Annotated in this window: 47 protein-coding genes and 1 tRNA gene (2 of these 48 running past the window's edge); 21 read left to right on the top strand and 27 right to left on the bottom strand. The window is 59.8% G+C overall.

Annotated features, from left to right (window positions below):
* Window positions 1-3 carry the beginning of a 6-bladed beta-propeller gene (locus BUA15_RS08395; RefSeq protein ID WP_084660555.1) on the bottom strand. The gene continues 1050 nt to the left of window position 1, outside the view, so 3 of the gene's 1053 nt are visible here — the first part of the coding sequence; its start codon is at window positions 1-3; the stop codon falls past the left edge of the window.
* 562 nt (window positions 4-565) lie between these two features.
* On the opposite strand from BUA15_RS08395, the gene smc reads away from it, so the two are divergent.
* Window positions 566-4123 carry a chromosome segregation protein SMC gene (gene smc, locus BUA15_RS08400; protein WP_072715713.1) on the top strand — a complete coding sequence of 1186 codons (3558 nt, stop codon included), beginning with the start codon at window positions 566-568 and terminating at the stop codon, window positions 4121-4123.
* Here smc and BUA15_RS08405 read toward each other — a convergent pair whose 3' ends face one another.
* Both BUA15_RS08405 and BUA15_RS08410 read right to left on the bottom strand, forming a co-directional pair.
* Window positions 4124-4417, bottom strand: coding sequence for a hypothetical protein (locus BUA15_RS08405; RefSeq protein ID WP_072715539.1), 294 nt, complete (start codon window positions 4415-4417; stop codon window positions 4124-4126).
* Window positions 4418-4591: 174 nt separating this feature from the next.
* Window positions 4592-5020, bottom strand: a complete 429-nt coding sequence (locus tag BUA15_RS08410; protein ID WP_072715540.1) for an FKBP-type peptidyl-prolyl cis-trans isomerase — start codon at window positions 5018-5020, stop codon at window positions 4592-4594.
* A 103-nt stretch (window positions 5021-5123) separates the two neighbouring features.
* Here BUA15_RS08410 and trhA point away from each other — a divergent pair, with 103 nt between their 5' ends.
* A complete protein-coding gene (gene trhA, locus BUA15_RS08415) occupies window positions 5124-5741 on the top strand; it encodes a PAQR family membrane homeostasis protein TrhA (RefSeq protein ID WP_072715541.1) in 618 nt (205 codons plus the stop codon).
* Here trhA and BUA15_RS08420 read toward each other — a convergent pair.
* From BUA15_RS08420 to mrdA, 6 genes are all read right to left on the bottom strand, one after another.
* Window positions 5720-6622, bottom strand: a complete 903-nt coding sequence (locus BUA15_RS08420; RefSeq protein ID WP_143149591.1) for a DUF4097 family beta strand repeat-containing protein — start codon at window positions 6620-6622, stop codon at window positions 5720-5722. The two genes, trhA and BUA15_RS08420, sit on opposite strands and share 22 nt — an antisense overlap.
* Before the next feature lie 80 nt (window positions 6623-6702).
* Window positions 6703-7584, bottom strand: coding sequence for a cell division protein FtsX (locus BUA15_RS08425; RefSeq protein WP_072715543.1), 882 nt, complete (start codon window positions 7582-7584; stop codon window positions 6703-6705).
* A 9-nt stretch (window positions 7585-7593) separates the two neighbouring features.
* On the bottom strand, window positions 7594-8451 hold the full coding sequence (gene pheA, locus BUA15_RS08430) for a prephenate dehydratase (protein WP_072715544.1): 858 nt from the start codon (window positions 8449-8451) through the stop codon (window positions 7594-7596).
* A gap of 1 nt (window position 8452) precedes the next feature.
* Window positions 8453-10147: an arginine--tRNA ligase gene (gene argS / locus BUA15_RS08435; RefSeq protein WP_072715545.1), complete on the bottom strand. Its 1695-nt coding sequence runs from the start codon at window positions 10145-10147 to the stop codon at window positions 8453-8455.
* Between the two features lie 64 nt (window positions 10148-10211).
* Window positions 10212-11468 carry a rod shape-determining protein RodA gene (gene rodA / locus BUA15_RS08440; protein ID WP_072715546.1) on the bottom strand — a complete coding sequence of 419 codons (1257 nt, stop codon included), beginning with the start codon at window positions 11466-11468 and terminating at the stop codon, window positions 10212-10214.
* A gap of 4 nt (window positions 11469-11472) precedes the next feature.
* The gene (gene mrdA, locus BUA15_RS08445) at window positions 11473-13323 is read right to left on the bottom strand and encodes a penicillin-binding protein 2 (protein WP_245771986.1); all 1851 of its coding nucleotides are present in this window, start codon (window positions 13321-13323) and stop codon (window positions 11473-11475) included.
* A gap of 257 nt (window positions 13324-13580) precedes the next feature.
* On the opposite strand from mrdA, the gene BUA15_RS08450 reads away from it, so the two are divergent.
* Window positions 13581-16670 carry a BamA/TamA family outer membrane protein gene (locus BUA15_RS08450; RefSeq protein WP_072715547.1) on the top strand — a complete coding sequence of 1030 codons (3090 nt, stop codon included), beginning with the start codon at window positions 13581-13583 and terminating at the stop codon, window positions 16668-16670.
* Here BUA15_RS08450 and BUA15_RS08455 read toward each other — a convergent pair.
* Window positions 16649-17464 carry a PhzF family phenazine biosynthesis protein gene (locus tag BUA15_RS08455; protein ID WP_072715548.1) on the bottom strand — a complete coding sequence of 272 codons (816 nt, stop codon included), beginning with the start codon at window positions 17462-17464 and terminating at the stop codon, window positions 16649-16651. The genes BUA15_RS08450 and BUA15_RS08455 overlap by 22 nt on opposite strands.
* A 127-nt stretch (window positions 17465-17591) precedes the next feature.
* On the opposite strand from BUA15_RS08455, the gene BUA15_RS08460 reads away from it, so the two are divergent.
* From BUA15_RS08460 to BUA15_RS08470, 3 genes are all read left to right on the top strand, one after another.
* Window positions 17592-18686, top strand: a complete 1095-nt coding sequence (locus tag BUA15_RS08460) for a quinone-dependent dihydroorotate dehydrogenase (RefSeq protein ID WP_072715715.1) — start codon at window positions 17592-17594, stop codon at window positions 18684-18686.
* 88 nt (window positions 18687-18774) lie between these two features.
* A complete protein-coding gene (locus BUA15_RS08465) occupies window positions 18775-20676 on the top strand; it encodes an AMP-dependent synthetase/ligase (protein WP_072715549.1) in 1902 nt (633 codons plus the stop codon).
* Between the two features lie 79 nt (window positions 20677-20755).
* A tRNA-Pro gene (locus BUA15_RS08470) sits at window positions 20756-20829 on the top strand.
* Window positions 20830-21076: 247 nt separating this feature from the next.
* Here the strand turns inward: BUA15_RS08470 and BUA15_RS08475 are convergent.
* The 9 genes from BUA15_RS08475 to ric form a co-directional block, all read right to left on the bottom strand.
* Window positions 21077-21730, bottom strand: a complete 654-nt coding sequence (locus BUA15_RS08475; protein WP_072715550.1) for a glycosyltransferase family 2 protein — start codon at window positions 21728-21730, stop codon at window positions 21077-21079.
* A gap of 46 nt (window positions 21731-21776) precedes the next feature.
* Entirely contained in the window at window positions 21777-22184 is a 408-nt protein-coding gene (locus tag BUA15_RS08480; protein WP_072715551.1) for a hypothetical protein, read from the bottom strand.
* A gap of 3 nt (window positions 22185-22187) precedes the next feature.
* Window positions 22188-22607 carry a hypothetical protein gene (locus BUA15_RS08485; protein WP_072715552.1) on the bottom strand — a complete coding sequence of 140 codons (420 nt, stop codon included), beginning with the start codon at window positions 22605-22607 and terminating at the stop codon, window positions 22188-22190.
* Window positions 22600-23697, bottom strand: coding sequence for a hypothetical protein (locus BUA15_RS08490; protein WP_072715553.1), 1098 nt, complete (start codon window positions 23695-23697; stop codon window positions 22600-22602). Before BUA15_RS08490 ends, BUA15_RS08485 begins: the two co-directional genes overlap by 8 nt.
* A 110-nt stretch (window positions 23698-23807) precedes the next feature.
* Window positions 23808-24173, bottom strand: a complete 366-nt coding sequence (locus BUA15_RS08495; RefSeq protein WP_072715554.1) for a cupin domain-containing protein — start codon at window positions 24171-24173, stop codon at window positions 23808-23810.
* A gap of 27 nt (window positions 24174-24200) precedes the next feature.
* Entirely contained in the window at window positions 24201-24704 is a 504-nt protein-coding gene (locus BUA15_RS08500; protein ID WP_072715555.1) for a DUF4149 domain-containing protein, read from the bottom strand.
* Between the two features lie 170 nt (window positions 24705-24874).
* On the bottom strand, window positions 24875-25171 hold the full coding sequence (locus tag BUA15_RS08505; RefSeq protein ID WP_072715716.1) for a DUF2249 domain-containing protein: 297 nt from the start codon (window positions 25169-25171) through the stop codon (window positions 24875-24877).
* A gap of 20 nt (window positions 25172-25191) precedes the next feature.
* Entirely contained in the window at window positions 25192-25503 is a 312-nt protein-coding gene (locus BUA15_RS08510; RefSeq protein ID WP_072715556.1) for a metal-sulfur cluster assembly factor, read from the bottom strand.
* Window positions 25504-25649: 146 nt separating this feature from the next.
* On the bottom strand, window positions 25650-26360 hold the full coding sequence (ric, locus tag BUA15_RS08515) for an iron-sulfur cluster repair di-iron protein (RefSeq protein ID WP_072715557.1): 711 nt from the start codon (window positions 26358-26360) through the stop codon (window positions 25650-25652).
* Between the two features lie 178 nt (window positions 26361-26538).
* On the opposite strand from ric, the gene BUA15_RS08520 reads away from it, so the two are divergent.
* From BUA15_RS08520 to BUA15_RS08530, 3 genes are all read left to right on the top strand, one after another.
* The gene (locus BUA15_RS08520; RefSeq protein WP_072715558.1) at window positions 26539-27186 is read left to right on the top strand and encodes a helix-turn-helix transcriptional regulator; all 648 of its coding nucleotides are present in this window, start codon (window positions 26539-26541) and stop codon (window positions 27184-27186) included.
* 90 nt (window positions 27187-27276) lie between these two features.
* Window positions 27277-27942 carry an L-2-amino-thiazoline-4-carboxylic acid hydrolase gene (locus BUA15_RS08525; protein ID WP_072715559.1) on the top strand — a complete coding sequence of 222 codons (666 nt, stop codon included), beginning with the start codon at window positions 27277-27279 and terminating at the stop codon, window positions 27940-27942.
* Between the two features lie 75 nt (window positions 27943-28017).
* Complete coding sequence (locus BUA15_RS08530; protein WP_084660557.1) at window positions 28018-29028, top strand: acetamidase/formamidase family protein; 1011 nt, start codon at window positions 28018-28020, stop codon at window positions 29026-29028.
* Here BUA15_RS08530 and BUA15_RS08535 read toward each other — a convergent pair whose 3' ends face one another.
* Window positions 29029-29499, bottom strand: coding sequence for a nucleoside deaminase (locus tag BUA15_RS08535; RefSeq protein WP_072715560.1), 471 nt, complete (start codon window positions 29497-29499; stop codon window positions 29029-29031).
* A 178-nt stretch (window positions 29500-29677) separates the two neighbouring features.
* Here BUA15_RS08535 and BUA15_RS08540 point away from each other — a divergent pair, with 178 nt between their 5' ends.
* Window positions 29678-32038 carry a tetratricopeptide repeat protein gene (locus BUA15_RS08540; protein ID WP_072715561.1) on the top strand — a complete coding sequence of 787 codons (2361 nt, stop codon included), beginning with the start codon at window positions 29678-29680 and terminating at the stop codon, window positions 32036-32038.
* Window positions 32039-32041: 3 nt separating this feature from the next.
* Here the strand turns inward: BUA15_RS08540 and BUA15_RS08545 are convergent, their stop codons facing one another.
* Window positions 32042-32653: a rhomboid family intramembrane serine protease gene (locus BUA15_RS08545; protein ID WP_072715562.1), complete on the bottom strand. Its 612-nt coding sequence runs from the start codon at window positions 32651-32653 to the stop codon at window positions 32042-32044.
* A 99-nt stretch (window positions 32654-32752) separates the two neighbouring features.
* Between BUA15_RS08545 and BUA15_RS08550 the strand changes: the two genes are divergently transcribed.
* A complete protein-coding gene (locus BUA15_RS08550; protein ID WP_084660558.1) occupies window positions 32753-34042 on the top strand; it encodes an MgtC/SapB family protein in 1290 nt (429 codons plus the stop codon).
* A gap of 3 nt (window positions 34043-34045) precedes the next feature.
* Here BUA15_RS08550 and purQ read toward each other — a convergent pair whose 3' ends face one another.
* Window positions 34046-34753 (bottom strand): phosphoribosylformylglycinamidine synthase subunit PurQ, encoded by a 708-nt coding sequence (gene purQ, locus BUA15_RS08555; protein WP_072715563.1) that lies wholly within the window; start codon window positions 34751-34753, stop codon window positions 34046-34048.
* 677 nt (window positions 34754-35430) lie between these two features.
* Here purQ and BUA15_RS08560 point away from each other — a divergent pair.
* The 4 genes from BUA15_RS08560 (at window position 35431) to BUA15_RS08575 (ending at window position 42624) form a co-directional block, all read left to right on the top strand.
* Window positions 35431-36756: a bifunctional folylpolyglutamate synthase/dihydrofolate synthase gene (locus BUA15_RS08560; RefSeq protein WP_072715564.1), complete on the top strand. Its 1326-nt coding sequence runs from the start codon at window positions 35431-35433 to the stop codon at window positions 36754-36756.
* A 209-nt stretch (window positions 36757-36965) separates the two neighbouring features.
* Window positions 36966-38534, top strand: a complete 1569-nt coding sequence (gene rho, locus BUA15_RS08565; RefSeq protein ID WP_072715565.1) for a transcription termination factor Rho — start codon at window positions 36966-36968, stop codon at window positions 38532-38534.
* 133 nt (window positions 38535-38667) lie between these two features.
* Entirely contained in the window at window positions 38668-41868 is a 3201-nt protein-coding gene (locus tag BUA15_RS08570; RefSeq protein ID WP_072715566.1) for a S41 family peptidase, read from the top strand.
* A 15-nt stretch (window positions 41869-41883) separates the two neighbouring features.
* Window positions 41884-42624, top strand: a complete 741-nt coding sequence (locus tag BUA15_RS08575) for a TIGR01548 family HAD-type hydrolase (protein WP_072715567.1) — start codon at window positions 41884-41886, stop codon at window positions 42622-42624.
* A 59-nt stretch (window positions 42625-42683) separates the two neighbouring features.
* Here BUA15_RS08575 and BUA15_RS08580 read toward each other — a convergent pair whose 3' ends face one another.
* The 4 genes from BUA15_RS08580 to BUA15_RS08595 are packed head-to-tail and all read right to left on the bottom strand — an operon-like array spanning window position 42684 to window position 48788.
* Window positions 42684-43181, bottom strand: coding sequence for a DUF2231 domain-containing protein (locus BUA15_RS08580; RefSeq protein WP_072715568.1), 498 nt, complete (start codon window positions 43179-43181; stop codon window positions 42684-42686).
* Between the two features lie 11 nt (window positions 43182-43192).
* Window positions 43193-44473, bottom strand: a complete 1281-nt coding sequence (locus BUA15_RS08585; RefSeq protein WP_245771987.1) for a TolC family protein — start codon at window positions 44471-44473, stop codon at window positions 43193-43195.
* Entirely contained in the window at window positions 44460-47600 is a 3141-nt protein-coding gene (locus BUA15_RS08590; RefSeq protein ID WP_072715570.1) for an efflux RND transporter permease subunit, read from the bottom strand. The genes BUA15_RS08585 and BUA15_RS08590 overlap by 14 nt, the downstream gene beginning before the upstream one ends.
* 3 nt (window positions 47601-47603) lie before the next feature.
* Window positions 47604-48788, bottom strand: a complete 1185-nt coding sequence (locus BUA15_RS08595; RefSeq protein WP_072715571.1) for an efflux RND transporter periplasmic adaptor subunit — start codon at window positions 48786-48788, stop codon at window positions 47604-47606.
* Between the two features lie 171 nt (window positions 48789-48959).
* Between BUA15_RS08595 and BUA15_RS08600 the strand changes: the two genes are divergently transcribed.
* Complete coding sequence (locus BUA15_RS08600) at window positions 48960-49646, top strand: response regulator transcription factor (protein WP_072715572.1); 687 nt, start codon at window positions 48960-48962, stop codon at window positions 49644-49646.
* A 3-nt stretch (window positions 49647-49649) separates the two neighbouring features.
* Window positions 49650-51125 (top strand): sensor histidine kinase, encoded by a 1476-nt coding sequence (locus BUA15_RS08605; protein WP_072715573.1) that lies wholly within the window; start codon window positions 49650-49652, stop codon window positions 51123-51125.
* A 41-nt stretch (window positions 51126-51166) separates the two neighbouring features.
* Here BUA15_RS08605 and BUA15_RS08610 read toward each other — a convergent pair whose 3' ends face one another.
* On the bottom strand, window positions 51167-52450 hold the full coding sequence (locus tag BUA15_RS08610; protein ID WP_072715574.1) for a PQQ-dependent sugar dehydrogenase: 1284 nt from the start codon (window positions 52448-52450) through the stop codon (window positions 51167-51169).
* A gap of 471 nt (window positions 52451-52921) precedes the next feature.
* On the opposite strand from BUA15_RS08610, the gene BUA15_RS08615 reads away from it, so the two are divergent.
* From BUA15_RS08615 to BUA15_RS08630, 4 genes are all read left to right on the top strand, one after another.
* The gene (locus tag BUA15_RS08615) at window positions 52922-53941 is read left to right on the top strand and encodes a carboxypeptidase-like regulatory domain-containing protein (RefSeq protein ID WP_072715575.1); all 1020 of its coding nucleotides are present in this window, start codon (window positions 52922-52924) and stop codon (window positions 53939-53941) included.
* Window positions 53938-55431: a sigma-54 interaction domain-containing protein gene (locus BUA15_RS08620; protein ID WP_072715576.1), complete on the top strand. Its 1494-nt coding sequence runs from the start codon at window positions 53938-53940 to the stop codon at window positions 55429-55431. The genes BUA15_RS08615 and BUA15_RS08620 overlap by 4 nt, the downstream gene beginning before the upstream one ends.
* Window positions 55410-57128 carry a serine/threonine-protein kinase gene (locus tag BUA15_RS08625; RefSeq protein WP_072715577.1) on the top strand — a complete coding sequence of 573 codons (1719 nt, stop codon included), beginning with the start codon at window positions 55410-55412 and terminating at the stop codon, window positions 57126-57128. The genes BUA15_RS08620 and BUA15_RS08625 overlap by 22 nt, the downstream gene beginning before the upstream one ends.
* Before the next feature lie 119 nt (window positions 57129-57247).
* On the top strand, window positions 57248-57671 hold the beginning of the coding sequence (locus BUA15_RS08630) for a kelch repeat-containing protein (protein ID WP_072715578.1). Its footprint extends 863 nt past the window's final position; 424 of the gene's 1287 nt are visible here — the first part of the coding sequence; it begins with the start codon at window positions 57248-57250; its stop codon lies beyond the right edge, outside the window.

Genomic DNA, 57671 nt, shown 5'->3' on the forward strand with positions numbered 1-57671 from the left:
CATATCACACCAATAAATGATCCGACTACATACATCCACCTACTGGCTCAAGTCGTGTTGTTCCCAGCAGACAGGCCTTTCCCATTCCCACACATCGATATACGTTAATCAGTTGTTTTCCTCGAGGCCCCCAGGGAAGCGGGACATGCGCGGCGAATTCAATGCCCCATTGTGGAAGACCAATGCTAATATCAATGACTACCAGATCCTTAACACAGGACTCATACGTAAATCCTGCATAAGCCTCTTCGCCTAGGAGAGGGCATGCGCTCCCCCCTTCCACCGATCCACTTTCCCCCTCTGGCCTTGAAAAGGCTACAGAAGCGCCCAGACTTATCCCCAGACATACCAGGACTGCTGAAAAGAAAGGACCGAGCCAAAGCCGATCTGTCTTCATGCCCTTTTTGATCTGTCCAGAAAGATCTGATAAAACAACCTGTGATAGCATTAATAATCAGCAGAGATGTCGCAAGCAATCCCTTCTGGCTTCCCCTCATTAAAACTTTATGCTTGCTCGGGCTCCCTGCTCGGCCTTATTTTGGGCGGCCTGCATGAGGGGACGGCCATGTACCTGAGCAAGCTCGAACTGCAAGGATTCAAGAGTTTCGCCGACCGGACGGTCCTGCACTTCGACGAGGGCATCACGGCCATCGTAGGCCCTAACGGCTGCGGTAAGTCGAACCTGGTCGATGCCGTCCGCTGGGTCATCGGCGAGCAGCGCGCCCGCGTGCTGCGCTCCGAACGCATGGAGCACGTGATCTTCAACGGCACGGCCCGCCGCCGGCCCGTCGGTATGGCCGAAGTGCTGCTGACCATCGAAAATACGCGCGGTATCCTGCCCCTCCATTACAGCGAAGTGACCATCGGTCGCCGCCTCTACCGCTCCGGCGAGTCCGAATACCTGCTGAACGGCACGCCCTGCCGCCTGCGCGACATCCAAGAGCTGTTCATGGACACGGGCATGGGGGCCGGCGCCTACTCGGTCATCGAACTGAAAATGATCGAGGAGATCCTCTCCGACAATGCCCAGGACCGCCGCCATCTCTTTGAAGAAGCCGCTGGCATTACCCGCTATAAGCTGCGCCGCACCCAGACGCTCCGCAAACTCGACGCCACGCGCAACGACCTGACCCGCCTGCGCGACCTGATCGAAGAAGTCCAGCGCCAGGTTCAGACCCTCAAACGACAGGCCGATCGGGCCGAACGCTACCGCCGCTACCGCGACGAACTCCGCTCGCTCGAACAGGCCCTCCTGCGCCACGACTACGACCAACTCCACGAGCAGACAAAGGCGCTCGCCGAGCTGCTCCGCGAAGTGCAGACGCGCCTGCGCGAAGCCCGCACCCGCTACGAATCGCTCGAAGCTGAACACACCACCCTCCAGCAACAGATCCTGCAGACCGAAACCGCTCTGGAAACGGCGCAGGAACGCCTTCACCAGCTTCAGCACCAGCTCCAGTCGCTCGAAAGTGAAACTCGCCTGCTGGAAGAACGCCTGCAGACCACGCAAAATGAACAGCAACGCCTCCAGCGGGAAGCCGAGGAGGCGAAGCGTCAGCAGCAGCGGTTGCAACAGGGGCTGCGCGCCACCGAGCAGGCCCTTCAGGAAGTCGCCCCGGCTTATGAAGCCGCCGAGGCGGCGCTACACCAGGCCCGTGAAGCTCGCACAGCCGCTCAACACGCCCTCGCGCAGCAACGCCAGCGCGTCCAGGAAGCCCGCCAGCACCTGCAACAGGCCGAGCAGGCCCTCCACGAAACACGTCGGCAACTCGACCGCCAGAGCAACCGCCGCGAACTCCTGGCCCAGGAACGCCAGCGCCTCGAAGCTGAACAACAAACCCTGCAGGCACAACTCCAGCAATTGGAAGCCTCCCGCACCGAAACGCTGGGCCAATGCGAGGCTACCCGGCAAACCATAGCAACGCTGCGCCAGGAGCTGGAGGCCCTGGAGGCCCGTCGGCATGAACTGCGTCAGGCCATCGCGGCCTGTGATGCGGAACGACATCAACTGGAGCGACGCCTGGAGGCTGTCCAGGCCGAAGCGCGCCTGCTGGAACAGGTACTCGCAGCCTACGAAGACTTTCCAGAAGCAGTCCCCTTTCTGGCACATACAGCAGGCTGGACGGACGCACCCCTCCAGACCGTAGCCGACCTGATCGGCATCTCGCCTGAACTGCAACCGGCGCTGGATGCTGCCCTCGGGGAACGGGCCACCTGGATCGTCGTGGCTACCCGGGACGAAGCCCGACAGGCGCTCCAGTTACTCCGCGAGGCCAGAAAAGGCCGCGCTACCTTCATCGTGCTGGAAGGCCTGCCCGATCCTCCTCCGCTGCCTGAACTGGTCGGCGCTCGCCCTCTGCTCGATCTGGTGCGCCTGGCACACCCCGATCTCCAACCGCTGGCCGCATGGCTACTGCACGGCGCCTACCTCGTCGAAAACCTGGAAACAGCCCATCGGCTGGCCCGCACTACCCCGGAACCCGCTCGCTTTTTCACTCCCCGCGGTGAATGGATCGACACGCGAAGCTGGTGGCACGGCGGCAGTCCCCAGGCCCCACGCTCCCCCCTCAGCGGCCGGCTCGACCGTCGCGAACGCCTCACCGCCCTGGAAAGCGAAGCGCGACGGCTCCACGCAGCCATTGCGCGCCTTCGTGACCAACAGGCTTCTCTGAACCGGCAACTGCAGGCCCTGCCCCTGGATCAACCCCGGCAGGCGCTGCGCGAGGCCGAACAGACCCTGCGCTCTCTGGAACAGCAGGCTACCCGGCAAGAAGTTACCCGTGAAACGCTGCGCCAGCGTCTGCAAACCCTGGAAGCGCGCCAACAGCACCTGCACCAGGAACAGGCAGCGCTCGCAGCCGAAATGCAGGAGCTGGAGAAAACCCTGGCCCGGGCCGAACAGACAGTAGTCCACCGGCAGACCACGCTGCAGGAAGCCGAAACGGCACTGCAACAGGCGGAAGCGGCCTACCGAACCACCATGGAACAACTGAATCAGGCACAGCTCCAGGCCGCTGAGATGCGCAACCGGCTGAACAATCTACAACGGGAACGCCAGCAACTCCAGCAACGGCTGGAAGGACTTCAACGCCGCCAGCAAGAGCGCTCCCGGCAACTCCAGCAACTGAAAACGCGCCTCCAGGCAGATCGTCAACGTCTGCAGACCCTCCTGGAAGAACGCACCCGACTGGCTACAGAGCAGCCGCCCCGGGAGGCCGAAGTGCAGCAGCTGCGCCAGCAACTCCTCACGCTACGCGCCACCTACGAACGCCAGGACCGCCAGCTTCGAGAACTGCGGCGTGCCTACGAGCAAGCGCAGCAGCAGGAGCGTCAATATCAGGTGCAGCTGGCAGAAACGCGCACGCGTCTGACTGGTCTGGCCGAACATGCCCGCGAACACCTGGGCATTGCCGATCCAGCCCAGCTACCCGCTCCTCCTGCCGACTTCGACGTGCCGGCGGCCCGCGCCCAGATCGAAACGCTCCGCCGCCGCATTGCCCACCTCGGCACCGTCAATGAACTGGCGCTCGAACAGTATCAGCAGGAAAAAGAACGGCTCGACTTTCTGCTGGCCCAGCAGCAGGATCTGGAATCAGCCGAAGCCACCCTGGAAACCACCATCCAGGAAATCAATCAGACCGCCGCGGCCCGCTTTCTGGAAACCTTCGAAACCATCCGGCGCAACTTTCAGGAACTGTTCCGGGAGTTGTTTGGCGGTGATGCCCACGCCGACCTGCAACTGACCGACCCGAACGATCCATTAGAATCGCCCATTGAAATCCTGGCCCGTCCTCGTGGTAAGCGCCCCAGCACCCTCGCCCAGCTCTCAGGCGGCGAAAAAGCCCTGACAGCTATCGCCCTGCTCTTTGCCCTTTACCTGACCAAACCCAGTCCCTTCTGCATCCTCGACGAAGTAGATGCGCCGCTGGATGAGGCGAACGTCGAACGATTTATGCGCCTGCTACGCAGCTTCTCCGACAACACGCAGTTCATTTTGATCACCCATAACCTGCGCACCATGGAGCTGGCCGACCGACTCTATGGGGTCACCATGCAGGAGCCAGGCGTTTCGACCCTGGTCAGCGTACGACTGGAAGAAGCCGCCGAACTGGCCGGACGTTGATCAGAGGGGCACCACGTCTGAACGAGCTTCTGTTACCTCCCACACCCCTTCCAGAATCAACCGCGCCAGCTCACGCTTGGGCATCCACCGATAGCGCAGCTCCGGTCCATAAGGCACCGGCTCGCCGTCCTCCGTCAGCCACTCGTAATACACATGCAACGTGTCCTCGAAGAGGACCCCCAACCGGCAGCCTTTGCCTTCCAAGAAATACTTGTACTGCCCACGTCCCGGCAGCAGATGAAAGGAAAAACCCTCCGGCGCCGCTTTCCAGAATGCCTTCAGCTTCTCGTACATCTTACCACCGGCCTTCTTTAGACGTTGTCTAAATTAACAAATTTCTCTGACAGAAAGTGCCGGCAGGATGTGAAGTTTGTATGGGTTCTGAGGAAGGAGGCCGGTGCGCGTTCTATCAACAAAAAAACCGCTCTCCGAGGAGAGCGGTTTGCTGGCAAACAGCACAGAGACCTATCAGTCGATAGCGATTAGTTCGATTTCGAAGGTCAGATCTTCGCCAGCCAGCGGATGGTTCGCATCAATGGTTACGGTTTCGTCCGTCAGAGCGGCTACCGTAACCGGAATGACGCGGCCGTCCTGCAGCCGAAGCTGTAGTTGTTGCCCGACAGCCAGTTCCAGATCCGGCGCTACCTGATCGCGTCCGACCTCAATGAGCAGATCTTCGCGCCGAGGGCCATAGGCGTCTTCGGCCGCAATGGTGACCGTCTTGGTCTCGCCGGGCTCCATGCCGATAACCGCCTGTTCGAAGCCGGGGATGACCTCGCCTTCGCCCAGGGTGAATTCGAGCGGCTCACGGTCCCGAGACGAGTCGAAGATGGTGCCGTCCTGAAGGCGACCGGTGTAGTGAACCTTGACGTGGTCGCCTGCTTTTGCCTGTGCCACGATGTACGCTCCTGATTTGCGTGTGAGGGTTGGATACTTTTGAGTCCAAACGGGTTGTGCCTTAAAAAGTTCACTGCCCGCTGCATTTTCCTGGCAAGCGTCGATGGAAGAACGCCTCAATACCCTGACCCATGGTATCGGATTGCTACTAAGTCTCCTGGGAACAGGCTGGCTCTGGCAATCAAACGGCAGCGGTACCCTTCCGCAACGGATCGCCAGTATGGTCTTCGGTTTTAGCCTGATCCTGCTGTATCTGGCCTCTACGCTTTACCACGGCGTGCGCCAGCCGGCCTGTAAGCAGCGGCTGCGCGTTGTTGACCATGTGGCGATTTATCTGCTTATTGCCGGCACCTACACGCCCTTTCTGGTGGCTTACGTGCCCATGCCCTGGCGCCTGGTGCTGCTTAGCGTGGTCTGGACGCTGGCTCTGAGCGGGATGATTTTCGAGGGGCTGTTCACCGGACGTTTTCCCCGTCTTTCTACTGCGTTCTACGTGGCCCTGGGCTGGCTGGCCGTACTGATGCTCCCGTTGCTGTGGCGCCATTTACCGCCAGGAGCCCTGGAGCTGATCATAGCTGGTGGTCTGGTTTACACGGGCGGTGTATTGTTCTATCGCTGGCACCGCCTGCCTTTTCATCACACTATCTGGCACCTGTTCGTACTGGCGGGCAGTGCCTTGCATTACGTAGCCGTGCTGCGCTACGGAGCTCCGGGTTCCTGAAGCACCGTGTCCGGTGGTAAAGGGCGCAACAGCGTATCCGCGGGCAGCAGACCGTTGGGTCCGCTGCCCCGTAACACGATATCGCCGTGCTCTGTCTGGAGCATCACGCGCGCGCGTCCCTGTCCGAGCCGCCCATCGAAGCGCGCGCCGGCAACACCGCGGGGGTGCAGTTGTCGTTCGGTAAAACGCAACCCTTCGACGCGCACGGCACCGGCTTCCGTTTCGGCGCGCACCTGCACGTCGGCGTTCGGCGGAAGCGTCAGCCACAGGTCTCCGTTTGCGGTCTGGACCGTTACGATCGCATCAACTGGCACCCGCCGGAAATGCACCGAAACCGATCCATTTTGGAGGTGGACGTCCAGACTGTCAGCCGCTCCGCGCACATGCACCTCGCCTGCCGCCAGCCTTATCTGCAGAGGACCTTCGAGGCCTACCAGCTGCACGTTGCCCCCGGAGCGTCTGACGACGACCCGAGCGTTGCGCGGCACACGGCCCGTCACATGCACCTGTGCCAGCGCAGGTTGCCGGGCTTCCATTCGATACCGGAAAACGCGCGCTGTGCCTTCCTCATGCAGCTTTATCTCGCGCAGCGTCCGGCGGGCGGCGGCCTCACTGGCGCCTCGCCCTATCCGAATAAAGGTAAGGCGGGCCACCTCTTCAGGGGTTCCTCGGAGCACAACCCGTCCGCTCAGCCCTTCCAGCACCAGCGCACGGCCGGCCAGCAAAACACCGCGCTGGAGCGTGTCGGTTGCCTGGGCCACGCCAGGCAGGAGCGTCCCCTCTTCCGTCTGGCCTACGCCGGGTGATTGCCGACAGGCCATCACCCCTACCAGCAAGCCCAGCAGACCGGCCTGCACCATGGAAGCGTGTGCCTTGCTCATGATAGGGGCCCCGGTGTGTGCGTCTGGAAAGATACGCCCGGATCGATAAGCTTACAATGCCAGAGAGCCTTTCTGCTGCTTCAGTGCAGGGGCACCCTCCGGATGAAGCGGCGCGCGGCCCAGGCGGCCCCGAACCAGCCCAGCATCACTCCGGCCAGCACAATACTTCCGAGCAGGCCAAGCAGGAACGGTCCGTGATCCCCTTCAAGCTGAGGCAAGTAGCCTGCTACCAACTGATAGCACAACGCCACAATCCCGGCAGCCAGCAGACCCGCCACAAGCCCCTGTACCATGCCTTCAATCACAAAAGGCCGTCGGATAAAACGGTCTGTGGCGCCCACCAGCTTCATGGTGCGAATAAGCAACCGCCGCGCATAGACCGTCAGACGAATTGTATTGGCTACCAGAAAGATAGCCGCCAGCACCACCAGAAGCCCCAGGGCCAGCCCGACCAGAGAGATCAGCCGCAGATTTTGCTGCACCTTGAGCAGCAGGGGCTGGTTAAAGACCACCTCATCAACATGATTCCAGGTTGACAGCCAGGCGACCATGCGGGCCAGCGTATCGGGCGCGGCCATGGAAGGTTCAAAGCGCACGCGAATGGAAGCAGGTAGAAAAGGCTCGTCCAGAAACACTTCCCCTTCCTCGCCAAATTCTTCCAGAAAAATCTGCCGGGCTTCTTCGCGTGAGATGTAGCGGGCTTCGGCCACGCCAGGAATCGCCTGCACGCGGGCGTAGAGCGCGCGCGCTACGTTTTCGTCTACGTCGTCTTCCAGAAAGATTTCAATTTCCCCGACGCGCTGGCGCAGCCAGTTTGTTACCTGGTGCGCATGATAGCCCACAGCGGCGAACAGTCCGATCAGTACCAGCGCCACCGTCATCGCACTTGTGGCAGCCACGGTGGCAAAGCGCGCCCGACGCAGTCCGGCCAGTCCTTCGCGTATGCTATACGCTAACGACATCGCCTTCGCTCAGTCGACACGTCTACCCCGGGGGTACGAGCCCAGCACGCGCACAAAGGCTGCCACCTCGGCCAGATGATCCAGTGCGCGTTGCACGGCTTGTTCGTGCACAGAGCCCGCCACATCCAGATAAAACAGATAGCTACCGGGCATCCCTACCAGAGGGCGGCTCTCAATCTTATACAGGTCCAGATCGCGCAACGCGAACACAGCTAAGCTCTTGAACAGGGCGCCTGGCACGTTCTCGCGCAGGGCAAACACAATCGATGTTTTCATCGTTCCCGGAGGCCCTTTGGGGGGCTCGATGTCAGCGCGCGCCAGCACCAGAAAACGCGTATAGTTCTGCGGGTGGCTCTCAATGCCCGAAGCCAGCACCTCCAGCCCATATTTGGCCGCTGCCCGTAATCCAGCAATGGCCGCCGCCTTCGGGTCGTTCATTTCGGCCACCATGCGGGCAGCTCCGGCCGTGTCATACGCGGGGATCGCTTCTGCATGGTGCAGGTGGGTGCGCAAATAGGCCTGGCACTGGCCAAGTGCCTGGGGATGCGAGTAAACCCGTTGAATCTGCTTGATGCGACTGCCCGGCAGTCCCAGCAGGTGATGCCGAATGCGCAGCTCCAGCTCGCCGACAATGCTTACGGCATGCGCCCGCAGCAGGTCGTAGTTGACGTGCACGCTGCCAAACAGCGAGTTTTCGATCGGAATCATGGCCCGGTCTACCTGACCCTTTTCCAGCGTTTCGAAGACCGCCTCGAAGTCTGGCAGCGGTACCGGTTCAACCTGCGCCGCGCCAAAGTAGGCCCAGATCGCCTCTTCGCTGAAGGCGCCTGGTTCCCCCTGGAAGGCTACGGTGAGTTTGCGTGCCATGCTACATGCGTTCCGGTGCGGAGATGCCCAGCACGTTCAGGCCGTTTGCCAGGACCAGGCGCGTTGCCCGCGCCAGCGCCAGACGCGCCTGCGCCAGCGGCTCAGGCTCCCCAATGATGCGGCAGTGGTCATAGAATTTTGTGAAGGCAACCGCTACCTCACGCAAATACGTGGCCACGCGGTGCGGCTCGTACGTCCGTGCCGCCTCCTGAATGACCTCCGGGAAACGCATCAGCTCCTTGATCAGTCCCGTTTCGGCTTCGTGGCGGAGCAGCGTCAGGTCTGGATTCGGACGTTCCGTCAACCCCACCTCGCTGGCCTTCCGCATGATAGAGCAAATGCGCGCATGCGCATATTGCAAGTAGAAGACCGGATTTTTTTCACTGACCTCGCGCGCCAGGTCCAGATCAAACTCCAGATGCGTGTTCGGGGAGCGCATCAAAAAGAAGAAGCGGGTAACGTCTTCGCCCACCTCATCCATCAATTCGTCAAGCGTTACATAAGTAGCCCGGCGGGTAGACATCTTCACCGGTTCCCCTCCTCGCACCAGCGTAACAAACTGATAGATGACCACATCCACCTTTCGTACGTCGTAGCCGAGCACCTCCAGCGCCCGGAGCACATCGGGATACGTGGCGATGTGGTCGGCGCCAAAGACATCGACGATACGCTCAAATCCTCGCTCAAATTTGGTTATATGATAGGCAATGTCGGGCAGCCGATACGTGGGCTCGCCCGTCCGCTTGACCAGCACCGTGTCCTGGTGCTTACCCAGCGCGCTGGTGCGGAACCAGACCGCTCCGTCTTTCTCATAAACATACCCCTTTTCGCGAAGCGCCTCGACAACTTCCCATACGCTGCCGTTCTCGTAGAGCGTATGCTCGTTGAAGAAGCTATCCATATGAATGCCCAGACGGGCAAGCGTGCGTCGAATCTCTTCAAAGATGGCCTTTTCAGCCGCTTCTTTGAAGGGCGTCAGGTCTTCCACATCACGCAGCGCGTCGCCGCATTGCTCATAGAGGCGCCGGGCAATGTCAATGATGTAATCGCCCAGATATCCGTCTTCGGGAAAGGGTTCGGGCACTTCTACCCATTCTCCTTCGGCCACCTGGATTTTTTTAGTGGGAAGCTGGGGATCGACCAGCGCCAGGTAGCGCGCCCGCACCGACGCGCCGAGCACGCGCATCTGGCGACCGGCGTCGTTGTAGTAGTACTCGCGCGTTACGCGGTAGCCGATCCACTCAAGCAAATTCGCAATGGTGTCGCCCAGCACGGCGTTCCGACCATGTCCCACCGTGAGCGGCCCGGTGGGGTTAGCACTGACGTACTCCACGATGGCAGGCCGTCCCTCTCCCAGGTTGCTCCGGCCATATTGCTCACCGGCTTCCAGGATATCGGCCAGCACCTGGATCAGGTAGTCCGAGGCAAAGCGGAAGTTCAGAAAACCAGGACCGGCCACTTCCACGGAGGCAACGCGCCGCGGGTCGAGCGGCAGCGCCCGCAACCGCTCCGCAATTTCCTCGGCGATCTGGCGCGGAGGCCGTTTCAGATATCGGGCCAACTGCATGGCCGCATTCGTGGCCAGATCACCGTGCGCGGGATTATTGGGTTTTTCTAGTTCCGGCCGGAAATCTTCCGGCACGCCCTCAAGGGTGCGCAACACCTGGCGGAGCGCTGCTTCAATGTATGCTTTCATTGCTGTTGGACAGTTTTCCTCAACCGACACCGGCGCGAATCTACAAAAAAGCGGCCCCGCAAGTTCAGACAAAGATTGAAAAGTCGTCGCGCCGCAGATGCAGATTGAGCACAACCGCTAACATCAAGGTATTGGCCAGAAGCGACGACCCTCCATAGGACAGGAAAGGCAGGGGAATGCCGATTACGGGCAATAGCCCTGTTGCCATCCCGATGTTGATGAACACGTGCACCAGAATCACCCCCGCCACACCGGCTGCCACCATCAGCCCGAAAGGATGGCGGCATTGCGTGCCAAGCTGAATGAGCCGCACCAGCAACAGCCCAAAAAGCACCAGCACCAGCGCCGCCCCGACGAAACCAAACTCTTCTCCGATCACACTGAAGATGAAGTCGGTGGACTGTTCGGGCACGTAGGCTCCCTGCGTCTGCGTACCCTGCATAAATCCTTTACCCCAGAGGCCACCCGAACCAATGGCAGCTTTGGACTGCACCAGGTGAAAACCGTACGTCTGACGATAGGCTTCGGCTTCAGGATTGGTAAACGAAAGCACACGGGCCAACTGATAGGGCTTCAGCACATAGGCCAGCGCGAAGGACGCCACAGCGGCCGTTCCCCCGGTAAAGAGTCCTGCAAGCGCGCCCATGTACGTTTCGCGCGTATGCCAGAAGATGCCCAGCGTAAAGAGCACGGCAAATGCCACGGCCGCCGGCCAGGAGATAAGCGTCAGGTAGCCTGCTACCGCAGGCGAGATCACCAGCAGCACTGTGGCAACCGGAAGGCCGCTCCAGAAGAGCATAATGGGAACCAGGGCCAGAAAGACCAGCGCCGTTCCCATGTCGTTCTGCCCGATGATAAGGGCAGCAGGCACCAGGATAAGCCCTACAGCGCCCAGAGCGTAACGGACCGTGTCGATGCGTGCCTGACGGGTTGACAGTAAGCGGGCAACCGCCAGCACGGTCCCTACTTTGGCCAGTTCAGACGTCTGGAAACCGATGGGACCAAGGTAGAGCCAGGCTTTTGCCCCATTGATTTCGCGTCCAACGGCCAGCGTGAGCAGCAGTAGCGCAATGGTTGCGCCATAAATGGGATAGGCCATGCTCTGGAAAAAGCGGGCGGGCAACAACAATACGACGCCCAGCGCAGCCAGTGAAAGACCGGCCCAGAGGAGCTGCCGTTCAAAGTTATCCTGCACGTTCTGTGAAAGAAATTCGGCAGCAGGGCCGTGCGTCGTGCTATAAAGAGCGACCAGCCCCGCTATTACCAGGGCGGCCCATAGGAGCATAAGCAGCACATCCGGTTTACGAGCAAGACGAGCCATAGGACTATTGCGAAGCGGCCTGGGTAAGGGCGGGTGCGTCCAGCGGTTGACTTCGTTGGCGGAGCACGTGCTCAAGCATATAGCGGCGCTGAGGCGTAGCAGCCACCTTTCCCGTCAGGTACAGTTCCGCCATAAGGCTGGCGATAGGAGCCGCAACGGTAGCGCCAAAACCTGCATTTTCCACCAGCACGGCAATGGCTATTTGCGGATCATCATAGGGAGCAAACATGATAAAGAGCGAGTGGTCCTTACGGCCGCCGGGAGCCTGCGCGGTACCCGTCTTCCCTCCACTTGGAATGCCGGGGATCTGCACCCACCGGGCCGTCCCTTTTTCCATCACGCGCCGCATGCCTTCCCGGACAACCTGAAAGTGTTCGGGTTTAATGGGGATGGGTTCAGGAGGGGGCAACTGCGGTTTCAGCACTTCGCCGGTCTCCGGATGCACAAGCTCGCGGACCAGATGAGGGGGGTAGAGCGTACCGCCGTTGGCGATAGCAGCCACGTAGCGGGCCAGTTGCATCGGCGTTACGGTCATGTCGCCCTGCCCGATGCCCAGGTTGATCGTGTAGCCGGCCGTCCAGCCGTTAGGATAGCGCCGGTTGTAATAGGCTGAGTCGGGAATCAGGCCAGGATTTTGCTCTGCAATATCCATAGGAATGGGCACGCCAAACCCAAAACGATTGGCCCAGCGCCGGAGCGTGTTTACATCAAGGCGCATCATTACCGTAAAAAAGAAGGTGTTGCAGGACTTTTCAATGGCTTCACGCACGCTGAGCGATCCGTGCGCCCCTCCATGACACCGGAAAAATCGTCGCCCCAGCCGATAGCCGCCTGGGCAGTAGATGGTGCTGCGCGCCGTAATTACGCCTTCTTGCAACCCCACCAGTGCCATAAAGGGCTTCCAGGTTGACCCGGGCGGGACGCCGCTCATTGTGGCCCGGTTGAACAGCGGCTTTTCAGGACTCATGGTCAGGTAGCGCCAGGTTTCCGGATCAATAGGCCCGGAGAGCAATGCAGGGTCGAAGTCCGGCATGCTCACCAGGGCAATGATCTCCCCGCTGTTCGGATCGAGCGCTACCGCAGCCCCTCGTTTACCGACAAAGAGGGTCTCGGCGAGAGCCTGCACGCGATAATCCAGCCCCAGGTATAAGTCGTAGCCGCTGATCGGCGGCACATCCTCGGCTCCTTCGCGGTAGGGCTTGATCTCCTGCCCATGGATATTGACCAGCTTAAAGGCGCGTCCTGGCACGCCCCGAAGCGCCTTTTCGTAGAACTTCTCCAGCCCTGCCTTGCCGATACGATCCCCCATCACATAGCCCTCGCTTCGAAGCTGCTCCAGTTCGGTGCGGGTAATCTCGCGCACGTAACCCAGGGCGTGCGCTGCGCGGGCGGGCGTATGGTAGCGTCGACGCTGGTCAATTTCGTACTGGACGCCAGGCAGGCGGTACAGGTTTTCAACCACCCGACTGAACGTCTCGAACGACAGGTCCGTAAACACCCGGCTGGGACGATAGGCGCTCCAGGCGCGAGCCTGCGCTAGCCGACGGGCTACTACCGAGTCAGGCACTTCCAACAACCGGGCCAGCAGGGGAATATTCCTGGGGTCAAAATACCGGGGCGTAATCAACAGCGAATAGGCGGGCGCATTGTCAACAAGCAACACGCCGTTACGGTCGTAGATGGCACCCCGGGCCGGCATGACGCGCTGCTCGCGCACGGCATTGTTGCGCGACTCACCTGCATACAGCTCGGCCTGCCAGAGCTGCATCTGGGCCAGCCGAAGCAGCAATAGCCCGAGCAGCAGAACAATCACCCCGGCAAAAATTCGTGCCCGAACCCGGTAGTCTACCATCATGCGCGTCCGCTAATCTGCCCTTTCAAGATCTGACCGGTACTCCTGTTCCATTTTTGCTACATCCTATTGTATACTTTAAGAAAGTATCGGCTATACTACCAGGCGCTCCAATAGCGCGGCGCATCTTTTGCTGCTAAGTAAGTTATGGTAGGAGATCGGAAGAACCGATTGACCGCTCCTACGTTTGGACATAGAGAAGTCCGTGCAGACTTCGCCCCCTGGTCCGTACCGTGCCGCCGCCAGACTGGAGAAGGATTATGCATGCCTTTCGAATCGCCGGCCTGTTGCTCCTGCTCATAGGCTGGACCCTTCCTGCCTGGGCCCAGTACTTCGGCCGCAACAAGGTGCAGTACGAAACCTTCGACTGGAAGGTGCTGCGTACGCCCCACTTTGAAATCTACTACTATCCCCAGGAAGAGGTCGCTGTGCGAGATGCGGCCCGTATGGCTGAGCGATGGTACCAGCGCCACAGCCGCACCTTTCTGCATGAGTTTGGCGAGCGCAAACCTATCATTTTTTATGCAGATGACGCCGACTTCCATCAAACCAATGCAATCAGTGGGGAAATCGGCGAAGGCACAGGCGGCGTAACAGAATCCATCAAAGAGCGCGTGATCATGCCGTTTACGGGAATCTATCGGGAAAATGATCACGTGCTCGGTCACGAGCTGGTCCATTCCTTTCAGTATGACATTGCGCTGAACCGTTCCGATAGCCTGAGCCGCTTCGCGCTGGCGTTGTTGCCGCTGTGGCTTGTCGAAGGCATGGCAGAGTACCTGTCGGTGGGACGCCATGACCCCCACACGGCTATGTGGTTGCGCGATGCGGCGCTGCGCGACGATCTTCCTACCATCCGCCAGCTTACGCGTGACTTGCGCTATTTTCCTTACCGCTACGGCCAGGCCTACCTGGCATACATTGGTGGCAAATACGGTGATCAAGCGGTTACCGATCTGTACAAGCTGGGCGGTATTGTAGGCGTCGATACAGCTATCGTCCTCACCCTGGGCATTACGCCCGACTCGCTCTCTCGGGAATGGATTCAAGCCGTCAAGCAGACCTACCTTCCGCTGCTGAAGGATCGCACTCCTCCGGAACAGGCCGGTCGGAAGGTGCTGGCACCCGACCTTGATGCCGGTGAAATCAACCTGGCTCCCGCCCTTAGCCCTGACGGACGCTACGTGGCCTTCCTTTCCGAGCGCGATCTGTTCACAATCGACCTGTTTGTGGCCGATGCCGAAACAGGCAAAGTGCTGCGCCGCCTGAGCAGCAGTGCCAGCGATCCGCACTTCGATGCAATCCGTTTCATCAATTCCTCGGGCTCCTGGTCGCCCGACGGCCAGCGTTTCGCCTTCATTACGTTCGCACGGGGCAACAACGAAATTGCCATCTGGAACCTGCGCAAAGGGAAACTGGAACGCCGCATTGCCGTCGAGGGAGTAGGGGCCATTCACAACCTGGCCTGGTCACCTGACGGCCGCACCATCGCCTTTTCTGGGCTTTCGGGAGGCATCAGCGACCTGTACCTGCTGGATCTGAAGACAAACCAGGTGCGCAAGCTCACCGACGACCGCTACGCCGATCTGCAACCCGCCTGGTCACCTGACGGCCGCACCATCGCCTTTGTATCCGACCGAGGACCCGACGGCACCGACTTCGAAATCTTACGCTACGGCCACGAGCGACTGGCACTGCTGGACCTGGAAACGGGCAACGTGCGCGTGCTGCGCCCCTTCCAGCATGGGCAGCAGATCAATCCGCAATTTTCACCGGATGGCCGAAGCCTGTACTTCATCTCCAACCATGATGGCTTCAAAGACATCTACCGAATGGATCTGTCGACCGGAGCCGTTTATCGCATCACCAAGCTGCAAACAGGCGTCAGTGGCATTACCAGCATCTCTCCGGCCATGAGCGTGGCCGCTCAAAACGGCCGCATGGTCTTTTCAGTCTTCACCGACAACAAGTACCTGGTTTTTGCTTTAGAGCCCCATGAGCTACAGGGTGATCCAGTAACCCCGGGCACTGATCAGGGCATCGCCAGCGCCGGTGTGCTGCCTCCCTTGCAACCCCCTACACAGGGACTGGTCAGCAACTACCTGAATGATCCGCTGACCGGACTGCCCGATGAACTGACGCTTCGCCCTCAGCCCTACCGACGCCGCCTGCAACTGGACTATATCGCACCCCCCACGTTTGGCGCTACCGTAGGCGGTCCCTTCGGCACCCTGATTGCCGGTGGCGTAGGCTTTTTCTTCAGCGACATGCTGGGCGACCAGCAACTGGCCGTTGTGGCACAGGCCAACGGCACCTTCAAGGATATCGGAGGCCAGATTGTCTATATCAACCAGGGCGGGCGAATGAACTATGGCTTGCTGGGAAGCCATATTCCCTTACTATTCGGATATGCGTACTTCCGGCCAGCCTGCTTCGATCCGGCTACTGAACTGACCGTCCCCTGCTACGTCCAGATACTGCAACGCATTTATATCCAACAGGTCAGCGCGCTGGGCTACTATCCCCTGAACTCTACCCAACGCTTTGAGCTCCAGATTGGCTTTCAGCGCTATGGCTTCGATTATGATGCCGAAATTTATTACCTCTACGGCGCAGGATTCCGACGCGACACGGAAAATCTGGATGCTCCCAAGCCCATTTATTTCTTCCAGGTATCGGGCGCATTTGTAGGCGATTTCTCTTTCTTTGGCTTTACCTCACCAGTACGCGGTTCACGCTACCGTCTTGAAATTTCGCCCCTTACGGGCACCGAACGTTTCGTACGCGTGCTCATCGACGGACGCAAGTATTTCTTTTTCCGTCCGTTGACTTTTGCTGTCCGCCTGACCCACGTAGGTAACTACGGCGCTCGCCCCCAACGCCCTGGCGAGCTCTCCTTTGCCCAGGAGTACCTGGGTTATGGAAGTACTCCGACCTTTGTGCGAGGCTACAGTTTCTATTCGCTGGAGCCCGACGAATGCACCCCCGCTCGCAACGGGGAAACGCTCTGCGCCGAAGCTCTTCGGCTTATCGGAACGCACGTAGCCGTCGCCAGCGCGGAGCTGCGCATTCCGCTATTTGGAACCGAACGTTTCGGGTTGTTTAACTTTCCCTACCTACCCACTGAATTGTCGCTGTTTGCCGATGCCGGCGTAGCCTGGTCGAAAGGAGACCTGCCTACCTGGAAGTTTGCGCGTTACTCGCCGGATCGGGTCCCGGTTTTCAGCACCGGTATCTCTACCCGGTTCAACATCCTGGGCGCCATGGTACTGGAGCTGTTCTACGTGTATCCGTTCCAGCGCCCGTACAAAGGATGGCATCTGGGGGCTCAGCTCGTGCCCGGATGGTAGCTGATGAGCTTCCCCTGTAATATGGTAATGGCGCGCCCGCCCAGGTGCACGCGCTCACCGCGCACGGCCACCTCTACGCGTCCCCCTCGGGCCGATACCTGAAACCCGCTCAGGCGCACGCGTCCCAGCCGCATCGCCCAGAACGGTCCCAGACAGCAGTGCGCTGAGCCTGTTACAGGATCTTCAGGAACGCCCACGCGCGGCGCAAAAAAACGCGAGACAAAGTCCGCCGGCACGTCTTCGGCTGGCGCTGTGACAATCAGGCCGCGCATGTCGAGCTGTCGCAACCGTTCCAGATCCGGCTTTAGCTTTCGCACCGTAGCCTCGCGATCTAGCAGTACCAGGTAGTCCATCCGGTTGCGCCCGATGTACTGAATCGGCACATCCCCCAGCACACGCAGCAGCTCGGCAGGTGGCTCACAGGGCTCCGGCATTTCGGTCGGAAAATCCATCCAGATCGTTCCGTCTTCTGCCCGCCAGGCCGTCAGTTGTCCACTCTTTGTAAAAAAAACAGCAGGCTCATCCGGCTGCAAACACGCAATCTCCCACAGCACATGCGCACTGGCCAACGTGGCATGGCCACACAGATCTACCTCCTGCGTCGGCGTAAACCAGCGCAGTGAAAATCCCTCGCCGGCAGGCAGCAGAAACGCTGTTTCCGACCAGTTCATCTCAGCCGCCACCGTCTGCATCCACCCCTCCGACCGCGGGCGATCCAGCAAGCACACGGCCGCCGGGTTACCGGTGAAAGGCTGCTCGGCAAACGCGTCAACCAGAAAGAGTGGAAGTTTCATACGCGGCTCAGACTTCGGATGGATTATTCGGACTATTTTGCAGAAGGCCCCGACTCACCGCATCACTCACACCGGGGATCCTGAAGGCACCGTTGATCTTTGAAGGCTGATGTTGCCCACGTTTGCCATGTATCGCTTGTTCCGCCCTCTGCTGTTTCATCTGGAAGCCGAACGTGCCCATCGGCTTACGCTGGCTGTTGCTCGTCTGGTACAACCCTGGGGACTGTGGGCACTGACGCCTTACTTCAACTATGAACATCCAGCGCTCACTGTACAGTGCTGGCATCTTACCTTTCCGAATCCAGTCGGCCTGGCTGCTGGACTGGACAAAAACGCACGCCTGGTACGCTTCTGGGAAGCGCTGGGCTTTGGATTCGTAGAGGTAGGATCCATTAGCGCCCGCCCGTGCTCCGGGAATCCGCCTCCACGTCTGTTTCGCCTGCCCGAAGACCGCGCGTTAATCAACCGCATGGGCCTGAACAACGATGGGGCTGAGCAGGTAGCCCGGCGTCTGCAACGCATGCGTCATCGGCGTCCCCTGGGCATTAACCTGGCCAAAACGCATGACCCTTCCATTCTCGGAGAAGCGGCCATTGCCGACTTCTGCGAAAGCTTCCGCCGCCTGGCACCGCTGGCCGACTACGTAACCCTGAACATTTCATGTCCCAACACAGCCGAAGGTAAAACCTTCGAAGACCCCAAGGCGCTCGACGCTTTACTACGCGCCATCTTTGCAGTGCGTCGGGAGCTGAAGTTATCAATCCCCGTATTGCTTAAGCTATCGCCTCCTCCCTCCAACCGCACCATCTTCGATAGTCAGCTTGAAGAAATTGTTGCGGTGGCCCAGACGCACGGCATAGCCGGCTTTGTAGCCATCAACACCGCCTCCGACCGGGCCGAGCTGCGCACCAGTCCAGCCATACTCACCCGAATTGGTCCCGGCGGACTGAGCGGCCGCCCCCTTGCCACGCGCGCTCGCTGCCTGCTTTTTTACCTCTATCGCTTGACTGAAGGGAAACTGCCGCTGATCAGCGTAGGCGGTATTGACTCGGTCGAAGAGGCGTATGCCCGCATCCGCGCCGGCGCTTCTCTGGTGCAGCTTTATACGGGTCTCATCTACGAAGGACCCGGCCTGGTGCGGCGCATCAAACAGGGACTCGTTGAAAAGCTTGAACAAGACGGCTTCGATTCCGTTCAGGCAGCCATCGGCATTGATGCCTGAACGCTTTCATTTGCCTGTTGCCCCAAATTGTTTTTTCATCCGCTAGCCTGTAGTTTGTATGCTGGGACGTAATCGGTACGGAAGCACTATGCCTGCCATCGTTGCCTTTGAAACCATCCCACAGCTTTTTAACCGGCTGTTGGACCACTATCGCGGTCAGCAACGGCCGGTATTGAGCTACAAGGATAAACGCACCAAGACCTGGATCGACATTAGCTGGGAAGAGCTGGAGCAACGCGTCCATGCCCTGGCCGGCTATCTGTACAAGCAGGGCGTGCGCCCGGGCGATCGCGTCGCTATTCTTTCAGAAAACCGTCCGGAGTGGGCCATCACAGACCTGGCCACGCAAATTCTGGGCGGCGTCAACGTCGCGCTGTACACCTCGTTGCCGGCCTCGCAAGTAGGCTACATCGTCAAGGACTCCGGCGCGCGCATTCTGGTGGTCTCTTCCGCCGTACAACTTCGCAAAGCCGAGGCGATTTTTGACGACTGTCCAGATCTGCAGGAAATCATCACCCTGAGCACCATGCGAAAGGATCATCCGCCCTATGTGCGGGCCTGGGAGGACGTGCTGGCGGAAGGGGCTGCTTACTGGACCGAACATGAAGCCGAACTGGCAAAGCTGGCCGATCAGGTGCAGCCAGATGACCTGAGCGCCCTTATCTATACCAGCGGGACCACCGGTCTGCCCAAAGGCGTCATGCTCACCCACCGCAACTTCTGCTCGAACGTGCAGGCCGCGCTGGAACGGGTCGATTTTGGTCCCAACGACCATCACCTGTCCTTTCTGCCACTATGCCACTCCTTTGAGCGCACGGCAGGCTACACGGCCGTACTGGCCTGTGGCGCCCGCATCTCCTATGCCGAAAGCATTGAAGCCCTGAGCCAGAACCTGCTTGAAGTGCGGCCTACCGTAATGATCTCGGTACCACGCCTGTTTGAACGCGTCTACAACGCCATCCATAAATCCGTCGAAAAGGGATCGCCCCTCCAGCAAAAAATCTTTCACTGGGCTGTTTCGGTAGGTCGGCGCATGGCCGCGTACCGCCTGGAAGGCCGCACGCCCGGTCCTCTTCTCTCGCTGCAGCATCGCCTGGCCCACCGCCTGGTGTTTCAGAAACTCCATAATCGACTGGGCGGCAATCTCCGCTTTGCCGTCTCCGGTGGGGCAGCTCTTCCATCCTATATCGGCGAGTTTTTTCTGGCAGCCGGCATTACCATTGTCGAAGGCTATGGCCTGACGGAAACGGCCCCTGTCCTGACCGTCAATCCAATGGACCGCCCTCGCTTCGGAACCGTTGGTTATGTACTGCCCGGTGTAACTATCGCTATCCAGCGGTTGACCGACGGCAAGATTATCGGACAACTCTCTGGCGACGACTATCCCAGCGATCTTACCACCGAAGAGGGAGAAATTCTGGTCAAAGGCCCTAACGTGATGAAGGGCTACTGGAACAACGAAAAAGCTACTCGGGAAGTGTTTGACGCCGATGGCTGGTTCCATACCGGCGACGTGGGCCGCTTCGATCAGGGCTACCTGGTCATCACCGATCGCATCAAGCATATGATCGTCTCCCGCGGCGGGAAAAACATCTACCCGGGTCCCATCGAAGACCAGCTCAAGCAGGAGCCCTGGATCGACCAGATTGTTGTCATTGGAGAGGGACGCGAATTTCTGACGGCGCTCATTGTGCCTGATTTCGAGGCGCTTCGCCAGTACGCACAGGAGCACAACCTGCCCGCTGAAACCGACGAAGCTCTGTGCCGCCATCCCAAAATTCAGACGCTCTTCGAGCAAAGCCTGCGCCGCTATAACCGCCACGCTCCCGCCCATGAACGCATCCGCGCTTTCCGGCTGCTCACGGAGCCGTTTACCATCGAAAATGGGCTGCTCACGCCCACGCTCAAACCCCGACGCCGCCAGATCGAAACGCATTACGCCGATCTGATCGAGGCCATGTACGCCGAATTTGGCAATGAACCCAATTAATTAACCTTGAACTCCCATCCTCAGCCCGTAAACCGCTGGAACCCTTATCACCTGTGGCGTATATTTGGGGCTGACCTTTCGGGGCGTAGCGCAGCCCGGTAGCGCGCTTCGTTCGGGACGAAGAGGTCGCCGGTTCAAATCCGGCCGCCCCGACATGCAAACTAACCAGCCCGGCTGGTAGCGCGTCCCGCCCGAGGCGGGAAGATCGCCAGTTCAAATCCAACCGCCCGACACCCTGAAGCCGTGCCCTAAACGCACGGCTTTTTTACTGGCATACCACGTTCAGATCGCTCCCAAAGCTCTCCTCGACTCGGTCTCCGATCTGCCTGGTTTTCCCTCCCGGGGACGCCTCAATGCCGGTTACCCGTCTGCAGACGACCGGCTTGCCCATGCCGCTGGCTCAAAGCCCCAACCGATGCAGCAGGTATTCCAGACGGCTGCGCCAGCCCAGACCGTAGCCGTAGCGAGCAGCCGTGCCACGCCCCAGATGATGCACGTACGTCTCGATAGGAAAGGAAACCAGCCGATAGCCTGCCTGTTCAGCCGCACGAAAATTCTGCAGGGTTGGCAGCCCGTGATGAATAAACGGCGGCAACCTGAAGTAAAAAGCGCGCCGAAGCAGCAGGTAGGGCGTTGCCAGTACCGGCAGGCCACCTGCCTTGCGAAACCCTCGACGTCGATCAACCTCCACAATCCTGCCAGCACCATAAGCCTGCGGATCGGCCTCCAGCGCCGCGATCATCGGCTCCAGAAAGCCGCCTCGCCGCGTCTCCGTGTCGCTGTCAAAAAAGTATACGTAAGGGGTTGTGATTGCCTCCATGGCCCGATGCATGGCAGGGCCATGATAGATGTTTTCAGGTAACCAGAGCGCCCGGACGGCCGCGTGTCCTTCCGCAATTAACTGCTCGATAACCTGCCGGGAGTGATCGCGCGAGCCGTTATCGACAATGAGCAACGGCACCATCGGATAGTACCGCCGAAAAGAGCGCACGGCCACTTCCAGCAGATCAGGCGTCTGGTAGTTGATCACAACAGCCGTAACAGGCAGTTTCATAGAGCCCTCCTGCACCGCTTGCTTGCAATAAAATACGCCCTAACGCTCAGGCGCCGCGACGCTGCTGCGCAACCCGGATGCGTGGCCAGAGAAGTCGCGCCCAGAGCACAACGGCTATAAGCTCCATCGTCCGCCCGACTACCTGCACTCCCTGCATCATACTCACCGCTCCAATGCCTACCAGCCACACGCCCCCTACCAGTATCCCCCCTGCTACCCAGGCTCCCTGATCTGAAGGACGCACGCCTCCCCTTCGCGGCAGAATCCACCAGGCCACCGACACCGCAAATAACACCATGAAACCCAGCAATACCAGTTCCACGTGCATCAGCCGTAAGCCTGGCCAGGCCGGCAACCAGCCCGTCTTATGGACCAACAGCCAGGATCCCATCGTAAAGCCCAGCAACAGGTGGCCCAGGGCCAGACGAATCAACCAACAACTCACGGACGGCATGGTTTAGCGCCGTTTGACTCGTGTCCACAGATAACTGACCATGAAAAGGCCGGCTGTCCACTGGAGCAAAGCGGAAAGCATCAGCAATCCGCGCCACCAGACCGAGGCGGTCCAGGTAATCGCCGGCTCGGACAGGATACGTAGCACAATCCCGGCATTGAGCAGAGGGTAAGCGGCTCGGGCCAGTGCCTGGGGACCATACGGACGCGCGCGCGAATGCCGCGGAAACAACCAGAATGCCACCCCAAAAATCAGTTGGGTTAGCCAGCCCACGGTCAGCAAATGAATCCACGCAGGCCAGAATACTCCCTGCCAGCGCTGCAACCCACCTTCTGCAGGCCATACAATGACGATCCCCAGCAGCAATGCTAGCGCCAGATAGGCCAGGGCTGTTTTTACGTACCAGCGCGATAAATCAGGCATATCGGTCCCTGTGGGTTTGCGTACGCGTCCGCCGATGCGCTGCCCAGGTTGTCCCAAGAGTAACCATCAGAAAGACCAGGATTGCCAGGGCATTTACCAGGCCCCCCCATCGCCGCCACACAAGCATCTCTGTTACATCTCCGATCACGCGCATCAGCAGCCCGCCATGCAGTAATACCAGATGTCCATAAAAAAACGACCGGTACGCTACAGGAACGCCCAGCACGGCCGGAAAAATGATAGGCGCATGCCCGAAAACCATGCTGAAAACAAATCCTACGAATATCGAATGCAACGCCGCATCGTACCAGGGTCCAGCCATCAGTTGTCCGTAAACAAGCATGATGAATCCCCCCACTCCAAGCCAACCATATCCTGATAGCAGACACCAGGCAATAAAGCGCGTCAGCCCACGCTGTCGCACCGTATACCGGGCTATATCGTAGCGCAGCAGCCAGAGCATGAGCAGTAGCAGCGCCGCTCCTGTCAGACGCCAGGCCAGCGTCCCCTGGACAAAGGTAAGCCCCAATCCCAGTCCAAGCAGCCCCACAATCCCCAGAAATCTGCGCGCTACCTGCGCGTCATGCAGCAGGATACGACTGAGCTCAAGCCGCTCACCAGCAATGGTCAGTACCAGAAAAGCCATCCACCAGGGCGTCACCAGCGATGCCGGCTGTCCTGCTGCCCAGGCAACCGTTCCCACCAGTAACGCAAGCGCTCCGGCCGCCATAACCTGCAAGGAAAGGTGTCGCTGCCGGCGCCATGCCACGTTTAACATACCCACCAGTCCCAGGCTTGCCAGGATGAGCAGCAGGGGGCCTGCCCACGTGCTACCCATCAGGATCAATAGCGCCCCTCCTCCAAAGGCCGCTGGCACGACATAGCCTTCTCGTCGGTCCAGCGCTACAGCTCGCTCCAGGCTGATTAGCGTGCCAAAAAAACCGGGTACCATAAGCAGGCCGTGCAGCGTGCCCCACCAAACCTGCTGCCCGAGCTGCCAGCCCAGTCGTTCCACTCCCGCAGCCAGTCCGGCCAGCAGCGCCACAACGCCAGGTACCAGAAGTGGCAGGCGGTGCAAGAAGTGCTTCATCTCCTCAAAAATGTTCGGCCACCTGTCCGGCCAGGTAAGGCCCTCGCCGCACCAATACAGCCATCCGTCCGGATGACCATTGTATTTCGACGATGTACGAACATAAGCGTTTAAGCGGCTCGATGATTCAAAGCGGCTTCTATCTCTTCGTAGTCGGCTGCCCGTGAAGGCGGAGACACCACCGCCAGCGCCACCAACCGCGTATGGGCCCGAATGCTTCGGGCCACATCGGCGGGCACGAAGACCACAGAGCCTGGGCCGACTACCCCTTCCTTTTCGCCGGCAACGACTAGTCCGTGCCCTTCCAGGATTGTCAACACCAGATCCTCTTCCGGCTGGTGCAGCGGAATCTGCTGGCCGGGTTCAAAGCACACAAGCTGCACCTTCAGGCGCTCATTTTGCGCCAGCAAAACCGGTCGTAACTGATGGCGGTCGCACTGCACCCACTCTGCAGCTTTAAGGATGAATGGTTCCATCGCCCCTTTTTATTTACGGTTACTTCGCTATCTACCCCCACCACGCACCAGCAATACGGCCAATGCCAGAATCACCAGCGACAGCAGCGTCATGAGCCGGCCCAGATAGCTGGCTGTTCGACGCAACCGCTCGGCTGACGCTGCTCCGCGTTCCAGTAGTTGCATGGTGCGCGGCCCCAGATAAAAGTCGTGCACCGCACTGATACCCATCACCAGAAGCACCAGCACGAGTTTCCAGGCCAGCGTACGCCCCCACGGCCCCTGCCAGAGCGCCCCCGACCATAAATCATCCCATCCATAGCCACGATACCCAATGTTCACAATGCCTGTCCCCACCAGGAGCAGCAGCACCGCCCACCCGATCCACCGAAAGCGCAGACCAAGCCGGTAAAGCAGTGCCGTCCGAACCGATGCAAACTCTGGCCGCCGCAGCAGCGGCACTACCGCCACGCCCAGAAAAATCATGGACCCAATCCAGACCGTAGCGGCCAGAATATGTAGCCAGACGGAAAACAGATACCAGCCAGACATCCTACTGCGCCTTTACTGCACCCCAGATTACCGTTCGCGTTATGACCCAAGCAATGGTTTTTAAAGCGACCAGTTCATGCTTTTGCGTGCGTTGCCCCTGAAGCCAAGAAAGTAGGCCGCTCGGCTACGACCAGTCCCGGATCGACAACCATAACGATTGAAGCAACGCGTCACCCTGAGCCCTCGAAGTCGGCCAGCCGATAGAACCATATTTCCCAGTCTTCGTCCTGCCCGTGCGCAATCCAGTGCGCCCAGCCTTTCTGGTGCATCACCCCCAGCAGCGGCACCGGCTTAAACGTCGCGCGCAGGCGCAGCACATGCCCGGGAGGCATGCGTTCGACCGTTTCCATGATACGGGAGAAAGGCTCCCCACCGCTCTGCAGAATTGGCCGCACGTCCAGCTCAACAAAGCGGGTTGCCGGAAGTCTGGCCAGAAAAGTCGGAGGTGAAGTCATTGCCTTTGTCATGGTTTTGCCAGGTTTCAACATTACAAAAACCTGTTGTGCCGCACTTCAGGGTCAATCATGTGCGGCGACCAGGGAGGATCCCACACCAGCTCAATGACGCCACGCCGGACGCCCGGGGTGCGCTGCAGCACACGGGCCACTTCCTGCTGGATATAGCGCGCCAGCGGACAGGCTGGCGTGGTCATGGTGAGTTTGACCATTACCGTACCATCCGGCGACACCTGGAGATCGTAAATCAGGCCTAAATCGACAATGTTCAGGCCTATCTCCGAGTCGATTATGGTCCGCAGCCGACCAGCCAGCGCCAGGCGAGACGGTACAGGCGTGCTCATAAACGCTTCGCATTTTCGCCGGGACGCGTCAGCTCACCAGGGCAGCCCAAATGTTCAAGCCACTCCGTCTCGTCGTTGGGCCAAGCATCTGCCTGTTTGCCTTCCCCTGAGGGTGCTGCCTCTCCCGGCTCTGTCATAGATGCCCTTCAGGCAGCCGCTTCCGCCAACAGGCGACGCGCCCGCGGAAACAGAATATTGTTCTCCCGATGCACGTGGCGATGCATATCAGACGCCAGGGCCCGAAGCCCTGCAAGCAGAGCCCGGAAGCTATGGCAAGCTCCTTCGGGAGGCTGATAATTGTTGGACAGCTCTTTCAATCGATGCAGCGCCTCACCTGCAGCATCGTGCTCCTGCTCGGCCTGCTGTAGCAACGGCTCTAGTTCGAGGCCGGCCTCTGTCGATCCCTGCTCTAACGCCCGTATCCGAGAGAAAATCATTTCCTCTTCGCAGTGCATGTGCGCCTCCAGCGCCGACTTGAGTCGCTCGAAGACCTCCTGTCCTTCGCGCAGCCAGGGATTTCGGTCGCCATGTACCGCCACCACGCGTTTCAGGAGCGCGCTCAGGCGAGGTAGTTCACGCCGCAGGTAAGCGTGATGTGTCGCCACAATATGATCGATCAGGTTCGACAGGGGTTGCGTCCGCCAGTCGATGACTGGTTCACTGACGGCTTCGGTCGTTCCCAGCGCCTCCAGCACAGCAGCTACCGTCGCAGGATCCAGGCCGCGCGCGCGGCAGGCCTCTTCCAGCGTGCGGCTCCCTCCACAGCAGTAATCCAGACCCAGTTGATCAAACAGCCTGGCGCGCCGTTCGTCGGCCGCCACCAGTTCTCCCAGGGTCTGATGGATCCATGGATGCATGACTCCTCCGTGCAGTTGTTGCAATTTGTGCCCATTCCAATTTAGGACAAATGACAACTTAAATGTATTTCCTTGGATGGATGACTGTCAAGTTTTTGAAGGAAGAAATCTTCTTTATTGACAGAAGCTCCATGATCCTGTAGTTTTAAAGGGAGTCCTGATAGGAAGAGGCCGCTTAATGGAGACCTGGACGCTGCTTGGTTCCGATACGAAGCGCCAGTTGCTGCATCTGCTCAAGCGGCGCGGGCAGCTCACCTTGAACGAAGCAGTTGCGGCAACCGGTTTGACGCGTCCTACCCTTCGAGAGCACCTGGTGCAACTGGAGCGGGATGGCCTGGTGTACCACACGACTGCGCGTCAGCGACGCGGCCGTCCGTTTCTGCTTTACCGCCTGACGTCGGCGGGCGCGCAGCTTTTTCCTAATCGGGACGGGTCGCTGCTGGGCCGTCTGCTCTGTTTTTTGCAGAAGGAAGGCGCTGACGATCTACTGCAGCGCTTTTTTGAGCAGTACTGGGAGGAGCGTCTGCAAGCTGCGCAGCAACGACTGCAAGCTGCGGACACGCTGGAGAAGCGGTTGGCGGTGCTGCGCGCATTCCTGGAAGAGGAGGGATTTATGCCTGAGATTGTCTGCTCCGCGCAGGGCATTGAAATTCGCGCGTGCAACTGTCCGTTTTGGGAAACGGTCCGGCATACGCGTTTGCCCTGTTACCTGGAAGCTCGCTTTTTTGAACAGCTCCTTGGACAAAAAGCAGTTCGCGTCACCTATATTCCTGAGGGGAGTCCGGCGTGCCGTTACCTGTTTGAGAGGCGCCAGTCCAGCCGTTAAGTTGCTCTATAGGGGAAGATGCCCGTATCTTCCAGGCGTTCGGCGCATCCCGAACGCTTCTCGTTATGTTGTAGCTTAATTGGTTCCATCATGTCAACACAGTTTTCCTGGCATAACTGGGTGGCGCGCTCATTTGCCCGCGTCTTTACGCGGCGGCTGGGCGTTCTTTTTCGTCGGTACACCAACGGTGCGGTGCTGAACCGGCATGCGCTCCATGAGGAGGCGGAGCAACTCCGGCAATCAAACCAGGACCTGGCCCTTGATCCCCCTGCCCAGGTGCATTTGCTCATGACGTCCTACGTGCTGGCTGGCTATCGCATTCTGCAAGACCACGGGCTTTCTCCGGAAGCAGCCAGAGCACTCCTGCAGCAGGCTTTTGCTGGAATGGGCAGACGATGGATCTGGCTGTTCACCTGGCTGCAAATGCGCCTGGCTCGCAATCCTCTGGAAATGCTGCGTCAGACAGCCCGGCGACGGGCACGCACCGATTATGGCGCCACGTTTCATTTTTCAGAAACCGGAAATGCGGAGGCCTTTACCCTGCTCGTGCATCGCTGCTTTTATTACGACTTCTTCCGGCGAAATGGGCATCCAGAGCTGACCCTTATCTTCTGCGCCTGGGATCGCAACTGGGCCGATGCCATCCGTCCCGAGCGGGACGGCGTGCGTTTCGAGCGCCCCACGACCCTGGCTGAAGGGCAGGATGCCTGTCGTTTCGTTTTTCGACGAGACACGCGTCCGCAAAATCCAGCTTGAAAAAAAGCGCCTCTTCACTCCAACTTATTGTTTATATTCCACCAAAAGCGCCTTCGCACCATCCCTCCCTCCAACATGATAAAGGTTCTGCGCATTGCGTGGCTTCCGGTGCTGCTGGGAGTAGGAGGTGCCTGCCGGCCTGCCCCGGTTCCAGCAATTCCTGAGCCTCAGTACCACCTGACGGCCGAGCAAACCCACAACAAATTCAGCCGCCGAATCGCACCGGTATTGCGCGTTCCATCGGGCGCAATTATTGAGCTGGAGCTGAAAGAAGCAACCGATGGGCAGTTAACGCCTGCTTCTACCGCTGACGACATTCCTCAGGTCAGTTTCGATCCGATCCATCCGCTTACGGGCCCGATTTACGTGGAAGGTGCAGAGCCCGGCGACGTGCTGGCGGTTACTATCCATCAAATCGAGCTGGAAGGATGGGGTTGGGCTGGCATCTTCCCGGGCTTTGGTTTTCTGGCCGACACGTTCACCGAGCCGTTTCTGAAAATTTTCCAGTTTGATCCGGCCGCTCAGACCGTCGATTTCGGGCGCGGATTTCGCATTCCCCTGCGCCCCTTTCCCGGAGTGATTGGCGTAGCTCCCGATACCGACTCGCTGCTTTCTACGATTCCTCCGCGGGCCAATGGCGGCAACATGGACAATCCGTTTTTAACGGTCGGGACGACAGTTTACCTGCCTGTGTTTGTGGAAGGTGCCTTGCTATCGCTGGGCGACCCGCACGCGGCTCAGGGATTGGGGGAAGTCAGTGGAACCGCCATCGAGGCTCCGATGCGGGTGGTGATTGAAGTGCGCGTGTTAAAGGATCGCTCCATTCCAGAACCGCAGTATGAAACCGATGCGTATTATGCTGTCACGGCTTTTGCAACCACGCTGGACGAAGCAGCCCGCAAAGCCACCCGCTACATGATCGACCACCTGGTGCAGACTTATGGGCTGGCTCCTGAAGAAGCCTATGTGCTTTGTTCACTGGCCGGCGAGCTGCACATTGCCGAAGTGGTTGATGTGCCACATGTGCTGGTGGCCATGCACCTGCCCAAGACCGTTCTGCCTGCCCCCGAAACGCGCGCTGAGTGATCAGTACGCAACCCGTTCTGGGTGGTCGAGCCACACCTGAAAAGGGATCCAGGCGTCGCGATCGGGCACATGGATGAAAGGAATGCGGCGTTGCGGTCCCGGCTGCTCCAGTTCTTCATAGATCAGCGCATCGTCAAAACCGGCCCGCGCCGCATCGTGCCGCGTGGCCGCATAGAACACACGAGCCGGCCGCGCCCAGTAGATGGCTCCCAGGCACATGGGGCATGGTTCACAGGAGGTGTACAGGTCGCAACCCGTAAGCTGAAAATGCCCCAGTCGCCGACACGCCTCACGAATCGCCACAATCTCGGCGTGCGCTGTCGGGTCGTTATCCGTGGTTACTCGGTTTGTCCCAATCGCCAGAATTTCCCCTTCACGCACGACCAGCGCAGCAAAAGGGCCGCCTCCTTCCCGGACGTTTGCCGCGGCCCGGCGAATCACCTCACGGATAAAAGTTTCGGGCTCGGTCATTTTCGCATGTCATTGCCCTGTCATCCTGGACCCATAGGAGTGCCCTTCCACATGCCTTCTCCCCCACTTCCACATTCCGCCTTACGATACGACAGCCTGGACTTTTCCGCCAGTAAACGGGAGCTTTCGCCAATCCTGACGGTAACTCTTTACAAAATGATCGCATTCAGGCATTGTCATGGGAAAGGCTACCCCGGGAAGCTGCTGGAGGGCGCTGCTATGGGGGGCACTGCTTCTGCCGGGAGTCCTCTACGCCCAGTCGGCTGCCCAGCTTGTCGATGAAGGAGACCACTGGCTGGCTCGTGGTGCGTATCAAGAAGCCGAAAAGACCTATCAAGAAGCACTGGCGCAAGACGCCACCTATCTGCCTGCCTATCTGGGCATGGTACGGCTGGCAATGGCGCGCAAAAACTGGCGACAGGCCAGCACGTGGGCCCGCAAGGCGCTCCGCATCGATTCGAGCAGCCTGGCCGCCCATTACTTTCTGGCCATCAGCGAGCGCGAGCGGGCGCAATATCAGACGCCGTTTCAATTTATGCACCGCAAGACGTCCCGCAAGCATTTCGAATGGGTCCTGGCCCGTGATAGCCTGTATCGCGATGTGCTCTACCAGTATGCATTGCTCTACCGCCAGGATACCAACTATGCCCGGGCCATTACGCTCGCGGAGGCGCAGGTGCGGCTGCGCCCGGATCTGGACGAGGCCGCAATAGGGCTCTTTCGACTGTACCACTCTTTCCTTAACCACACCGACCTGGAAAAAGCCGGCCGCTGGCTGGCGCAGCATCCGACAGGCTATGCCCGCTTCTTTGAAGCGGAACGCCTGCGACGGCTCGGGCAGCTCCAGGAAGCCGACCGTGCCTTCCGCAGGCTGCAACAAACGGACGTTGGCTGGCCGCCCCAGGCTATTGCCCTGGCCCGCGCACGGATCTGGACCGCACTCAACCGTCCAGACTCGGTGCAGGCAATCATTGACCGGGCCATTCACACCATCAGCAGCGCCCTGGACGCCCGCTTTCTGTTTGAAGATTTCAAATACATCTTCAACCTGCAGGAGCTGGCCACCTACCGACACCTGCAAGCGCCCGAGGCCTACCGCACGTTTTTTCAGGCCTTCTGGGAGCGACGCGATCCCATGCCCGGCCGCCCCATCAACATGCGACTGGTCGCGCATTACCGGCGGTTGCTGGTAGCCGAACGCGACTACGTCTACGACGGCCCGCGCCTCTGGCACAGCAATCCAGATAAGTTTGGCGAGCTCAAGCTTCCCCCCACATACTTTCTCAATCAGGAATTCAACGACAAGGGTCTGATCTTCATTCGGCATGGCGCTCCGGACGATCGGATTGTGACCGTTCGGGGCGAAGTTAATCCCTTTCGTTCGGGTTCGCTGTGGCGGGAGCGGGAGTTTGGCATGGGCTGGGTGCCGAACGAGTCGTGGCGCTACTACCAGCCGCGCATGGACTTCCACTTCGTGATTGACGAAGGCGCCACCGGCAACAACTGGCGGTTGACCCCTGTGCTGGCCAATGCGCAAATGATCGAAGACCGAGAAATCTGGGGACCGCCGTATTCTCGCATTATGAGCACGCTCCGGACAAAATGGGAAGTCGAAGCCGGGTTGCGTCCGCCTCAGCCTACCACGTTGGAGCTGTTTGAATTGCGCGAAGCCCTGGTGGCGCAAAGCCAGGCAGCTTACACGCGAGGGTTAACTTCGGATCAGTACCGCTGGCCGGCTAACCTGGTTGTGCTTCCGCTGGAAGTGCTCCCGGTAGCCTTTCGGGGCCCTGCCGACAGCACGCAGGTATATCTGTACTATGCCCTGCCGGCTGCCCCTTTCCGAAAAGTTACCGGTCGTCGCAGCGGCTATACGCGAGCTGAAGTCGGCTTTGCCGTCCATGATACGGCCTGGCAACCGCTGGTAACCCAGCTCCAGCAGCGCACCCTGCCTATTTTGCCTGATCCAACGGCTGCCCTTAACGATTTCATGGTAGTAACGCTGCAGCCTGGCACCTACCGTTTGACGCTGCACGGCCGCTCGCTGGAGTCCGAGCGTTTGCAGGGGCGCGTGCAAATGGAGCTGACCGTACCCGACCTGCGCGAACCGGGTCTGCAAATGAGCGACCTGCTTCCTGCCTGGCGTATCCTGCCGGCCTCAGGGCCCAGCCGCTTCGTACGTAATGGCTGGCATCTGTGGCCTAATCCCTTGCGTCGCTTTTCGGTGAGCCAGCCTGTGCATCTGTATTTTGAAATTTACGGGCTCACGCCCGACGCGCAGGGACGCACCCGCTATACTGTCGAGTACATCCTGCGTCCTATCAAACCCCGGAAGAAGTTCTTTGGCCTTTTTGGCCGCGACGACCGCCCGGTGCTGCGGCTAAAAAGTACCCACGAAGACCCCCATACAGAACTCAGCGAGCATGCCGAACTCGACGTCCACCGCGTTGATCCGGGGGATTATGTGCTGGAGGTTCGCATCACAGACGCCCGCACCGGCGCTACCATCAGCCGCACGCTCGCGCTCACCTTAACGGAATAGGTGCTATAATCCAAGTTGCCGCAGAAAAATTGGCAGGGCTCGTGGTTCCAGCAAAAGCGTCAGGAGCAATCCTCCCAGGGCACCTCCCAGGTGCGCTTCGTGGGCAATGCCTCCCTCTTCAATGCCACGCCGCACCGCATAAATGGACAGCACTACATATCCAATAGCAAACAGCACGGCCGGAATACCCACCGGGAAAAAGAAAAGGTATATGCGGTCAAAGGGAAAAAACAGGCAGTACCCGAAAAGGAGTCCACTGATGGCCCCTGACGCGCCCACTGCTGCATACGTAGGCCGATTGCGATGCAGCCATAGTGAAAGTCCATGCCCGGCCAGCTCGGCCCCAAAGTAAACGAGCAGAAATCGCACCGGACCCAGCAGCACCTCCATGGGGCGTCCGAAGAAAAAGAGCGTAATCAGATTGAACGCCAGGTGAGCCCACCCTACATGTACAAAACCGGCCGTGATCATCCGATAATACTGGCGACCCTGCAAAATATGCAGCGGGCGAAATGCCCACCGATCCATCAGAGACGGATCGACCAGCAGCGCATACCCGCTGACCAGCAGATTGAGCAACAGCAGCAGCGTAGTCCAGGGAGTTTCCAGAAACATTGAGCGACAGCAGTTGATTTCAGCGAGCCTTTAAAAGATGATCGCTCAACGCCCGAACAGACCCTTCGGATTCGGCCTGTCCATCGTATCTTTGCTACCATGGATATGGGAACGCCCCTGACGTTTGAGGCGCTGGCGCTTCGGCTGGGAACGGCGCTGGCCATTGGATTGATGGTGGGACTGCAGCGTGAGTTTGCCCACCGCCAGGAGCAAAACTCCCGGGCCGGGTTGTTTGCCGGTGCCCGCACCTTTACGCTTATCAGTCTGCTGGGCGCCACCTCCGGGCTGGCAGCCGATCTATTACAGGCGCCGTTTATTGTGCTCCTTACGCTGGCAGGTGTAGGAGCGTTGCTGACGGTAGCCCACTACATTGGCGCGCAGCGCGGCGATATTGGCCTGACCACCGAAATGGCCGGTCTGCTAACCTTTCTGATTGGACTGCTCTGCTACCTGAATCGACTGGTGCTGGCGGCTGCACTGGGCGTAGGTCTGACCTGGTTGCTTGCCCTTAAGCCGCAAACGCGTTTGCTGGCCGAACGCATCTCGCGCGAGGATGTCTATGCCACGCTGAAGTTTGGCCTGATTACAGTAATTTTGCTACCCCTGCTGCCCGACCGGAGCTACGGTCCCCCGCCGTTTGACGTGCTCGTGCCGCGTCAGATCTGGCTCATGGTCGTGTTCATTTCGGCCATCAGCTTCCTGGGATACGTGCTGACGCAGGTGCTCGGAGCCCGCCGCGGCCTTGGCCTGACCGGCCTGCTGGGCGGCCTTGCCTCCAGCACAGCGCTGACGCTCAGCATGGCGCGCCGCAGCCATGAGTGGACCCGACTGGCGCCTACGGTAGCTGCTGCCATTCTCCTAGCCTGGGCTACCATGATACTGCGTCTGATCCTTATTCTAGCCGTGCTGGCCCCTGCGCTCCTTGAACCCACCGCTTTACCCTTAGGAGGTGCCCTGCTGGCAGGTCTGGCCTACAGCGCCCTTTTGTACCGCCAGCAGCAGTCGCGCCCTTCTCAGGCCGAAACGCCCCTGAAAAACCCCTTTGAACTGAAACCTGCTCTCCTGTTCGGCCTGCTCTATGCCCTTATCTTACTGCTAGCTAACGCGGCCCGCCTGCACCTGGGCGCTTCGGGCCTGTACGTGTCCAGCCTGCTTGGCGGCGCTGCCGACAGTGATGCCGTGGTACTCTCCGTAGCCCAGCTCAGCCAGACCGACATGGGGCTACCGCTCGAGGTGGCTGCCCGGGCCGTTATTCTAGCCGCCATTGCCAATACGTTCGTCAAAGCAGGTCTGGTCTGGATGCTTGGCGCGCCCGCGCTGCGCCGACCCATTCTGATCGGGCTGCTGACCTACACGTTGCCTGCCCTTCTCCTGATCGGGTTTATATAGCTTTCAGACCGAAACGCCGGCCACGTGCCGGATTAGCGACTGAAAAATGCCCAGGCCATCCTCACTGCCCAGCAGCGCTTCTACGCAGCGCTCCGGATGGGGCATCATACCAAGCACATTCCGCTGCTCGTTCACAATGCCTGCGATGTTGCGCGCCGATCCATTGGGATTGGCCGCCTCCGTAAGCCGCCCATCGGGCTCGCAGTAGCGAAACACCACCTGCCCATTGGCCTCCAGGCGATTCAGCACCTCCGGAGGGGCATAATAGTTACCTTCGCCATGTGCAATGGGGATGCGCAGCACTTGTCCGGGCTGCAGCGCGTTTGTAAAAGGCGTGTCGGTCTGCTCTACGCGGACGTGCACGTACTTGCAGATAAACCGCAATGAGGCGTTCCGCAACAGCACGCCTGGCAGCAGGCCACTTTCACAGAGCACCTGAAAGCCGTTACAGATGCCGATCACAGGCCCTCCCTCACGAGCAAACCGGATGACGTCCTGCATAATGGGCGAAAACCGGGCAATGGCTCCCGGACGCAAATAGTCGCCATAGGAGAAGCCGCCGGGCACAATCACGACGTCCACATCTCCCAGCTTCGTCTCCTTGTGCCAGATAAAGCGCGCTTCCTGTCCGGCCACATGCTTTGCAGCATGGTAAGCGTCATGATCGCAGTTAGACCCCGGAAAAACCAGAATACCGAATCGAACGGCCATGCGAATGCCTCACATTGTGGATGCCACCTCGGACGAACCGCTTCGTGCAACGCCTGATTGACAAACGGGTTCGGTATCCAGTCAAACGCCAGTTTACCCTGTGAGCCAGGCAGGCATTTGGTCCGGCCTTGTATGCTCAGATGCCTTTCTGAACGGCTTCCATAGCGATCGGTAGCCAGACCACAACGATCACACTCCCGCCTCAGTAAGCCGGCTTCGGTGCAATCCATAATCAAAGCGATCCATCCTGCCCCGGGCTGTAAACGCTGCCTGCCACTTTGCTGACCTAACGGATCTCCGGGTATTTCTCTGCGTCGAAGAAACCGGGGGATCGCAGATCCGCGGGATCAACCGGCAGGATGGCCTCGCCTTACGGACACCGTTGACGATGCCCAGATGGCCTACCCGAAAGCCAGGGGCGGTGCGCCCTGTCGGTGGCCCAGCAAAGAACATCGGCAGCGGGCGCTTTCGGCCGCCGGAGTTGGCTGTAGAAATTTGGCCGGTGCTCCCGGGCCGGCACCAGCAGAAGAAAGCTACGCATAGCTGCTCCTTCGAGGAGTTCAGGGCTCGCTAAACCAAGCGGGATGCGCGAACAACACTGGAACGATGTCGCCCCGACGGAAGCTGACCGGCCGGCCTGCACCGCATAGCCGGTATAACCAACTACGGTAACCTGTATGGAAGCATTGCGCTATTTACTTTCATTGCCCCGGTTTGCGGATCAGGGACGGACAGCGTACCGGCCCGGACTGGCCCGTATGGAGGCGTTGTTAGCGGCCATGGGATGCCCCCATCAGGCGTATCCGTGCGTGCACATTGCCGGCACCAATGGCAAGGGCTCGACGGCCTCCCTGTTAGCAGCTATTGCGCAGGCAGCCGGCTATCGCGTGGGACTGCACACCTCTCCCCATCTCTGGGAAGTAGGCGAGCGCATGCGGATTAACGGGGTGCCGGCTTCTGCGGCGTGGTTGGAGCGCGCGGTTGCCCGTTACCGTCCGCTTTTTGAGCGCGTGCAACCCAGCTTTTTTGAGGCTACGGTCGCGCTCAGCTTGCTGTACTTTGCCGAGCAGCAGGTTGACCTGGCCGTTGTGGAAGTGGGGTTAGGGGGGCGGCTTGATGCCACCAACATTGTGCACCCCCGTCTGGCCATCATCACGTCGATCGGGCTGGACCATACCGACATCCTGGGCGGCACGCTGGCTGCCATTGCCCGCGAAAAAGCCGGGATCATCAAGCCAGGTGTGCCCGTGCTGACAGCCGCACAGCAGCCAGACGCCCTGAAGGTTATCCGCCAGACGGCAGCTCGGCAGCAGGCTCCGTTTCACCATCTACGGGACGAAGTTCACCTGGAGGCAGCGGTTCCTGCTGTCTCTCGCATGCGGCTGACGGTTCGCACGCCGGTGCGGCGCTACGTTGATCTGGAGTTAGGCCTATCTGGCCCCCACCAGGCGACCAATGCGCTGCTGGCTCTTCGGGCAGCTGAACTGACGCTCCCGGAGGTATTAGACGATCCACGCCCGATCTGGCAGGGACTGCGCGACGTCAAACGCCTGAGCGGCTTGCGCGGCCGGTTTGATGTCTTGCAGACCCATCCGCTCATTGTAGCCGACGTGGCCCACAATCCAGACGGACTGGCGGCCGTACTGAAGACCGTTGACCAGTTCCATCCGCCTGGCACAGGGCGTCGCTATGCACTCTGGGGGGCGCTGCGCGACAAAGATGCGCCCACCATGGCCCGCCAGTTGGTTCAGGCCGGCTTTGCCGTGTACGTCGCCGCGTTTGAGAATCCGCGTGCCTGGTCGGCTGTCGAGCTGGTCGCCCTGGTACAGCAGGCTGGAGGACAGGTGGTGGGCGCCGGAACTGTCCGGGATGGCTGGCATTTATTGCAACAGCGCCTGGATGCTAGCGATGTGCTGTTAATCACAGGTTCGCATCAGGTGGTGGCCGCCCTTCCACCGGTTCTGTGGCTGCATGCATATGCCTCACCGGCGCAGATAGGTTAATTTTTTCCAAAATGCCTTAGATCCGCAGTTGACTTTCTGCTGAAAGATTCTAATTTTGGTACCGGTGGTCGTGCGGATCCCAGCCTGCCCAGCCGGTCTGCCTTTCTCAGCAGGCCGACCACAGACAGCAAGCCCCCCGGACATTGGAAATTAACCAGCCTGCCTCACATAAGTAAATCTTCACCAGCATTCAAACCAGCGCTTTTCTTATGAAGATCTCCGAACTTCAAGCCAAGAAGATCAGTGAACTGCGCGAACTGGCCCGCGAGTTGGGCCTTACCGGATACTCGACGCTCCGCAAGCAGGATCTGATTTATCGCATCCTGGAAGCTCAGGCAGAAGCCGAAGCCGGAGGTCCTAACGGAACCGCTCACGCTGCTTCCGAGACGGCCGAAGAAACGGCGGCCGAAGAAGCGAAGGCGGAGCTTTCGGAGGAGCCAGCGTCCGAGGCACCCCCGGCAGTGGCGTCCGCTTCCGAGGCCGAAGTTGAAACGTCGGAGGCAGAAGCGCTCCCGGCCCGAGAAGACCGGCGTGGCTGGCGCGATCGGCGTAGCCGGCGGGTGCGCATGGAAATGCGCTATGCCGACTGGGAAGAACGCCGGCGCCGCATCTATGAGGGGCGCCCGGCCTACATGGCCACCTACGATCCCAGCAAAACCGAGCTGGAGGGCATGATCATCAAAAGCGGAGTGCTGGAAATCATGCCCGACGGCTACGGTTTCCTGCGCTCGCACGAGTACAATTACCTGCCGGGGCCCGACGACATCTACGTGTCGCCTTCTCAGATTAAGCGCTTCAGCCTGCGTCTGGGCGACACGATCGAAGGGCTGGTGCGTCCTCCCAAGGAGGGCGAGCGGTTCTTCGCTCTTATCCAGGTGCACAAGGTCAACGGTCGGCCTCCAGAAGAAATGGAAGAGCGGCAAAGCTTTGACTATCTCACGCCGCTCTATCCCACCGAGCAGATCCGGCTGGAGACCACTCCCAATGAGTACAGCACCCGCATCCTGGATCTCTTTTCGCCGATTGGCAAGGGACAGCGCGGACTGATCGTCGCGCCGCCTAAAACCGGCAAAACGATTCTGTTGCAGAAAATCGCCAACGCAATTACGACGAACCATCCGGAAATCTACCTGATCATCCTGCTGGTGGACGAGCGCCCTGAGGAGGTCACCGACATGGAGCGCAACGTCAAGGCCGAGGTGATCTCCTCCACGTTCGACCAGGATCCTGAGCGGCATGTTGAAGTAGCCGATATTGTGCTGGAAAAGGCCAAACGGCTGGTCGAGGCCAAACAGGACGTGGTCATTCTGCTCGATTCGATCACGCGCCTGGCCCGCGCGCATAACGCGGTAACGCCCAGTACGGGTAAGACGCTCTCAGGAGGTATCGAAGCTGGGGCCCTGCGTGGTCCTAAGCGCTTTTTTGGCGCGGCCCGCAACGTCGAAGAGGGCGGATCGCTAACCATCATTGGCACCGCACTGATTGAGACCGGTAGCCGCATGGATGAGGTGATCTTTGAAGAGTTTAAAGGCACCGGAAACATGGAACTGGTGCTCGACCGCCAACTGGCCGACCGGCGCATCTTTCCGGCCATTCACCTGATCAAGTCGGGCACGCGCCGCGAAGAGCTGCTGATTCCCGAAGCCAAGCTGCACCGCATCTGGCTGCTGCGTAAGATTCTGGCCGATATGGACCCTGTGGAAGCTATGACCTTCCTGCTGGAGAAGATGCGGGGCACGCGCAGCAACGATGAGTTCCTGGTAACCATGAACTCCTGAGCACCTCTGGCCACGCTACAGAGGGCTCCGCCCTGTAGGGCGGAGCCCTTTTTGTTGAATTCAAAAAGTAAAAAGCGCTTCCGATTGGAAATTTCGTATCTTACAACAACCTGTAGTTGATCCCCAGACGGCGATGGGAAGCCTGTTGGTTCTGCTACTTGCGTTCCTGGCGCTCGACCCCAAACCCTTTCCTCGCTACCCTGCCATCGACCCAACCGGACAGCAGATCGTCTTCTCCTATCAAGGAGACCTGTGGCTGGTCCCGGTTACCGGTGGTCTGGCCCAACGCCTGACCGTGCATCCCGCCTACGAAGCCTACCCGCGATGGAGCCCGGACGGCCAGCGCATTGCGTTCACCAGCGACCGGTACGGCCACGACGACCTGTTCGTTATGGAGCTGACCGGAGGCCCTCCCCGGCGCCTCACTTACCATTCTGCCGACGATATCCTGACCGATTGGACGCGCGACGGGCACCTGCTCTTCCATACGCGCCGCCTGTTCGTTCAGGTCGAACGCGAAGCCGAAATCCATGCCATTCCCGACACCGGCGGCACCCCGGTACGCATCCTTGATGCAACAGGCTTCCAGGCTACGCGCTCGCCGGACGGCCGCTTCCTGGCCTTTGAACGGGGCTCCAACGCGGTCTGGCGCAAAGGTTACCGCGGAGCAGCCAATCGCGACATCTGGCTGTTCGATGCGCAGCAGCGCATCTTCCGCCGCCTTACCGACTTTGACGGCAACGACTACCTGCCAGCCTGGGCGGGCCCCCGCACGCTGCTATTCCTCAGCGAACGGGACGGCACCTACAACCTGTATCGCCTGCAACTCACCGAAGACGGCATTCCTGCACGCGCTCCAGAGCAGCTCACGCACTTTAAAGGAGACGGCATTCGCTACTTCACCGTCAGCGCAGACGGTCAGACTATCGCCTTTGAGCGTCAAACCGATCTCTACGTGCTCGCTCTGCCCGAAGGCACGCCGCGCCGACTGGAAATTCAGGTTCCCTACGACGAGCGTTTCGACCCGGTCGAGCGCCGCACGTTTACGTCCAATGCAACCGAATATGCTCTTTCACCTGACGGCCAGTACGTTGCTTTTGTCGTACGCGGCGAACTGTTTTTGCGTCGCAATGACCCTGACGACCGCCGCACGGTGCGCCTGACGCGCCACCCGTGGCGAGACCGGGAACCTGCCTGGCTGAATGACTCAACGCTCGTATTCGTCTCAGACCGGGCCGGTCAGTACGATCTGTACCTGCTCCGCGCAGCAGATGCCGAAACCTCCGACCTGTTCGAAAGCCTCACCTATACCGTCGTGCGCCTGACCGACACGCCGGAAGACGAGCGTGCGCCGGTCGTGGCACCAGACGGCCAGCATCTGGTCTTTCGCCGGGGCCGCGGAACCCTCCTGCTGGCTCGCATCACAGGCGATCAGCTTCAGATTACACGCACGCTTCTGGATGGATGGGCCACCCCCGAAGACATCGCCTGGAGCCCCGACAGCCGTTGGATCGCCTACAGTTTACCCGATCTGGACTTTAACACAGAAGTTTACATCCAACCTATCGACGGGAGCCATCCTCCTGTCAATATCAGCCAGCATCCTAAACCGGACACCCATCCGGTCTGGAGTCCAGACGGATCTAAACTGGCGTTCCTGTCGCCGCGCAGCTCCGGCGATGTGGACGTATGGTTTGCCTGGCTCCGTCGGTCCGATTGGGAACGCACCGAAGAAGAATGGGAAGCACTGCAACAAACCCGACGCAAACGTGCCGACACACTCACAGGGCCGCTCCAGATCGATCTGGAGCGCATTCATGAACGGCTGCGCCGCGTAACGGCCTTGCCGGGCAACGAAGCAGAGCTGGCTATCTCTAAAGATGGGGAAACGTTCTACTTCGTGGCCAACCGGGGCGGCCGCACCCAGAACTATGAAGCCGAGGTCGATCTGTATCGCATCCGCTGGGATGGTACGGAGCTGAAACGGCTCACCGAGAACGATACCGATCCGCGTCAACTGCGGCTCAGCCGCGATGGGAAGTACCTGTTTTTCCTCCGTCCCTCAGGCCAGATTGTGCGACTCAATCCCGAAAATGGCCGTCAGGAGACGCTTCGCTTCGAAGCCCGCATGACCATTGACTATCGAGAAGAACGCCGGCAGATTTTTGAAGAAGCCTGGCGCACGCTGGCGCAGGGCTTCTACGATCCCCAGTTTCATGGCGTCGACTGGCAGGCCCTGCACGACAAGTACCTCCCCTGGGCCCTGCAGGCTTCGACAAACCGGGACTTCCGAGACGTTTTTTCCTGGATGCTGGGCGAGCTGAACGCCAGCCACCTGGGTCTCTTTGGACCAGACCGCACCGAAACGCAGCGCGAGCGCACCGGGTTGCTGGGCGTAGAGGTCGAGCCGGTGCCCGAGGGGGTGCGCATTCGGCACGTCGTGCCGGGCGCTCCTGCCGACCGTGAGGACAGCCGCCTGCACGTCGGCGAAATCATCACAGCCGTCGATGGTACCCCGGTATCTGAAGTGGACAACTTCTACCGCCTGCTGGTCGATAAGGTGGACCAGCGCGTGCGGCTGACCGTGCGTGCGCGGGACGGCCAACGTCGCACGGTGGTTATCCGACCGGTCGGCTCGCTGCGCCAGGCACTCTACGAGGAATGGGTAGCCAAGCGGCGCGCGTTAACAGAACGCTACAGCAACGGCCGCCTGGGCTACATTCACGTGCAGGGCATGAACTGGCCCAGTTTCGAGCGCTTCGAGCGAGAGCTGGTGGCCAGTGGCCAGGGCAAAGAAGGGTTAATTATTGACGTGCGCTACAACGGAGGCGGTTGGACCACCGACTATCTGTTGACGGTCCTGACCGTACGCCGCCATGCGTACACGATTCCGCGGGGAGCGGCTGCCCGGCTGGACCTTCCCCATCGCCGTGCATTTCGCGCCCACTATCCCTTCGGCGAACGTCTTCCCTTTGCAGCTTGGACCAAACCGGTGGCGGCCCTCTGCAATCAGAACAGTTTTTCCAATGCGGAAATTTTCTCCCATGCTTTTAAAAACCTGGGGCTGGGACCGCTGGTAGGTACGCCTACCTTTGGCGCAGTCATTTCGACCGGCGGCGTGCGGCTCATAGACGGCTCGTTTGTTCGCCTTCCGTTCCGTGGCTGGTTCGTCTACGCTGACGACACCAACATGGAAAACGGTCCGGCTATTCCGGACATCATCGTCGAAGAAGCCCCTGATAGTAAAGCGCGGGGTGAAGACCCCCAGCTTCGGGCCGCCGTCGAAGCTCTGCTGGCCCGCATCGATGCTCGCCCGACCAATCCCGCTCACTAAATACAGCAAACGGCTATGCCTGCGATGATTCGGGTCATCTTATTCGATATGGATGGCGTGCTGGTCGATGTGTCGCGCTCCTACCGACGCGCCATTGAGGAAACGGTTGAGCACTTTACGGGACGTAAAATTACGCCCGCCACGATTCAGCGTTATAAAAACGCAGGCGGCTTCAATGACGACTGGAAACTGACGCACACGATTATCCTCGACATTGGCATGCAAGTGCCCTTCAGCCGCGTGGTGCAGGAGTTCCAGCGTCGCTATCGGGGCGAGCACTGGGACGGATTTATTGCCCAGGAGCCTCCCTTGATACGGACCCAGACGCTTCAGCACCTGCGTAAGCAGGGCTACCTCATGGGCATTGTTACGGGACGGCCGGAAGCAGAGGCGCGTTGGACGATCGAACGCTTTGGATGGCAGCCCTACTTTCCGTTACTGGTAGCGATGGAACACCAGGATGGCCGTGGGAAACCCGATCCGTACCCGATCCGACGCGCGCTGGCCATGCTCGAAGCCGTCGGGTTGGACATTACCCCCGCTGCGGTGGTCTATGTGGGAGATTCAGTGGACGACATGGTGGCTGCTCAGGCGGCTGGCGTCTTGCCCATTGGGGTTATTCCACCCTATTTAGACGCGGAAACGCACGGAGCTCTGCTCCGCGAACGAGGCGCCCGCTACCTGCTCTCCCGCACCGACGATCTGCCAGAGCTACTGGCCGAACTGGAAACGGCCCCTATGCGCCGCGCTTCTTAAACAGCGCTGTTCCTTAGCGGCCCACCTGAGCACCCGGCAAGCAGCAGCATGGCCACCGCTCAGTCGTCTTCCTCCTCGCCTGCCTCGGGCCGGGGTAGCAGGGGCCGACCGTCTTCCGTCTGGACCGCATCGTTCCTGATTTCGGGATGGCTGATGCGGCCTCCCTGGTTGGCTGCATAGCCTACCACGCCGAATACCACGGCAGCCAGCACAAGCAGGGCGGTGCGCCAGGCCGGTGCAATCGGACCGCGGCGCACCAGAGTGCCCAGCGAAAGCACGCCCAGCGCAATGGTCAGGTAGGCCGCCAGCGATCCACTTTCCTCATGGGCTTCTAAAGCGGCTTCGGAGCGCCCCAGCGTTTCCACCAGTTCCTCAGCCGCCTCTCCAGAGAAATACGCAGCGACAGCTCCCAGGCCTGCCAGCACAAACAACATCAGCGCCACCCGCACAATGGACTCTTCCCGACGCCAGGCCCCATAGAGCCCCACAAGCAGTCCCAGCAATACCGCAAACAACGGCAGGTGGTTTGTTAGCAGGTGTAAATGCGCAGCGTTCATGGCTCAACGTATTAAGGGTTCGTGAAGGTTAACTCGCGTCCCAGGAATCGCTCCAGTTCAATAAGCTGTTGGTAGTAGTCGCGAAGCGCCTCATAATAGCGCTGCTCGCTTTCCAGCACGAGCCGCTGCGCGTCCAGCAGTTCGATCAGACTGACCTCCCCCAGGCGGTATCCTTGCCGGAGCCGCCGCAACAGCTCGTGAGATCGGCTGCGAATCTGGCGCGCGTACCGCTCAACCACAATGCGAGCTGCTTCATAGCCATGCCATGCCTGCTCCGCCTGCTGTTTGAGCTGGAGCCGCAGGTCCTGCAGCTCCCATTGTCGCGTGGTGTACTGAGCTCGCGCTTCCTGCACCCGCCCTCGATACCCGGGCAAAAACCCCAGCGGCAACGAAAACCCGACCTGCACCCCAAAAAATCGATACCCGTGGCCATAGTCCTGGGGATAGAGGTCCAGTTGCAACTGCGGCAGCAGAGAAGCACGCGCTTGCCGAACCGTCATGCGCGCAGCATGCACGCGGGCCTGTTGGCGCCGGAGCTCAGGCAGTCGGTCCAGCCGGGCCAGTACTTCCTCCTGGGGGATAGTCACGGCCACGTACCGCAGCGTATCGGGAAAAACAAGGTCATACCGCTGGGCTTCGGGATCAAGCCCGATTGCCCGAAACAGCGCATAGCGCGCCTGCAAAAAGTCGCGCCGTGCGATTTCCAGCCGCGAGTGCGCGTCGGCCAGTTGAATTTCGGTGCGCCCCACTTCCAGATCGGTAGCCAGCCCGGCTGCCACCCGAGCCTGAGCGGCCTCTTTAAGCTGGCTGAGGAGCGCTACCTCTTCCTCCCGCAGATGCACCAGCTCCTGGGCATAAAGCACTTCGGTATAGGCACGCTTTACCTGCGCCCGGATATGCGCAGCCAGGGCCTGCAGCTCGGCCTCCAGCGCCTGGCCTTCCAACCGATTGGTTTGCAATCGATAATAGACAACCAGAGGAAAGTCAAACCGTTGCACCAACGTCCAGCGCTGTTCGGCAAACGTGCGGTCACTTCCTATTCCCTCGCGAAAGAAGTAAAGCTGCGGACTTTCGATGCCGTACGCCTGCAGCCGGCGTCCGCGCAGCACATCCTGCCGGGCGCGAAGCGCTTGCAGTTGGGGATGGTGCTGCAACGCCAGGGTCAGGGCTTCTCGAATGCCCAGCGTATCTGGAGCGTCGTCTGCTGCCGACCAATCAGGTGCAGCGCTGAGCAGTATCCCCAATCCAAACAGCCAGGCTAACATTACCATCTCCGGGTTACGTCCGAGCATGAGCAGGCGAAGGCGTAGCCACCTGCCCGTCTTCCTCCCATTCCGGTTCGGGGCCACGGGGCGGCCGGTCGTCGCGCTCAAGCCAATCATAGATGGTCGGCAACACGCGCAGCGTGAGCAGCGTGGCCGTAATCAGCCCACCGATTACGACGGTCGCCAGCGGCCGCTGCACTTCAGAGCCCGGCCCGGTATTAAAAGCCATCGGGACAAAACCCAGGCTAGCTACCAGAGCTGTCATCAGCACCGGCCGCAGCCGATCTGTAGCCCCCTGCAGTACGGCCGCTCGCACGCCCATTCCCTGCCGTCGGAGGGCATTTAAATGGGCAACCAGCACCACGCCGTTCAGCACAGCTACTCCGAAAAGGGCAATGAAACCAACGGCTGCCGAAATCGACAGATACATGCCCCGCAACCATAAGGCAAACACGCCACCGGCCAGCGCCAGCGGCAGCACGGAGAGAATCATCAGAGGGTAGCGCATCTGCCCGAACATCAAGTAGAGCAGCCCGATAATGATGAGCAGCGCAAGCGGCACCGCCACATACAAGTGGCGCATGGCCCGTTGCTGGTTTTCAAACGTGCCGCCATACTCCAGAAAAACCCCGGGAGGTAGTTGCACCTGCGTTTCAATAGCCCGCTTCAGATTCGACACATAGGTTCCTATATCGATGTCTTTGATGTTGATGCCCACAACCAACCGCCGCCAGCCATTTTCACGGGCGATCTCCCGGGGGCCTTCTTCGGCTCGGATATGGGCCACCCGGCGCAGGGCAATAGTACCACCGCCCGGCAGCGCTACCGGCGCTTCCATGATCGCCTCAAAGTTATTCCGATAGGCTTCCGGAAAGCGCACCACAATGTCAAACCGTCGCTGCCCTTCAAACACCTGTCCGGCCGGTGCACCGCCCAGGCCGGCTTCAATGACCTGCTGCACCTCTTCGACGTTCAGGCCAAAGGCGGCAATGGCTTCGCGGTCAATTTCAATGTTCAGATAGGGTTGCCCGGCAAACTTCTCCACGTAGAAATTATCCGTACCTGGCAGATCGGGTAGCAACCGCGCGATGCGCGCTGCTATCGCCGCCAGGGTGTCCAGATTTTCGCCGTACAGCTTGACGGCAATGTCGCTTTTGACGCCCGAGGTCAGCTCATCGACGCGCATGGCGATTGGTTGCGTGAAGTTATAGGCCAGGCCAGGCTCCGTCTCAAGGAAGGGCCGAATCTGTTCGATAATTTTCTCCTTGGTCATACCGGGCCGCCACTGGTCGCGGGGCTTGAGAATGATCCAGACATCGGTCTGGTGCACGCCCATCCAGTCGTTGGCCAGATCACTGCGACCGGTTTTGGGGACAACGGTTTGAATTTCTGGAATATGCCGAATCAGCTGTCCGGCCAGCCAGTTGGCATTTTCCACCGAGGTTTCGAGCGTAACGCTGGGCATGCGCACTTCCTCAATCAAAATGGAGCCTTCATCCAGCTCGGGCAGAAATTCAGTCCCCAGAAAGGGCAGCAATGCCAGGGCTCCCCCGAATACCAGCAACGCAACGGCCAGGGTTGTCTTGCGGCGATCCAGACTCTTTTCCAGAAAGCGTCGGCAGCGCGGGCGCAGCCAGTCCATTACGTAGTTGCGCCGCAGGCGCACGCCTTTCCTAAACACCAGTGTGGCAACGGCCGGCACGTACACCAGTGCCAGCAGAAGTGAGCCAAATACCGCCGATGCCACGGTAATCGCCATGGGCCGGTAGAGAATGCCCTCCATGCCGCGGAAGGTGGCAATCGGCACATAGACCATCAGAATTATCAGCACCCCGAAAAAGATCGGCCGGGCCACCTCATGCGCTGCCTGACGCAAAACCGCCCATCGCCTCTGCCCTTTAGGCTCCTGCTCTAGCCGGTGCACCATGTGCTCGATCATCACAACCGAGCCGTCGACGATCATGCCAAAATCAATGGCGCCCAGGCTCATCAGATTGGCAGCCAGCCCAAAAGCCCGCATGCCAATAAAGGCAAACAGCATGGAAAGCGGAATGACCGAGGCAACGATCAGCGCGCCCTTGATTTCTCCTAACAACAACAGCAGTACAGCAATGACCAGAAAGCCGCCTTCCAGCAGGTTCTCTGTGATTGTGCTCGTTGTGCGTTGAATCAGGTCGGACTGGTCGTAGAATTTTTCGATGCGAACGCCCGGAGGCAGCCGGGGATTGATTTCCTCAATCTTTGCTTCGACGCGTCGTATGACTTCGCGGCCATTTTCACCCCGCAGCATCATCACGATGCCCGTGACGACTTCTCCCTTTCCATCCTGCGTAACCGCTCCCTGACGGATCTGCCGTCCCAGGCGCACCTGGGCCACATCCCGCAGGTAGATCGGCCGTTTGCCGCGTCGCGCTACAATAATGCGTTCTAAATCGTCCGTGCTTCGGATTTGCCCGAAACCGCGAATAATGTACTGCTCTTGATTATGCTCCAGGTAGTTCCCACCCGAAACACTATTATTGCGCGCAATAGCCTCAATGATGTCGCGCAGGCTTAAGCGAAGCGCGCGGAGCTGCTCTGGATCAACAATGACCTCATATTGCTTAACGAATCCCCCAAAACTGTTTACTTCAGTTACCCCAGGCACCGCCCGAAGCTGGGGCGCAATGATCCAGTCCTGGATTTCCCGTAGTTCGGTGAGCGAATAGCCGTCGCCGCGCACCACGTACTGGTAGATTTCACCCAGCGCTGTTGAGATGGGTCCTAACTGGGGTGGGGAGACATCAGGGGGAAGCTGATCGCGCACGTCCTGCAACCGCTGGGCCACCAGTTGACGCGCAAAGTAAATGTCGGTCCCCTCTTCAAACTCAACCGTAACCGCCGACAGGCCAAACTGGCTGATCGAGCGCACCTCCCGGACGCGCGGCAGCCCTGTCATGGCGGTCTCAATCGGAAAACTGACCAGTTGCTCCACATCGTAAGGAGAGTAGCGACCGGCCTTGGTGATAATGAGCACCTGGACCGGCGTTACATCCGGCAGCGAGTTAATGGGAATGCGCTGAAGCGCTACCACTCCTCCAAAGGCCATCAAGGCCACCAGGCTCAACGCGACGAACCGTTGCCGAAAGCTAAAGTCGATCAGGCGGTGCAGCATGGCTTACTCCTCGGCAAATTCAGCATAGCGCATCAGCGCTTTCAGACTGAAGACCGGATGGACGGCTACCACCTCCCCTGCTCGAACTCCTTCCAGCAGCAGCGCCTGTCGCGCATCGGTACGCCACACGGTAACGGGGCGCACTTCATAGGCGCCGGGCGCCTGCTGCACAAAAACAATGGCCTGCTGCCCGTCGTACGTCAGGGCCTCCAGCGGTACGATATAGACCGGGCGAGGCGTCCGCAGCCGAATCCACAGGCGCACGCTCTGTCCGGGCCGCGGCCATCCCTGCCGGGTGTCCGCCAGAATGTTGACAACCACCGCGCGATTCTCTGGATCAAGAGCCGGATTGATGGTATGCACCTCTGCCTGGAGGGTCAGTGAATCAGGAACTTCTAGCACCAGGGTGACGGAGTCGCCAGGCTGCAGCCCGAGTGCATCGTCGGGTGACAGAAAGCCTCGAATGTGCACGCGGGTCGGATTAACCAGGGTCATGAGGGTCTGATGCGCACGAACCGCCTGCCCTAACTCCACCTGGTGCTGGTCTACGTAGCCATCAATGGGAGCGCGAAGCGGGAGCAGAGGTCGCTCATGCTGTCCCCACTGCTGAGCGGCTTCGGGTGTAATACCCAGCGCCCGCAACCGCACCGCAGCCGCCTGGCGACGCGCCTGCGCACGCAAATAGTCGGCTTCAGTCTGATCCAGCGTGCTCTGGGGCGTAAGTTGTTCGGCCACCAGTTGGCGAAGGCGCGCCACCTGACGTTTTAGATAGGTCTCTTCTGCTTGCGCCTGCAGAAAAGCCGAGACCAGCTCGGCAAACGAAAGGCTCTCCAGCTCCAGCAGCACCTGACCGGCTTCTACCCACTCGCCATCGTGAACATGTAGGCGCACAACCCGCCCGTCGATAGGCGTAGCTACCTGAGCCATCCGACCCGGCGCCGGATATACTTCACCCGGTATGCTGACCGTGTACGTAGCATGCCGATAGGCCACCGGAACGGTCTGCACCTGCAGCACGCGCCGCTGCGCCGAATCAAGCCGCACAATGCGCGGGGCGGCCGTCTCTGCAGCCGACTGCAGGGAAGGGGGGACGCCAATGGTCCCTGGAAGCAACGCCTCCACCGGTGCCTTCTGGCAGGCACTCACGCTCCACAGCAACAGCAACCACGTAAAGCCTGATGTACGCATTGAAAGGTCACTTCAATACCATAAACAATGTGCTACTAGAATCGAAAAATTTTCTCTTTTAGTTCTTAGAAAACCCTTAAGGACACCTGAGCCTTTTTTTAAAAGTGGGCGACACGAGGTCTAAGACAAGCGCTCTGCGTATAACACAAAAAACAGCCAGCTTTTACGGCAATGGTGACCCCCATCCTTCTGGTTGAAGACGAAGCCGAGATGGCTTCTTTGCTCCAACAGGGGCTGGAGGAAGAGGGCTATACGGTTGAATGGGTGCTTACCGGCGAGGAGGCGTTGGCGCGTCTGGAGCGCAAGCAACCGGCCTTGCTGGTGCTGGACGTCCGGTTACCGGGCATGGACGGCGTCGAGGTATGCCGTCAGGTACGCAGCCGCTGGCCAGCCCTGCCTATTCTGATGCTAACCGCGCTCGATGCGGTAGAGGATCGGGTTCGAGGTCTGCGGGCAGGGGCCGACGACTACCTGCCCAAGCCTTTTGCTTTTGAAGAACTGCTGGCCCGCATGGAAGCCCTTTTGCGTCGAAGTGCGCATTCCCCGTCTCGCCACGTGCTCCGCGACGGTTCGCTGGTGCTCGACCTGCGCGCCCGCACGGCTTCCTGTGGCACTCATCCGCTTTCTCTGTCCCCGCGCGAATTCGATCTGCTGGCGCACTTCATGCAGCATCCGCGCCAGGCCCTTTCGCGCCTGCAACTGTACCGCGAAGTGTGGGGCCACGACTTCGACCATGGCACCAATCTGGTTGAAGTCTACGTCAGCTACCTGCGCCGAAAACTGCAGGAGGCAGGTTGCCGGAGTCGCATTGTGACCGTCTGGGGTAGAGGCTATCGGTACGAACCGGCTGAAGAATAACTCATGCAGACACGCGCGCGTCCATCCTTTCATCGGCGGCTGCTTGTGCAAAGCGGCGGCACGCTGATCGGCGCCCTGGCTTTGCTGGGCTTGCTGGCCTGGTTTGTCGCCTACAGTTGGATCAATGAAATGGCGCGGCTTCCGCTGCGCACGGAAATTCAGCTCGTTGCCAGTCGCATTGTTCAAAAAGGGAAGTTAGTCGTTACGGCCTATTACTGGGACGAGCCGCATCATCGGCTGCTTGAGCGGCACGTGGATCCCTACTTCTTGCAGGTCTTCGATGCCCGAGGGCGCCTGGTGCATCAATCAGAGAATATTTCGCGGCTGTCCGATCGCTATCCGGAAGTGCTGCTGCATCCTCCTGTTGCGCACGAACCCTTCTGGCAGCCGCTGCGCACGTTTCAAGTAGACACCTATCGACTGTACTATCTGGTCTATCCGCTATATGATGCCGAGCAACGCTATCTGGGAGCGATTCAGGTAGCCCGCCTGGAGCCAGGTTTCATCTCGCTATATCGTCAGCTTGGCGTGGGCATTTTTGTGATCTGGCTGCTACTCTCCGGCCTGATCCTGGGAACACTGAGCGTCACCAGCCGGCGCGTTCTTCGTCCGCTAGAACAACTGGCCCAAAAGACGGCCCATCTTTCTGCAGATCGCCTGCATGAGCCAATTCAGCTTCCCGAACCCCTTGATCGCGAAACGGCCCAACTGTTGGAAGCACTCAACCAGCTCATGCGCCGCCTGCATCAGGCGTTTGAGGAGCTGCGTCGCTTTACGGCTAACGCGGCACATGAACTGAAAACGCCGCTGGCCATCCTGCAGGGCCAGGCCGAACTGGCGCTGCGCCGCCCTCGCTCTGCAGACAGCTACCGGGAAACGCTGCGCAAGATTCGCCATCAGGCCGAGCAGATGAGCGTCCTGGTGCAACATCTGCTGTTGCTGAGCCGTCTGGATCAACCCGGCACCTCGTTCCCCTTTGCGCCCGTCGACTTTGCTGCCCTGGTCGCTCGGGAGCACGAACACTTTGCGACCCGGGCTGCCGACCGAGGCGTTGCGCTCACTGCCTCGTTAACGCCCGACGCGCTGCTTTACGGGGTCGAAACGCTGCTGCAGGAAGTGGTCCGCAACCTCCTGGATAACGCCGTTAAATACACGCCGCACGGACGCATCCACGTTACGGTTCGAAAAACCAAGACGCAGGTCATCTTTGAAGTTCAGGATACCGGAGTCGGCATTCCACGCGATGCCCTGCCCCACGTCACCGAACGCTTTTACCGGGTGCCTTCCACCACCACTGGCATCGAGGGACATGGCCTGGGCCTGACCCTGGTTGCCCGTATCGTGGCGTTGCACCGGGGCCAACTCACGCTGGAGGCTGAGCCGGGCCAGGGGACAACGGTACGCGTTGTTTTGCCGACCGGCGCCGTTGCGGCCCCAGAAGCCCCTGCACCTGTTTCACTGGACGGCAACGCTCGTTGAGCAAATCCCGGTTAGAGATCGCTTCAGGAAGTAAAACCCCTTCACGTTCCCTGGTACAGCACGCGCCAGATGCGGCCGCGCCGCGAGTCGCTAATGTAAAGCGAGCCGTCCGGTCCGATCGCCAGCCCCATAGGCCGATGCCGGGCATCCCCTGTGCTTCGGATCGTGTCCGTCCCGGCAAACCCGTCGGCAAACACTTCCCAGTCGCCGGCCGGCGTACCGTCGGGGTTCATAGGCTGAAAGACGACGTTATACCCGGCCTGGGGCAGGGGCGCACGGTTCCAGGAACCGTGAAAGGCGATGAAGGCCCCCCCTCGATACCGCTCAGGGAACTGCGTGCCGTCATAAAAGATCAGGTCGTTGGGTGCCCAGTGGGCCGGATACGCCACGATCGGATCCTCAAACTGGTCGCAGCGCCCGACCGTTTTTCCGTCGCCTCCATACTCAGGAGCCAGCACCTTCTTGTTCTGGAATGGGTCGTAGTAGCAGTAGGGCCACCCAAAGTCATCTCCCTCGTCTACCCGGAAAAACTCTTCTGCCGGCAGGTTGGCATTATCTTCAGCGTCAAAATATTCCGGCCAGAGCGTGTTGAGCTGGTCACGCCCATGCTGCACCACATAAAGCGCGTTGGCAAAAGGATTCCAGGCAATGGCCACTGCATTGCGGATGCCGGTCGCGTACCGCGTACCATCCGCCTGCCGCTGGCCCAGCACATCGGCGCGAAAACGCCAGATACCGCCGTAGCGCTCTAGAAGGGGACAGGGATCCATGCCGGGTACGCCGCGCTGCCGATCTCGCGCCTGGCAGGCATTGGAAGGAGCCCCGATGTTTATGTACACATAGCCTGCTTGATCAAAGGCAAAGGTCTTGGCCGCATGCTGCCGCCGCTCCGGCAGCCCTCCAGCCACCAGCTCCGGAGGCTCCTGGGGCAACAAGGCACCCTCGATAAGCCGGTAGCGCAGCAATGCCGTATCCGGCGCAAAGTAAAGATATCCATTCCAGATATCGATGCCGGTCCCCGGAACCTCCCCGAAATAGGCAATAAGGTCGGCCCGGCCATCGCCCGTGGTATCGCGCAGGGCCGCAATGCCATGGCCGTTCTGCAGACGCATCAAGGCCACATAGATGTCTCCGTTGTCGCGCACAACAATGTGTCGCGCACGCCCAATGTTGTCGGCGACCACCAGCGCGCAAAACCCTTCGGGCAACGTGAGGCCGCCATTGTCTGGATCGCACGCCAGGCGTTCTGGAACGGGCTGGCTGTTGGTTCCATTACACCCGGCCAGCAGTAAGCTCAGCCATAGGTGCACCGCGAAACGTTTCATAACTCCCGGTCTGGTAGGCCATTTATTCCGCTCCAATATACAAATCTTTTGATTAGTGTCCCGGAGCGCCGCCTTGCCACGTCTTCCTCTGAATGCGCAGCGCAAAGAATAGCGCGCCTGAGACGCTGCGCCGCCAGCTTACGTTTGCGTTCTTTCCTCGAAAATCTAAACCTTCGTCCGATAACAGAATCATTGAAGTGGAATACGTGGTGAAACGTCCCCATCTGATAGTGGCTCTCGGCTTAGATGCTCTGCTCACGCAAGCACGCTGCAAAAATTTATGCATACCAAATTACGTCAAAATCGTCTTCTCTGGCGTCCACGCCAGCGCTGCCTGAACCGACCTTTCGGCAGCGGGCGATTTTCTTCCGGTAGTCTGGCTGCGCACTGCCCCCAACCCTTGTCCTGTCTCAGCCCAGTTCGTATCCTGACGCGAGAACAGCGGTGCAGCTCTTGAGCCTGCGTGTTGCTATGCAGTGGATGCCAAGGCATTACCTGCTTATACTGCCTGGCCTGCTCCTGTGGGCCGGATGCCTGGGTGACCTGCCCCGAGACAATCCTCTGGATCCGAAATCGGACCGTTATGAGCCGCGGGGCCGTCTGGAAGGCTGGGTTACTCGGCTTTATCCGCCCTATCCCCCGCTGGCAGACGTCCCCGTACGCCTGCTCCCCGCTACCGACTCGCTCCAGGAAGGAAGGCTGGCCTATACAGGACCAGACGGGCGCTTTGTCTTTGAGGCACTTCCGCCTGGCTCGTACTACCTGCAAGTCCAGGCGCAAGGTTTTCGGGCGCTCCAGGACACGCTGCGGGTTGCCATCACAGCCGGTCAGACGCGCACCGTAACGCTTCGCCTCAACGCCCTGCCTCGCTTCACTGCGTACGCAGCCGTTACCGTCCACATCAGCCGCTGGTGGCCTGCCACCGATCTGTACCGTCTGGAAATCGAAGCCATTGTTACCGATCCAGACGACGTGCGCGACGTGATGCGCGTGTGGCTGCACATACCTGCGCTAAATTTTGCCGACACGCTTCAGGCCGTCCAACCGGCCGGTCGCTTTTTTAAAGCGTTGCTCCAGCAAGAGCTGCCGGTAAATTCCTTGCACGACCTGTTAGGCTACCCATTGTACTTGGGTGCCTATGACCGCACAGGAGACACAGTCTACACCCCTGCGTTTCAGCTCGTCCGAGTCATCGAAGACGTGCCAGTCGCGTTGCGTCCACGCGGGCTGGCTACAGTCGACACTACTCGCCCTGTACTCCGGTGGGAACCTATTGCGCTACCCTTCTCCTTCACCTACCGCATTGATCTGGTGCGGCGCGAGGCAGACCTGGACATTCCCGTGCTGACCCTTACCGGTCTGCCGGCATCCCAAGATTCCATACGCGTGCCGCAACCGCTGGCCTCCGGCGTATATTACTGGACGGTTTCTGTGGTCGATACTTTTGGTAATCGTAGTCGCTCTAAGGAAGCAGGATTTCAGGTGCCATGAGCGCTCCCCCGACCTCCCGAACTTCACTGGAAGCCCTGGTCGAAATTGCCCAGACGATCAACACGCTTCGCGATCCGGAAGCGGTGCTGGAGAAGGTGCTGGAAATTGCCATGGAGACGCTGGAAGCTGAGCGTGGCTTTATTCTGCTGAAGGCTCCGCAGCACCCTGAAGGCTTCGCTATCCGAAGCCAGCGCAACTTTACCGAACGGCAACTGGGTGAACTGGTACGCATCTCGACCAGCGTAGTGCATGAAGTGCTCCGCCGCGGGGAACCCGTACTGGTCTACGAAGCCCAGCAAGACGAACGCTACGGAAAGGCGGAAAGCATTGTGGTGCAGCGCATTCAATCAATTGCCTGCGTCCCCTTGCGCATTAAGGAGCGACTGATCGGGGCCATTTATCTTGATAGCCTTTCGCAACGTGGCCGCTTTACCCGGGACAACCTGCCTTTTCTCGAAGCCTTTGCCCACCAGGCAGCCATTGCGATTGAAAATGCCCAGCTCTACCAGAGCCTGCGCGATGAAAACCGACGGCTGCGTAGCGAAATCCAACGGTTGCATGGCTTCGACGAGATTGTGGGCCAGAGCCCGGCCATGCGGGAGGTGTTCGATACGATGGCGCGCGTGCTGGACACCGACGCGACCATCCTGATTGAAGGGGAAAGCGGCACCGGTAAAGAACTGATCGCGCGCGCCATCCACTATAACAGCGAACGCAAAAACAAACCTTTCGTCGTTGTTTTCTGCGGCTCCCTCCCCGACGAGCTTCTGGAAAGCGAACTGTTTGGCTATAAGAAAGGCGCCTTCACGGGCGCGCTGTCCGACAAAAAAGGGCTCTTTGAAGTGGCCGACGGAGGCACGGTGTTTCTGGACGAAGTCGGCGACTTGAGTCCCCGCATGCAGACGGCCCTGCTGCGCGTGCTTCAGGAAGGTGAGATTCGACGCGTGGGCGACACCCAGGTGCGCCGTGTGGACGTCCGAGTTATCTCGGCCACCAACAAACCCCTGCGTGAGCTGGTGCAGCAGGGCACCTTCCGCGAAGATCTCTACTACCGGCTGAACACTATCCAGATCACGGTCCCCCCGCTGCGCCACCGACGGGGTGATATTCCCCTGCTGGCCCATCATTTCCTGGATAAGTATGCCGTCAAAAAACGAGCCCACATTAAAGGGTTTACGCCGGAAGCCCTGGAACTAATGGAACGCTACCACTGGCCCGGCAACGTTCGCGAACTTGAAAACACCATCGAACGCGCCGTTGTGCTGGCGCGCGGAGAACTGATCACGCCGGAAGATCTGCGGTTGCCGGAGTTGCCCGACGCGCAGGATCCTTTCGAGCCCGATCTTCCCCTGAAGGAAGTTGAGCGCCGCGTTGTGCTGCGCACGCTCAAACGACACGGGGGCAACATTTCCGAAACGGCGCGCGTGCTGGGCGTGTCGCGTCGCTGGCTGCATTATAAACTGAAGGAATGGGACGTCCAGAACGCATAGGTGATCTGCAACCCTTTGCGGAGCTGGCTTCCGGCCCCACGGCCACGGTTTACAAAGCCTATCAGGCGTCGCTGGATCGTTTCGTCCTGCTCAAAATTCTGCGGCCGGAACTAGCCGACGATGCCACGTTCGTGCAGCGCTTTGAGGAAGAAGCCCGGCTGGCTGCGCGCGTCCAGCACCCAAACGTCGTAGCCGTTTATGCTTTTGGACGGGAGGGACCGCACGTCTATTTCGCTACCGAGTTTGTCGAAGGGGTTTCGCTGCGCGAACTCCTTACGCGTGGCCCCCTGCCCCCTGCCCTGGCCCTATACATCGCTGCCGAAGTTGCCCGTGGCCTGAAGGCGGCGCATGAAAAGGGCGTGCTGCACCGCGACCTCAAACCGGCCAATATCCTGATTTCCTTCGAAGGCCAGGTCAAGCTGACCGACTTCGGCATGGCTTCCCTGCTTACCCAGGGGGGGCAGGGGGAAATACGAGGCACGCCCGGCTACCTGGCCCCGGAACAAGTGCTCGGAGAAGCGCCCGGACCGGCTGCTGATCTATTTGCCCTCGGCGCCACGCTTTTTGAAATGCTGACAGGAGTTCCGGCCTTTCCTGGCGAAGCACCCGGCGAAATCTTCGATGCCTTGCTCCATCACGATCCTATCCCCCGCCTGCGTTCCCTTGCTGCCGTGCCGGAAGAGGTAGTAGCCCTTTGCGCCCGCTTGCTGGCCAAACGGCCCGAAACGCGCTACGCAGATGCGGCTGCGCTGCTTAAAGACCTGGAAGCCTTGCGCCATCAACCCGACCTGCATGCCACCGCCGAAGACCTGGCTGCCTATGTCGAAAATCCCGAAGCCTTTTTCGAGCGAGCTGCCTCGCCTGCTCCTCCGTCAACACCGCCCGCTACTCCCCGTCCCACACGTCGACGCCAATGGCTGCCAGGCGCCGCTGCCGCTACCATCGTCTTGCTTGGCCTGGTGCTTCTGGTATGGCAACTCCAACCCCCCGATCCGAACAATGCGGCCCCTTCCGCGTCGGCTTTTTCTCCCCGACCACCTGCTCCGGCAGAGTCGCTGACGGCTCCGTCCTTTACCGAACCACGGCCGACCGAACAGCACCCTCAGCCCGACACCCTGCCCCAACGCATTGCCGAGCAGCCTGCCGCTCCCCCGCCACCTGCTCCCCCTGAAGTGGAGCAATCGACCACCGCAGCCACCGACACCGCCCGAGCCACGCTCGGGCCGCCTCCTCCCTCCAATCTATCCCCGGAACCCGCCCGGCTTCGTCTGGAGGTTACGCCATGGGCCTATGTAATGCTGGAACACGCCGAGGGGCTCGACTCGCTGGGCGCCACGCCCCTGGATTATCCCCTGGAACTTTCTCCCGGCAGCTATACGCTCCACTTCTATAACCCAGAATTTCCGCCTTATCGACTGAACCTGGCACTTCAGCCAGGCCAGGACACCCTGGTTGCGGTCTCACTCTGGATGCAGGTTGCCCGTCTGTGGCTGGAGGTCCATCCCTGGGCCCATGTGTACATTGATGATCGGTACTACGACGCTATCCCTCCCCAAGAACAGCCGTTTATCCTGCCGCCCGGATTGCATCGCCTGCGGCTGGTGCATCCAGAACTGGGTGCCTATGATACGCTGCTCCAGCTTCAGGCGGGTACCGAGCAGACGTTGCGCATCGATCTACTGCAGCGACGTCGATAGCCGGAACACTAATTGTCTAACCAATGGTGTACATGCCAGCTTTCTTCAGGAAGTACCTTATTTTTTGCGCAAAACTTGCGCAGCCGCTGCCACAACGGTGCGCAAGAAATAGACATGCCATGCGGGTCCTGATGTTATGCAGTCTGGTGCTGATCGTGCTGCCGGTGCGCGGGCAGGTCTGGCGCGAAGTGCCCCCGATGCCAACGCCCCGGTACGCAGCCGCTGCGGCGGTATTGAACGGCTACCTTTACGTAATCGGCGGGATCGGTGCAGACGGTGCCTTGCTAACTACTGTTGAAGCCTACGATCCGGTTCGCCGCACCTGGATCCGTGACCTGCCCCATCTGGATGACCCGCGGGCCTATGCAGCGGCTGTGGTGCTGAACGGTCGCATCTATCTGATCGGCGGACTGGAAGGAGACACGCTGGCCCACGCTGAAGCCACCGACGATGTGCTGGTCTTTCATCCGAAAACAGGTTGGGAAGAGGTGGCGTCGCTGGAAGAGGCGCGCTACGGCCTAGTAGCCGTAGCTTTCAAAGACC

Source organism: Rhodothermus profundi, assembly GCF_900142415.1.
Classification (GTDB): Bacteria; Bacteroidota; Rhodothermia; order Rhodothermales; family Rhodothermaceae; genus Rhodothermus; species Rhodothermus profundi.

What these genes read in the sequence shown, in the direction of transcription:
- smc (WP_072715713.1), top strand. Translation starts at nt 566, where the DNA reads ATGTACCTGAGCAAGCTCGAACTGCAAGGATTCAAGAGTTTCGCCGAC.
- BUA15_RS08405 (WP_072715539.1), bottom strand. Translation starts at nt 4,417, where the DNA reads ATGTACGAGAAGCTGAAGGCATTCTGGAAAGCGGCGCCGGAGGGTTTT.
- trhA (WP_072715541.1), top strand. Translation starts at nt 5,124, where the DNA reads ATGGAAGAACGCCTCAATACCCTGACCCATGGTATCGGATTGCTACTA.
- BUA15_RS08420 (WP_143149591.1), bottom strand. Translation starts at nt 6,622, where the DNA reads ATGAGCAAGGCACACGCTTCCATGGTGCAGGCCGGTCTGCTGGGCTTG.
- BUA15_RS08425 (WP_072715543.1), bottom strand. Translation starts at nt 7,584, where the DNA reads ATGTCGTTAGCGTATAGCATACGCGAAGGACTGGCCGGACTGCGTCGG.
- pheA (WP_072715544.1), bottom strand. Translation starts at nt 8,451, where the DNA reads ATGGCACGCAAACTCACCGTAGCCTTCCAGGGGGAACCAGGCGCCTTC.
- argS (WP_072715545.1), bottom strand. Translation starts at nt 10,147, where the DNA reads ATGAAAGCATACATTGAAGCAGCGCTCCGCCAGGTGTTGCGCACCCTT.
- rodA (WP_072715546.1), bottom strand. Translation starts at nt 11,468, where the DNA reads ATGGCTCGTCTTGCTCGTAAACCGGATGTGCTGCTTATGCTCCTATGG.
- mrdA (WP_245771986.1), bottom strand. Translation starts at nt 13,323, where the DNA reads ATGATGGTAGACTACCGGGTTCGGGCACGAATTTTTGCCGGGGTGATT.
- BUA15_RS08450 (WP_072715547.1), top strand. Translation starts at nt 13,581, where the DNA reads ATGCATGCCTTTCGAATCGCCGGCCTGTTGCTCCTGCTCATAGGCTGG.
- BUA15_RS08455 (WP_072715548.1), bottom strand. Translation starts at nt 17,464, where the DNA reads ATGAAACTTCCACTCTTTCTGGTTGACGCGTTTGCCGAGCAGCCTTTC.
- BUA15_RS08460 (WP_072715715.1), top strand. Translation starts at nt 17,592, where the DNA reads ATGTATCGCTTGTTCCGCCCTCTGCTGTTTCATCTGGAAGCCGAACGT.
- BUA15_RS08465 (WP_072715549.1), top strand. Translation starts at nt 18,775, where the DNA reads ATGCCTGCCATCGTTGCCTTTGAAACCATCCCACAGCTTTTTAACCGG.
- BUA15_RS08475 (WP_072715550.1), bottom strand. Translation starts at nt 21,730, where the DNA reads ATGAAACTGCCTGTTACGGCTGTTGTGATCAACTACCAGACGCCTGAT.
- BUA15_RS08480 (WP_072715551.1), bottom strand. Translation starts at nt 22,184, where the DNA reads ATGCCGTCCGTGAGTTGTTGGTTGATTCGTCTGGCCCTGGGCCACCTG.
- BUA15_RS08485 (WP_072715552.1), bottom strand. Translation starts at nt 22,607, where the DNA reads ATGCCTGATTTATCGCGCTGGTACGTAAAAACAGCCCTGGCCTATCTG.
- BUA15_RS08490 (WP_072715553.1), bottom strand. Translation starts at nt 23,697, where the DNA reads ATGAAGCACTTCTTGCACCGCCTGCCACTTCTGGTACCTGGCGTTGTG.
- BUA15_RS08495 (WP_072715554.1), bottom strand. Translation starts at nt 24,173, where the DNA reads ATGGAACCATTCATCCTTAAAGCTGCAGAGTGGGTGCAGTGCGACCGC.
- BUA15_RS08500 (WP_072715555.1), bottom strand. Translation starts at nt 24,704, where the DNA reads ATGTCTGGCTGGTATCTGTTTTCCGTCTGGCTACATATTCTGGCCGCT.
- BUA15_RS08505 (WP_072715716.1), bottom strand. Translation starts at nt 25,171, where the DNA reads ATGACAAAGGCAATGACTTCACCTCCGACTTTTCTGGCCAGACTTCCG.
- BUA15_RS08510 (WP_072715556.1), bottom strand. Translation starts at nt 25,503, where the DNA reads ATGAGCACGCCTGTACCGTCTCGCCTGGCGCTGGCTGGTCGGCTGCGG.
- ric (WP_072715557.1), bottom strand. Translation starts at nt 26,360, where the DNA reads ATGCATCCATGGATCCATCAGACCCTGGGAGAACTGGTGGCGGCCGAC.
- BUA15_RS08520 (WP_072715558.1), top strand. Translation starts at nt 26,539, where the DNA reads ATGGAGACCTGGACGCTGCTTGGTTCCGATACGAAGCGCCAGTTGCTG.
- BUA15_RS08525 (WP_072715559.1), top strand. Translation starts at nt 27,277, where the DNA reads ATGTCAACACAGTTTTCCTGGCATAACTGGGTGGCGCGCTCATTTGCC.
- BUA15_RS08530 (WP_084660557.1), top strand. Translation starts at nt 28,018, where the DNA reads ATGATAAAGGTTCTGCGCATTGCGTGGCTTCCGGTGCTGCTGGGAGTA.
- BUA15_RS08535 (WP_072715560.1), bottom strand. Translation starts at nt 29,499, where the DNA reads ATGACCGAGCCCGAAACTTTTATCCGTGAGGTGATTCGCCGGGCCGCG.
- BUA15_RS08540 (WP_072715561.1), top strand. Translation starts at nt 29,678, where the DNA reads ATGGGAAAGGCTACCCCGGGAAGCTGCTGGAGGGCGCTGCTATGGGGG.
- BUA15_RS08545 (WP_072715562.1), bottom strand. Translation starts at nt 32,653, where the DNA reads ATGTTTCTGGAAACTCCCTGGACTACGCTGCTGCTGTTGCTCAATCTG.
- BUA15_RS08550 (WP_084660558.1), top strand. Translation starts at nt 32,753, where the DNA reads ATGGATATGGGAACGCCCCTGACGTTTGAGGCGCTGGCGCTTCGGCTG.
- purQ (WP_072715563.1), bottom strand. Translation starts at nt 34,753, where the DNA reads ATGGCCGTTCGATTCGGTATTCTGGTTTTTCCGGGGTCTAACTGCGAT.
- BUA15_RS08560 (WP_072715564.1), top strand. Translation starts at nt 35,431, where the DNA reads ATGGAAGCATTGCGCTATTTACTTTCATTGCCCCGGTTTGCGGATCAG.
- rho (WP_072715565.1), top strand. Translation starts at nt 36,966, where the DNA reads ATGAAGATCTCCGAACTTCAAGCCAAGAAGATCAGTGAACTGCGCGAA.
- BUA15_RS08570 (WP_072715566.1), top strand. Translation starts at nt 38,668, where the DNA reads ATGGGAAGCCTGTTGGTTCTGCTACTTGCGTTCCTGGCGCTCGACCCC.
- BUA15_RS08575 (WP_072715567.1), top strand. Translation starts at nt 41,884, where the DNA reads ATGCCTGCGATGATTCGGGTCATCTTATTCGATATGGATGGCGTGCTG.
- BUA15_RS08580 (WP_072715568.1), bottom strand. Translation starts at nt 43,181, where the DNA reads ATGAACGCTGCGCATTTACACCTGCTAACAAACCACCTGCCGTTGTTT.
- BUA15_RS08585 (WP_245771987.1), bottom strand. Translation starts at nt 44,473, where the DNA reads ATGCTCGGACGTAACCCGGAGATGGTAATGTTAGCCTGGCTGTTTGGA.
- BUA15_RS08590 (WP_072715570.1), bottom strand. Translation starts at nt 47,600, where the DNA reads ATGCTGCACCGCCTGATCGACTTTAGCTTTCGGCAACGGTTCGTCGCG.
- BUA15_RS08595 (WP_072715571.1), bottom strand. Translation starts at nt 48,788, where the DNA reads ATGCGTACATCAGGCTTTACGTGGTTGCTGTTGCTGTGGAGCGTGAGT.
- BUA15_RS08600 (WP_072715572.1), top strand. Translation starts at nt 48,960, where the DNA reads ATGGTGACCCCCATCCTTCTGGTTGAAGACGAAGCCGAGATGGCTTCT.
- BUA15_RS08605 (WP_072715573.1), top strand. Translation starts at nt 49,650, where the DNA reads ATGCAGACACGCGCGCGTCCATCCTTTCATCGGCGGCTGCTTGTGCAA.
- BUA15_RS08610 (WP_072715574.1), bottom strand. Translation starts at nt 52,450, where the DNA reads ATGAAACGTTTCGCGGTGCACCTATGGCTGAGCTTACTGCTGGCCGGG.
- BUA15_RS08615 (WP_072715575.1), top strand. Translation starts at nt 52,922, where the DNA reads ATGCAGTGGATGCCAAGGCATTACCTGCTTATACTGCCTGGCCTGCTC.
- BUA15_RS08620 (WP_072715576.1), top strand. Translation starts at nt 53,938, where the DNA reads ATGAGCGCTCCCCCGACCTCCCGAACTTCACTGGAAGCCCTGGTCGAA.
- BUA15_RS08625 (WP_072715577.1), top strand. Translation starts at nt 55,410, where the DNA reads ATGGGACGTCCAGAACGCATAGGTGATCTGCAACCCTTTGCGGAGCTG.